Annotated in this window: 58 protein-coding genes (1 of these 58 running past the window's edge); 16 read left to right on the forward strand and 42 right to left on the reverse strand. The window is 52.1% G+C overall.

Annotated elements, in window-relative coordinates; genetic code table 11:
* Window positions 1-170: 170 nt before the first annotated feature.
* The 12 genes from CWI71_RS11140 to pspA all read right to left on the reverse strand — a co-directional run bounded on the left by CWI71_RS11140 (window position 171) and on the right by pspA (window position 12532).
* Entirely contained in the window at window positions 171-2666 is a 2496-nt protein-coding gene (locus CWI71_RS11140; protein WP_126755347.1) for a S9 family peptidase, read from the reverse strand.
* 102 nt (window positions 2667-2768) lie between these two features.
* On the reverse strand, window positions 2769-3410 hold the full coding sequence (gene maiA / locus CWI71_RS11145; RefSeq protein ID WP_126755348.1) for a maleylacetoacetate isomerase: 642 nt from the start codon (window positions 3408-3410) through the stop codon (window positions 2769-2771).
* Between the two features lie 23 nt (window positions 3411-3433).
* Window positions 3434-4453, reverse strand: coding sequence for a fumarylacetoacetate hydrolase family protein (locus CWI71_RS11150; RefSeq protein ID WP_126755349.1), 1020 nt, complete (start codon window positions 4451-4453; stop codon window positions 3434-3436).
* A 13-nt stretch (window positions 4454-4466) separates the two neighbouring features.
* Complete coding sequence (locus tag CWI71_RS11155) at window positions 4467-5603, reverse strand: homogentisate 1,2-dioxygenase (RefSeq protein ID WP_126755350.1); 1137 nt, start codon at window positions 5601-5603, stop codon at window positions 4467-4469.
* Complete coding sequence (gene hppD / locus CWI71_RS11160) at window positions 5596-6672, reverse strand: 4-hydroxyphenylpyruvate dioxygenase (RefSeq protein WP_126755351.1); 1077 nt, start codon at window positions 6670-6672, stop codon at window positions 5596-5598. Before hppD ends, CWI71_RS11155 begins: the two co-directional genes overlap by 8 nt.
* 216 nt (window positions 6673-6888) lie before the next feature.
* Window positions 6889-8460: a transcriptional regulator TyrR gene (gene tyrR / locus CWI71_RS11165; protein ID WP_126755352.1), complete on the reverse strand. Its 1572-nt coding sequence runs from the start codon at window positions 8458-8460 to the stop codon at window positions 6889-6891.
* 126 nt (window positions 8461-8586) lie between these two features.
* On the reverse strand, window positions 8587-8931 hold the full coding sequence (locus CWI71_RS11170) for a 4a-hydroxytetrahydrobiopterin dehydratase (protein WP_126755353.1): 345 nt from the start codon (window positions 8929-8931) through the stop codon (window positions 8587-8589).
* Between the two features lie 30 nt (window positions 8932-8961).
* A complete protein-coding gene (phhA, locus tag CWI71_RS11175) occupies window positions 8962-9756 on the reverse strand; it encodes a phenylalanine 4-monooxygenase (protein ID WP_126755354.1) in 795 nt (264 codons plus the stop codon).
* A complete protein-coding gene (locus tag CWI71_RS11180; RefSeq protein ID WP_126755355.1) occupies window positions 9749-11005 on the reverse strand; it encodes a trans-sulfuration enzyme family protein in 1257 nt (418 codons plus the stop codon). Before CWI71_RS11180 ends, phhA begins: the two co-directional genes overlap by 8 nt.
* 142 nt (window positions 11006-11147) lie before the next feature.
* Window positions 11148-11549: an envelope stress response membrane protein PspC gene (pspC, locus tag CWI71_RS11185; RefSeq protein WP_126755356.1), complete on the reverse strand. Its 402-nt coding sequence runs from the start codon at window positions 11547-11549 to the stop codon at window positions 11148-11150.
* Window positions 11546-11785 carry an envelope stress response membrane protein PspB gene (gene pspB / locus CWI71_RS11190; protein ID WP_126755357.1) on the reverse strand — a complete coding sequence of 80 codons (240 nt, stop codon included), beginning with the start codon at window positions 11783-11785 and terminating at the stop codon, window positions 11546-11548. Before pspB ends, pspC begins: the two co-directional genes overlap by 4 nt.
* A gap of 75 nt (window positions 11786-11860) precedes the next feature.
* Window positions 11861-12532 (reverse strand): phage shock protein PspA, encoded by a 672-nt coding sequence (gene pspA / locus CWI71_RS11195; protein ID WP_126755358.1) that lies wholly within the window; start codon window positions 12530-12532, stop codon window positions 11861-11863.
* Between the two features lie 233 nt (window positions 12533-12765).
* Between pspA and pspF the strand changes: the two genes are divergently transcribed.
* From pspF to putP, 7 genes are read left to right on the forward strand one after another with little or no spacing between them, the layout of a single operon-like run.
* Window positions 12766-13842, forward strand: a complete 1077-nt coding sequence (gene pspF, locus CWI71_RS11200) for a phage shock protein operon transcriptional activator (protein WP_126755359.1) — start codon at window positions 12766-12768, stop codon at window positions 13840-13842.
* Entirely contained in the window at window positions 13843-15477 is a 1635-nt protein-coding gene (locus CWI71_RS11205) for an ABC transporter substrate-binding protein (RefSeq protein ID WP_126755360.1), read from the forward strand.
* Complete coding sequence (locus CWI71_RS11210; protein ID WP_126755361.1) at window positions 15474-16505, forward strand: ABC transporter permease; 1032 nt, start codon at window positions 15474-15476, stop codon at window positions 16503-16505. Before CWI71_RS11205 ends, CWI71_RS11210 begins: the two co-directional genes overlap by 4 nt.
* Window positions 16492-17388 carry an ABC transporter permease subunit gene (locus CWI71_RS11215; protein ID WP_126755362.1) on the forward strand — a complete coding sequence of 299 codons (897 nt, stop codon included), beginning with the start codon at window positions 16492-16494 and terminating at the stop codon, window positions 17386-17388. Before CWI71_RS11210 ends, CWI71_RS11215 begins: the two co-directional genes overlap by 14 nt.
* Window positions 17385-18383: an oligopeptide/dipeptide ABC transporter ATP-binding protein gene (locus tag CWI71_RS11220; RefSeq protein ID WP_126755363.1), complete on the forward strand. Its 999-nt coding sequence runs from the start codon at window positions 17385-17387 to the stop codon at window positions 18381-18383. Before CWI71_RS11215 ends, CWI71_RS11220 begins: the two co-directional genes overlap by 4 nt.
* Entirely contained in the window at window positions 18376-19176 is an 801-nt protein-coding gene (locus CWI71_RS11225) for an ATP-binding cassette domain-containing protein (RefSeq protein ID WP_126755364.1), read from the forward strand. Before CWI71_RS11220 ends, CWI71_RS11225 begins: the two co-directional genes overlap by 8 nt.
* A 4-nt stretch (window positions 19177-19180) precedes the next feature.
* On the forward strand, window positions 19181-20704 hold the full coding sequence (putP, locus tag CWI71_RS11230) for a sodium/proline symporter PutP (protein WP_126755365.1): 1524 nt from the start codon (window positions 19181-19183) through the stop codon (window positions 20702-20704).
* Window positions 20705-20769: 65 nt separating this feature from the next.
* Here the strand turns inward: putP and CWI71_RS11235 are convergent, their stop codons facing one another.
* From CWI71_RS11235 to CWI71_RS11245, 3 genes are read right to left on the reverse strand one after another with little or no spacing between them, the layout of a single operon-like run.
* Window positions 20770-21804, reverse strand: a complete 1035-nt coding sequence (locus CWI71_RS11235) for a patatin-like phospholipase family protein (protein ID WP_126755366.1) — start codon at window positions 21802-21804, stop codon at window positions 20770-20772.
* 20 nt (window positions 21805-21824) lie between these two features.
* A complete protein-coding gene (gene recA / locus CWI71_RS11240) occupies window positions 21825-22886 on the reverse strand; it encodes a recombinase RecA (protein ID WP_126755367.1) in 1062 nt (353 codons plus the stop codon).
* A 58-nt stretch (window positions 22887-22944) separates the two neighbouring features.
* Complete coding sequence (locus CWI71_RS11245) at window positions 22945-23427, reverse strand: CinA family protein (protein WP_126755368.1); 483 nt, start codon at window positions 23425-23427, stop codon at window positions 22945-22947.
* 51 nt (window positions 23428-23478) lie between these two features.
* Between CWI71_RS11245 and mutS the strand changes: the two genes are divergently transcribed.
* On the forward strand, window positions 23479-26100 hold the full coding sequence (gene mutS / locus CWI71_RS11250; RefSeq protein WP_126755369.1) for a DNA mismatch repair protein MutS: 2622 nt from the start codon (window positions 23479-23481) through the stop codon (window positions 26098-26100).
* 1 nt (window position 26101) lies between these two features.
* On the opposite strand, the gene rpoS is transcribed toward mutS, so the two are convergent.
* The 9 genes from rpoS to ftsB are packed head-to-tail and all read right to left on the reverse strand — an operon-like array spanning window position 26102 to window position 32401.
* Window positions 26102-27073: an RNA polymerase sigma factor RpoS gene (rpoS, locus tag CWI71_RS11255; RefSeq protein ID WP_126755370.1), complete on the reverse strand. Its 972-nt coding sequence runs from the start codon at window positions 27071-27073 to the stop codon at window positions 26102-26104.
* The gene (locus tag CWI71_RS11260; RefSeq protein WP_126755371.1) at window positions 27070-27912 is read right to left on the reverse strand and encodes a peptidoglycan DD-metalloendopeptidase family protein; all 843 of its coding nucleotides are present in this window, start codon (window positions 27910-27912) and stop codon (window positions 27070-27072) included. The genes rpoS and CWI71_RS11260 overlap by 4 nt, the downstream gene beginning before the upstream one ends.
* Complete coding sequence (locus tag CWI71_RS11265; protein WP_126755372.1) at window positions 27896-28474, reverse strand: YqaA family protein; 579 nt, start codon at window positions 28472-28474, stop codon at window positions 27896-27898. Before CWI71_RS11265 ends, CWI71_RS11260 begins: the two co-directional genes overlap by 17 nt.
* Entirely contained in the window at window positions 28471-29106 is a 636-nt protein-coding gene (locus CWI71_RS11270) for a protein-L-isoaspartate(D-aspartate) O-methyltransferase (protein ID WP_126755373.1), read from the reverse strand. The genes CWI71_RS11265 and CWI71_RS11270 overlap by 4 nt, the downstream gene beginning before the upstream one ends.
* A gap of 12 nt (window positions 29107-29118) precedes the next feature.
* Complete coding sequence (gene surE, locus CWI71_RS11275; RefSeq protein WP_126755374.1) at window positions 29119-29868, reverse strand: 5'/3'-nucleotidase SurE; 750 nt, start codon at window positions 29866-29868, stop codon at window positions 29119-29121.
* Between the two features lie 5 nt (window positions 29869-29873).
* Entirely contained in the window at window positions 29874-30926 is a 1053-nt protein-coding gene (gene truD / locus CWI71_RS11280; protein WP_198678782.1) for a tRNA pseudouridine(13) synthase TruD, read from the reverse strand.
* Window positions 30919-31401, reverse strand: a complete 483-nt coding sequence (ispF, locus tag CWI71_RS11285) for a 2-C-methyl-D-erythritol 2,4-cyclodiphosphate synthase (RefSeq protein ID WP_198678783.1) — start codon at window positions 31399-31401, stop codon at window positions 30919-30921. The genes truD and ispF overlap by 8 nt, the downstream gene beginning before the upstream one ends.
* A 9-nt stretch (window positions 31402-31410) precedes the next feature.
* Entirely contained in the window at window positions 31411-32115 is a 705-nt protein-coding gene (gene ispD / locus CWI71_RS11290) for a 2-C-methyl-D-erythritol 4-phosphate cytidylyltransferase (RefSeq protein ID WP_126755377.1), read from the reverse strand.
* Window positions 32102-32401 carry a cell division protein FtsB gene (ftsB, locus tag CWI71_RS11295; protein WP_126755378.1) on the reverse strand — a complete coding sequence of 100 codons (300 nt, stop codon included), beginning with the start codon at window positions 32399-32401 and terminating at the stop codon, window positions 32102-32104. The genes ispD and ftsB overlap by 14 nt, the downstream gene beginning before the upstream one ends.
* Window positions 32402-32475: 74 nt before the next feature.
* Between ftsB and CWI71_RS11300 the strand changes: the two genes are divergently transcribed.
* On the forward strand, window positions 32476-33192 hold the full coding sequence (locus CWI71_RS11300; protein ID WP_157981094.1) for a sulfite exporter TauE/SafE family protein: 717 nt from the start codon (window positions 32476-32478) through the stop codon (window positions 33190-33192).
* On the opposite strand, the gene CWI71_RS11305 is transcribed toward CWI71_RS11300, so the two are convergent.
* The 16 genes from CWI71_RS11305 to rpoE all read right to left on the reverse strand — a co-directional run bounded on the left by CWI71_RS11305 (window position 33178) and on the right by rpoE (window position 49795).
* Window positions 33178-33819, reverse strand: coding sequence for a hypothetical protein (locus tag CWI71_RS11305; protein WP_126755380.1), 642 nt, complete (start codon window positions 33817-33819; stop codon window positions 33178-33180). The two genes, CWI71_RS11300 and CWI71_RS11305, sit on opposite strands and share 15 nt — an antisense overlap.
* An 18-nt stretch (window positions 33820-33837) precedes the next feature.
* A complete protein-coding gene (eno, locus tag CWI71_RS11310) occupies window positions 33838-35133 on the reverse strand; it encodes a phosphopyruvate hydratase (RefSeq protein ID WP_126755381.1) in 1296 nt (431 codons plus the stop codon).
* A gap of 30 nt (window positions 35134-35163) precedes the next feature.
* Window positions 35164-36801 carry a CTP synthase gene (locus CWI71_RS11315; protein ID WP_126755382.1) on the reverse strand — a complete coding sequence of 546 codons (1638 nt, stop codon included), beginning with the start codon at window positions 36799-36801 and terminating at the stop codon, window positions 35164-35166.
* An 87-nt stretch (window positions 36802-36888) separates the two neighbouring features.
* Window positions 36889-37710, reverse strand: a complete 822-nt coding sequence (mazG, locus tag CWI71_RS11320; protein ID WP_275069889.1) for a nucleoside triphosphate pyrophosphohydrolase — start codon at window positions 37708-37710, stop codon at window positions 36889-36891.
* Entirely contained in the window at window positions 37697-39880 is a 2184-nt protein-coding gene (gene relA, locus CWI71_RS11325; RefSeq protein WP_126755383.1) for a GTP diphosphokinase, read from the reverse strand. The genes mazG and relA overlap by 14 nt, the downstream gene beginning before the upstream one ends.
* Before the next feature lie 2 nt (window positions 39881-39882).
* A complete protein-coding gene (locus CWI71_RS11330) occupies window positions 39883-41211 on the reverse strand; it encodes a methyltransferase domain-containing protein (RefSeq protein WP_126755384.1) in 1329 nt (442 codons plus the stop codon).
* Between the two features lies 1 nt (window position 41212).
* Window positions 41213-41977: a pyridoxine 5'-phosphate synthase gene (gene pdxJ / locus CWI71_RS11335; protein ID WP_241967729.1), complete on the reverse strand. Its 765-nt coding sequence runs from the start codon at window positions 41975-41977 to the stop codon at window positions 41213-41215.
* Window positions 41977-42669 carry a DNA repair protein RecO gene (gene recO / locus CWI71_RS11340; RefSeq protein WP_126755385.1) on the reverse strand — a complete coding sequence of 231 codons (693 nt, stop codon included), beginning with the start codon at window positions 42667-42669 and terminating at the stop codon, window positions 41977-41979. The genes pdxJ and recO overlap by 1 nt, the downstream gene beginning before the upstream one ends.
* A 5-nt stretch (window positions 42670-42674) precedes the next feature.
* The gene (gene era / locus CWI71_RS11345) at window positions 42675-43577 is read right to left on the reverse strand and encodes a GTPase Era (protein ID WP_126755403.1); all 903 of its coding nucleotides are present in this window, start codon (window positions 43575-43577) and stop codon (window positions 42675-42677) included.
* 1 nt (window position 43578) lies between these two features.
* Window positions 43579-44286 carry a ribonuclease III gene (rnc, locus tag CWI71_RS11350; RefSeq protein WP_126755386.1) on the reverse strand — a complete coding sequence of 236 codons (708 nt, stop codon included), beginning with the start codon at window positions 44284-44286 and terminating at the stop codon, window positions 43579-43581.
* 2 nt (window positions 44287-44288) lie between these two features.
* The gene (gene lepB, locus CWI71_RS11355; protein WP_126755387.1) at window positions 44289-45212 is read right to left on the reverse strand and encodes a signal peptidase I; all 924 of its coding nucleotides are present in this window, start codon (window positions 45210-45212) and stop codon (window positions 44289-44291) included.
* A 14-nt stretch (window positions 45213-45226) separates the two neighbouring features.
* Window positions 45227-47038, reverse strand: coding sequence for a translation elongation factor 4 (lepA, locus tag CWI71_RS11360; RefSeq protein ID WP_126755388.1), 1812 nt, complete (start codon window positions 47036-47038; stop codon window positions 45227-45229).
* 90 nt (window positions 47039-47128) lie between these two features.
* A complete protein-coding gene (locus tag CWI71_RS11365; RefSeq protein WP_126755389.1) occupies window positions 47129-47563 on the reverse strand; it encodes a SoxR reducing system RseC family protein in 435 nt (144 codons plus the stop codon).
* Window positions 47564-47571: 8 nt separating this feature from the next.
* Complete coding sequence (locus CWI71_RS11370; protein ID WP_198678784.1) at window positions 47572-48573, reverse strand: MucB/RseB C-terminal domain-containing protein; 1002 nt, start codon at window positions 48571-48573, stop codon at window positions 47572-47574.
* Entirely contained in the window at window positions 48563-49198 is a 636-nt protein-coding gene (locus CWI71_RS11375; protein ID WP_126755391.1) for a sigma-E factor negative regulatory protein, read from the reverse strand. The genes CWI71_RS11370 and CWI71_RS11375 overlap by 11 nt, the downstream gene beginning before the upstream one ends.
* 18 nt (window positions 49199-49216) lie before the next feature.
* Window positions 49217-49795, reverse strand: coding sequence for an RNA polymerase sigma factor RpoE (gene rpoE / locus CWI71_RS11380; RefSeq protein WP_126755392.1), 579 nt, complete (start codon window positions 49793-49795; stop codon window positions 49217-49219).
* A gap of 181 nt (window positions 49796-49976) precedes the next feature.
* On the opposite strand from rpoE, the gene nadB reads away from it, so the two are divergent.
* On the forward strand, window positions 49977-51575 hold the full coding sequence (nadB, locus tag CWI71_RS11385) for an L-aspartate oxidase (protein ID WP_126755393.1): 1599 nt from the start codon (window positions 49977-49979) through the stop codon (window positions 51573-51575).
* On the opposite strand, the gene CWI71_RS11390 is transcribed toward nadB, so the two are convergent.
* Both CWI71_RS11390 and CWI71_RS11395 read right to left on the reverse strand, forming a co-directional pair.
* Entirely contained in the window at window positions 51534-51845 is a 312-nt protein-coding gene (locus CWI71_RS11390; RefSeq protein WP_126755394.1) for a hypothetical protein, read from the reverse strand. The two genes, nadB and CWI71_RS11390, sit on opposite strands and share 42 nt — an antisense overlap.
* A 1-nt stretch (window position 51846) precedes the next feature.
* Window positions 51847-52119 (reverse strand): FAD assembly factor SdhE, encoded by a 273-nt coding sequence (locus CWI71_RS11395; protein ID WP_126755404.1) that lies wholly within the window; start codon window positions 52117-52119, stop codon window positions 51847-51849.
* 78 nt (window positions 52120-52197) lie between these two features.
* Here CWI71_RS11395 and ygfZ point away from each other — a divergent pair, with 78 nt between their 5' ends.
* The 6 genes from ygfZ to CWI71_RS11425 form a co-directional block, all read left to right on the forward strand.
* The gene (gene ygfZ / locus CWI71_RS11400) at window positions 52198-53142 is read left to right on the forward strand and encodes a tRNA-modifying protein YgfZ (RefSeq protein WP_241967731.1); all 945 of its coding nucleotides are present in this window, start codon (window positions 52198-52200) and stop codon (window positions 53140-53142) included.
* Window positions 53139-53627: an FKBP-type peptidyl-prolyl cis-trans isomerase gene (locus CWI71_RS11405; RefSeq protein WP_126755396.1), complete on the forward strand. Its 489-nt coding sequence runs from the start codon at window positions 53139-53141 to the stop codon at window positions 53625-53627. Before ygfZ ends, CWI71_RS11405 begins: the two co-directional genes overlap by 4 nt.
* 124 nt (window positions 53628-53751) lie before the next feature.
* Window positions 53752-54915, forward strand: a complete 1164-nt coding sequence (locus tag CWI71_RS11410; RefSeq protein WP_126755397.1) for a trans-sulfuration enzyme family protein — start codon at window positions 53752-53754, stop codon at window positions 54913-54915.
* A 138-nt stretch (window positions 54916-55053) separates the two neighbouring features.
* The gene (locus CWI71_RS11415) at window positions 55054-56508 is read left to right on the forward strand and encodes a TrkH family potassium uptake protein (protein WP_126755398.1); all 1455 of its coding nucleotides are present in this window, start codon (window positions 55054-55056) and stop codon (window positions 56506-56508) included.
* A gap of 17 nt (window positions 56509-56525) precedes the next feature.
* Entirely contained in the window at window positions 56526-57611 is a 1086-nt protein-coding gene (locus CWI71_RS11420) for a sensor histidine kinase (RefSeq protein ID WP_126755399.1), read from the forward strand.
* Window positions 57608-57671, forward strand: the start of a protein-coding gene (locus CWI71_RS11425; protein WP_126755400.1) for a response regulator. It continues 644 nt past the right edge of the window; 64 of the gene's 708 nt are visible here — the first part of the coding sequence; the start codon lies at window positions 57608-57610; the stop codon falls past the right edge of the window. Before CWI71_RS11420 ends, CWI71_RS11425 begins: the two co-directional genes overlap by 4 nt.

The raw sequence follows: 57671 nt of genomic DNA on the forward strand, positions 1-57671 counted from the left end.
GATCTCGGGGAGCACTTCATCCTACCAATGAGGAGAACCGAACGAATTTATCCACGAGAAGTGCGATCCAAGCAGGTCAAATACCCCGTAAAAAAAATGCCAGTCAGCTCTTAACTGACTGGCATTAGGCTTGATGCCCGGTTTTTTATTTGCGACTCAATCGTTTCTGACTACTTGAGATTCTCTTCAAACAGCTTATAAATACGACGGTATTCATCAAGCCAGCTTGATGGTTGACGGAAGCCATGGGGTTCGACCGGGAAAATGGCCGTCTCAAAGTCTTCCTTCTCGTGCTCAATCAGACGCTGTACCAAGCGCACACTGTCCTGGAAGAACACGTTGTCATCAACCATCGGCGAGTTGATCAGCAAAGCATCCTCAAGGCCTTCAGTGAAGTAGATCGGCGAACTGCGACGGTAAGCGATGGGATCATCTTCCGGCAGGTTAAGGATGTTTGAGGTATAACCGGTATTATAGTGCGCCCAATCTGATACCGGGCGTAACGCCGAACCTGCTTTGAATAACCCGGGCTCTTTAAAGAGCGCCATAAAGGTTAGAAAGCCGCCGTAAGAGCCACCATAAGTGCCCATGCGGTCCGTATCAACATTGGTATTCGCACCGGCCCACGCGACGACGTCGACCAAATCCTCTACTTCAGGTGTTCCCATTTGCCGGTAAATGGCTGTACGCCAGTCACGTCCGTAGCCTTTAGAGCCGCGGTAATCAAGATCGAACACCACGTAGCCCTGCTGGTTCAGGAAGGTATGGAACATAAACTCGCGCTGATAGTTGGACCAGCCCGCGTGCGCGTTCTGCAGATACCCTGCACCGTGAATAAAGACTACTGCCGGATACTTTTCGGCACGATTGGCATCATAATCTTCCGGGTAGTAAACCCGCGTATAAATCGGATCATCCACATGGCTTGACGGTACGGGCACAATCTCAGGAACGGTCCAGTCATAAGCCATAAACGCGTCGGTAACCGTATGGGTAAGGCGTTCTGCACTGGTGTCGCTGGTCAGTTCCTTCCGATACAGCTCGCTGGGCTGCAGAGCGCTGGAGTAACTGAATAAGACTTGCTGACGATCAGGGCTCAGGTCAAAGGATTCGACCATACCATCCATATCGGTCAGCTGCTCTAGCTCAGCATCCTCAAAACCGACCCGGTAAAGCTCGTAAACGCCGGGATGGCTAACGTTGGCAGTAAAGTACAGATGCTGTGTGACCGGATCAGCAACCGGATTTTCCGTCACAAACTTACCGCTGGTGAGCTGACGCTGCGCACCGTTGAGCTCCTTGGTGTACAAATGCGCGTAACCGTCTTCTTCACTCTGGAACCAGATGGTGTCGCTGCTGCCGGGTACGAAGCCAAACTCGTTATGGGTGTAGTTGATCCAGGCATCATCATGCAGACGATGTTGATTCACCAGTTGCTTGCCAGCGAAGTCCAGTGAGGCAATCCAGCGATCTTTATTGTCCCAGGCTTCGAGCATCACCACGGCATTTTCACCTTGATCAGACCAGCGAATTGCGCCATCTCGCCACCCCCAGTCCTGCATCAGTGTGATCGGCCGCGGGCTCGGCTCCGACGTATAGGTTTTCCCCTGCGCCGCATAATTCTCGGCCTTCACTTCTGCCAGGACGTCTTCGTTCCAGCCTGGCAGTGTGTTGTAGGTCAACTGAGTTTGGCTGCCGCTGTTGAGATCGAGCATCAGTAACTGGTGCTCCACCGGCTTAGCATCAGCTACCCGGCGACGGACAGATTCCGCTTCCACGCGACCACTTTCGGCCACATAATTCGGCATAATATCGCCGTCATCACGCCAGCTTTGCGGGCTAGTGATGGCAACAATCATCTTATCACCCGCTGGCGACAGGCTTGCCGCCACTATCTGCTTATTGTCACCCAGGTAGAAAGGTTGCGGTGCCAGTGAGTCGTTCGCCTGTGCTAACTCATCCTGATAGTCAGCGCGATCCTGTCGGTCACGACGCTCTTTTTGGACAAAGTTGATCAGTTCGATTTGCTCACGCTCAATAAAATCTTTAGGTGCGCTTACCGCCTCCGGCTTATTGCGCGTTGCCAGAGCTACCAACTGCTGGGTCATACCGGTTTGCGGATCCACGGCAAAAAAATCATTGCCTTCACGATACGCAATACGGCCGTCATTCAGAAACTTTAACTGCGTCTGGCGCGCCTCATCGCGCGTCAGTTGCATGGTCTTGTCCTGCTGCAGATCGCGGACAAACAGGTTACCTTCAAAGGTATACGCAAGCAGCGTGCGGTCGGCGTTGTAAACGCCGTCGTTGTATGCGTACTGATGTAACTTCGCCAGCGGTACCTGATGCGCCTCAGTTTCATTCAGTGGCAGGTGATACCAGTCGCTGATGACACTGTTCTCGCGTTTTTGCTGATACAAAATACCATTACCATTGACCAGCCAATAGGCTGAACTGGGCGAGCGCGCGACCCAGTCCTGATCGGTCATGATCTGTTTGATGGTGAGCTCGCCAGCTGCCGCGTCAGTCGCGGCTTCAGGTGCAGTCAGTTCAAGTGTTTGTGGCGCCTGTGCCTGAGCACTCTGGGCCGGGCCTGACGGCGCTGTTGCAGCACAGGATGCGGCAACAAACGCGGCAAGCAAAGAAACGGCAAATTTAGTTTTCATTCTGATGCTTCCTCTAATTAAATCATGGCCATTAAAGCAAAATGCCCAGCAACTTACGAGCTGGGCATTGGTGTCATGCGATGAAATTCTGGATTCTTGCGTTCAGGCTTCAGCATCCGGCTGTTCGTCAGGGTGAGCCGCTGCCACAAAGTTAAGTTCCGACAAGCGCTCATTAATCGCGTACAGTAACGGATAGCTTTCCAGATTAATGCCAAAACGCTTCGCGCTGTAGACCTGCGGAACCAGACATACATCTGCCAGTGAGAAGTCGTCACCTACGCAATAGTTACCGGCGACCTCCTCAAGGTTCTTTTCAAACGCCGTAAAGCTTTCTTTAAACCAGTGCTCAAGCCACATTTGCTTTTGATCGTCACTGACGTTCAGCTGCTGTTTCAGGTATTGCTGTACGCGCAGGTTGATCAGTGGCTGCAGCTCACTGGAAAGGTCCAGCGCCAGCGCCCGGATAGCACCGCGTTGCCGTGGCGTGCCCGGTAATAGTGAGCGTTCAGGATACTTTTCTTCCAGATACTCAATGATCGCCAATGACTGGTGCAGAATCACCTGGCCGTCGACGAGCGTGGGTACCAGACCATTTGGATTGAGCTGTCGGTACGCCTGCTGGTGCTGTTGACCGCCCTCTTTCAGCAGATGCACCGGCATATAATTGTATTCAAGTTGTTTGAAATTCAGGGCAATACGTGCCCGGTAACTGGCGCTGGAGCGCCAGTAGCCGTAGAGTTCCATAACCAGACTCCAAATCAGAAAACTTATTCAGGCTTATACTGTACGACTTTTTGGTCGATACTGCCAAAAATGCTGTTTCCTTGCGCGTCCTGCATTTCAATTTTGATGGTGTCACCGAATTGCATAAAGCCGGTGCTCGGCTTACCGTCACGAATGGTTTCAATCATCCGTACCTCAGCAATACAGCTGTAGCCGACGCCGCCTTCACTAATGGCACTACCATGGTCGGTGCCCTGCTTGTTTGACACCGTGCCTGAACCGATAATGGCACCGGCGCTCAAATGCCGGGTCTTGGCCGCGTGGGCAACCAACTGCGCGAAATCGAAGGTCATATCTTCGCCCGCATCTGGCTTACCAAAAGCTTCAGCGTTGAAATAGCTTAACAGTGGCAGGTGTACCTTGTTGTCGCGCCATGCGTCACCTAACTCATCGGGCGTTACGGCAACCGGTGAAAAGGCTGAAGAGGGTTTCGACTGGAAGAAGCCAAAGCCCTTGCCCAATTCATTTGGGATCAGACCGCGCAATGAGACGTCATTAACCAGCATCAGTAAACGGATATATTGACCGGCGTCAGCAGCACTCACGCCCATTGGCACATCATCAGTGATGACCGCGACTTCGCCTTCAAAATCAATACCCCACGAGGTATCGGCCATTTCAATATCATCTCTGGGCCCAAGAAAATCATCTGAGCCGCCCTGATACATCAGGGGATCCGTCCAGAAGCTTGGTGGCATCTCGGCATTACGAGCGCGACGCACCAGCTCGACGTGGTTCACATACGCACTGCCGTCCGCCCACTGATAAGCGCGTGGTAAGGGCGACTCACACAGCGCTTCATCAAAATCCACTGCGTCATCGAGTTCGCCATTATTCAGCGCAGCGTAGACTTTTTCCAGCTCAGGCGAAATGCCCTCCCAGTCATCCAGAACTTCCTGTAAGGTTTCAGCTAATGCCGGAACCGCAACAGCTTTCGTAAGATCACGACTGACCAGCATCAACTGACCATCGCGTGTACCATTTCGATAGGTTGCAAATTTCATAAATTAATGAGCCTTATTTTTCTTTTGCCTGCCAGCTATAAACATAGTCCGGGTTTTCCACGGACTGACATGCGTCACCCATAGTTAACGCATTGCGAGTATCGAGCATCACTGCCACTTCGTCAGTGAATTTCTTTTTATACTCGAGGCCGGCCTGAAATGCTTTCGGATGCGGACCATGGGTAAAGCCCGCAGGGTGAAAGGTCACCATGCCTTTGTCGATGTTGTCGCGACTAAAAAAGTCACCTTCATGGTAAAACAACACCTCATCGTAATCATCGTTATTGTGGTAAAAAGGCACTTTCAGCGCGCCCGGGTCGGACTCGATGGGGCGTGGTACGAAGGTACAGACGACAAAACCGTCCGCAACAAAGGTGGTGTGCGCTGAAGGCGGTAAATGATAGCGGTGACTCATTAACGGCCGGATATCGCGCCAGTTGATGCGTACCGGTGCCAGATCACCGTGCCAGCCCACCGCATCCAACGGATTGAACGGATAGGTAATGCACGCCACCTGATTATGCCGCTTCACCTCAACCCGCCACTCTTCTTCGCTGTACTGTTGCTTGAACGCTTCATCAATATCAGGCGTATCAAGCACCGCCGGATCGAAAATCGCATGATTACCGACCAGGCCTTTTTCCGGTAACTGATAGGCGCTGTTAGTCGCCTCAATCATCACGATTTGCAACGGCTCAAGCGGCTCCAGTCGCCACGACGTGGAACGCGGAATTGAGAAATAGTCGCCTTTTTCAAGGGTGATATGACCATAATCGCAAAACAGCTCAGTGCGCCCTTCATGGATGAACAGCAGCTCGTCACCGTCGGCATTACGCACCAAAAAGTCCATTTTGTCCTGGCAGCGCCAGATGCGGAATTTACACTGGGCATTATGCAACAACAGCGGCACTTCCCACGGTGAGCGGGTGGCATTGTTGCTTAGCTTGTTAAAGTCAAAGTTGCGCGGGCGTAACTCACCTTCCCAATCGCTCCACCCGGTGGGCGCATGGCGATGATGAAAATGCGTAGCCGGGCCAAAAAAACCACTACGCCCGACTTCACGTTCATAGATCGCCTGCTCCGGAAAGTCAGCGTGGGCCTGCTTTGAGGTCACGCCAACCTGTTTCGGAAAGCTGATCCATTTACGCATCGTTTAACACTCCACGACGGATCTGATCTTCTTCGATCGACTCAAACAACGCTTTGAAGTTACCTTCGCCGAAGCCTTCATTGCCTTTACGCTGAATGATTTCGAAGAATACCGGGCCGATAACGGTTTTGGTAAAGATTTGCAGCAAAATGCCATCTTTCATGGGTGCACCGTCGATCAGGATTTGCAGCTCGCGCAGGTCATCAACGTTTTCTTCATGACCCTCAACCCGCTCGTCGATTTTCTCGTAATAAGTATCAGGGGTCGGCATAAAGTCCATGCCAATGTTACGCAGATCACGAACGGTTTTATAAATATTGTCGCTGGTCAGTGCGATATGCTGAATGCCCTCGCCTTTGTACTCACGCAAGTACTCTTCAATCTGTGACTTATCGTCATGTGATTCATTAATTGGAATACGGATTTTGCCACATGGTGCGGTCATGGCGCGGCTCAACAGCCCGGTCAGCTTACCTTCAATGTCAAAATAACGAATTTCACGGAAGTTACCGATGCGCTCATAAAAGCCCGCCCAGGTATCCATATTGCCACGGAATACGTTGTGGGTCAGGTGGTCAACTTCGTACAGGCCCGCGGCGTGTTCACGCATTTTCTCTTCCCAGTTATCGTAGAAGTCGAAGTCCTGCTCATACACGCCCATACCATCGTAGTTATCGATGAAATACAACACGCTCTCGCCGATGCCGTAAACTGCCGGGAACGTCGCCTGGTCACCACTCACCTCACGCTGGAACGGCTTTGCGCCATTTTTCACCGCATGTTCAAAAGCATGCTCGGCATCTTTCACCCGCCAGGCCATACCACAGACGCTGGGGCCATGGTCTTTAGCAAAGGCTTCCGCCTGACCACCGGTCTCGGCGTTCACGATAAAATTGATGTCGTTTTGTTTGTAAAGCCAGACTTCTTTGGTTTTATGTTTTGCTACTTCAGTAAAACCAAGCTTTACGAACAGATCTTTCAGCGCGGCAATGCCTTCCGCATTCGGCGCGGTATACTCGACAAATTCGAAACCGTCGGTTTGTAATGGGTTATAGTTAATATCAGTCATGCTGTTGTCCTCGTGGCTCACGCTGAGCGCTTATGTAATTGTCGCCTATGTTCTACTATGCACGCGGGCGATAAGCCAGCACACGACGGCAGTTAGCGGGCCGCTGCTGGTGAGGAAGTTTTGTAAACTTATTGATACAGATCAAGTTTAGCCGAGGATTTGCGATCGCAGTGTAGCTAAAACCGTACAAGCGCGGCCCAACTCGTAAACTTTGCTTTACTTGGCAGGCACTTTCAACGACTTACGACGCTGCTTGCCAATGCCGTACTCGCGTAACTTATTGGCCACCGCGGTATGGGATAGCCCCAGCTTTTTCGCCAGTTGACGGGTGCTTGGATAGCTGGGATAAAGGCGACGTAAAATAGTAGATTCAAATTTTTTCACTGCTTCCTCAAGACTGCCTTCTTCGAGATCGACGGCGACATTGTCCTGCATGGCCGTCATTTTCGGCAAATGCAGATCACTGACTTCCAGCCGATCGCCCTCAAGCATCGAAATGGAGCGAAACAGTACATTCTCTAATTGCCGGACATTACCAGGCCACTGATACCCCAGCAATAACTCACGGCACTGCGGGGTCAGCAGCACCAGGCTACGGCCGAGACGCTGACAGGCCTGCAGGGTAAAATGGTCCGCCAGAAGCGGAATATCGGATTTGCGCTCACGCAACGGCGGCAATATCAGGGTCAGGACATTCAGCCGATAGTACAAATCTTCACGGAATTCGCCGGCCTCAACCCGATCTAGCAGATCATCATGCGCAGAACAAATCATCCGCACATCGACAGCGACTTCGGCTTCTTCGCCGATGCGACGGAACTTGCCATCCTGAATAAACCTGAGCAATTTAGCCTGCAAGCCATTTGACATTTCTCCGACCGCATCCAGTAACACAGTACCACCATTCGCCTGCTCGAAAATGCCCTTTTTCGCTTCGGTATGCGGACCCAGGCTGCCTTTGCCATGGCCGAATAACTCACTTTCGGCGACATTGTCCGGCAGCGCCGCGCAATTGATCGCTAAAAACGGCTTATCGGCGCGCGGACTGGCCTGATGACAGGCCCGCGCCAGCAACTCTTTGCCAACACCGGTTTCGCCCTGAATCAATAACGGTACATTCAGTTCAGCCATGCGGCGGGCTTCTTTTAACAGTTTGCGCATTGCCGGATGCTCGCCCAACAGCGGCTGAAAAGCGTCATGTTGGCCGGTGCGTTGCCACTGACTACTGAGTGGCTGTGGCTTACAGGTCAGTACAGCGCCAGCAAAGCTGGTCGCGCCATGCTCGTCTTTCACCCAGACCGGCATCAGTTCGGCAAAGTATTTGGCACCATTTACCGTCACCTGAACGGTATGCGGATCGGTCGGTTCGCGTTCCAGCCAGCGCTGCACGTTAAAGCCACTTAACCAATGATTAATAGCAGTACCAGGTAAATGTTGACGCGTGTCGGACAACAACAACACCGCGGCATCATTGGCAATGTCAATGGTGCCGCGAGCGTCCACGGAAAGCACCGGGTCAGGTAACTTGTTCAGCAGTAAGCTGAATTCGAAATGTTCACGCTCAGAAGGCATGAAAGGTACGGTTTTAACGTCTTTCACGTTGGGAATGCGTCGAATCTCCGGCATCAAATGCTGGAAGTCTTTAAATTCCAGCTCCGGGAAATTGAGAAAAATTTTACCTTTCGGATCAACTTCAATGCCGCGCAGGTCGATTTCGCGGTCACGTAAGATCTGTAAAACATCCTGACACAGGCCCAGACGGTCATCACAGGTAATTTCAAGACGCATTGTTACTTCTTATCAATTGCAGGAAATATGTAAACTAAAGTATACACAAAAAAGCCTCTGCCCGTCACTAGGCAGAGGCTTGTTCTTTTCACGATGCGACGCCAATTTATGGCGCCTGCGGCTTACTTAATCCGCATCAACCACGGCATCAGTACGGGCCGCCATAATAAAGTCATTTTTATGCAAACCTTCAATGGCGTGGGTCCACCAGGTGACGGTGACTTTGCCCCACTCAGTGGTCAGCGTAGGATGATGAAACTCTTCTTCCGCGACCTCACCGACACGATTAGTGAATGCCAGTGCCTGTTTAAAGTTTTTAAACTTAAACTCACGCTCCAGCTGCATCACGCCGTCACGCGTAACCGGTGTCCACTCAGGAATTTCGCGCATCAGTTCAGCAAGCTCTTCATCGCTGACCTTCGGAGCTTCAGCATTACAGGCTTCACACTTCTGGTTTTTTAAATCAGACATTTCTTACTCCATGTTGATTAGTATTCTTTTTTAAGCAGCGTTTTTTGGCGGAAACTTGGGTTCAAACAAGCCCAGTTCCATCGCCTCATGCACCAGCGCCATGATATCAAGATCGGCAATTTCAAATAACTTATCGGTACTTTCGATGGTGTAGTAAATCGGCTGCATGATGTCAATGCGATACGGGGTGCGCAACGCGTCCAGCGGTACCAACGGCTTACGCTCAGGCTTATCGCTATGGATCGCATACTCAGTCTCACCCGGCGAGGACAAAATGCCGCCGCCATAAATGCGTAACCCGTCTTTGGTCTGCAACAGCCCAAACTCAACGGTAAACCAATATAGCCGTGCCAGATAAACACGCTCTTTCGGTGTCGCATTCAACCCTAGTTTACCGTACTGGTGAGTAAAGTGGGCAAACGCGGGGTTCGTTAATAGCGGACAATGCCCGAAAATTTCATGAAAAATATCAGGTTCCTGTAAATAGTCGAACTCTTCGCGTGTACGAATAAACGTGGCGACCGGAAATTGTTTGTTTGCCAGCAACTCGAAAAACTTATCGAAGGGAATCAGCGCAGGTACTTGAGCCACCTGCCAGCCGGTCGTCGCCTCCAGCACCGCATTTATTTCGTGCAGCTGCGGAATGCGATCCAGCGGCATGTCGAGTAGCTCAAGCCCGGCCATGTATTCATCACAGGCTTTACCCGGAATATGTTTCAACTGGCGAGCAACCAAATCGCGCCATACCGCGTTCTCCTCGTCACTCCAGTCGATAATGCCATGTTCGTCTGGCTGGCGTGAAACGTATTGGCTTTGTTTACCCATAAGCTAAAGGTTCCCCTTGTTGTTCTGCGGGCTTGGCCGGGTCCGACGCGCTATAAGCAAAACCAATCGCTTGCTCAAGGTCGCGTAAAATATCGTCTACGGCTTCAAGGCCCACTGAGATCCGTACTAAGGTGTCAGAAATGCCCGCCTTAGCGCGCGCTTCAGGCGTATACGGTGAGTGCGTCATTGAAGCCGGATGCTGGATTAATGTCTCAGCATCACCCAAGCTTACCGCTATTGTTATTAATTGTAGTCTATCTAACATGCGTTGTGCGGTGGCCTGATCACCTTGCAGCTCAAAGGCAATAACCGCACCATACCCATGCATCTGTGTTCCCATCAGCTGTTGCGCCGGATGATCCGGCAAGCCCGGGAAGTAAACCCTACGTACTTTCTTATGCCCTACCAGGTAGTCGGCGACCTGCATCGCATTACGACAATGCCGCTCCATACGCACATCCAGTGTCTTCAGTCCACGTAGTATCAACCAGGCATCATGCGGACTCATCGTTGCGCCCATATCTTTGAGCGTGGTCATTTTGATCAGTTCAATATCTTCAGCACTGCCGCAGATGAGTCCCGCGACGACGTCACCGTGACCATTGAGATACTTGGTGGCGCTATGAATGACCAGGTGTGCGCCCTGCTCGCGCGGGCGCTGCAATAACGGCGTCATAAAGGTATTGTCGACAATCACCCGTGCCTGATAACGCTCAGCAATCGCCGCCACTGCGGCAATATCAATGACCTTTAAATGCGGATTGGCCGGGGTTTCAATGAATACCATTTTGGTGTTACTACGCATGGCGGCAGCGACATTATTGGCGTCCGTCATGTCAACAAAGTCGACGCTGATACCGAATTTGGCGAACAAATGCGAGAATAAAGCAAAGCTGCAACCGTAGATGGCGTCGGCGACTACGACATGGTCGCCCTGCTCTAAAAACGCCAGCATCGCTGCCGATACTGCTCCCATACCCGTTGCGGAGGCGGCGCCAGCGGCATAGCCCTCTAACTGAGCAACCCGCACTTCAAGTTCGTTGACGGTGGGATTGCCTAACCGTGAGTAGATGTAGCCTTCCTGTTCGCCGGCAAAACGTGCCGAGCCCTGCGCCGTCGTCTCAAACGAAAACGTCGCAGTCTGATACAAAGGTGCAACCAAAGCGCCGTGCTCGTCCCGGCGTTTTCCGCCGTGGATGGTCACAGTCGCTGGCTGCCATTGCGATGCGTGATTATTATTGTTGCGCATTGGCAGTCGTTCCTCCTGCGTCGACCAGAATGTCGACAATGCAAGAGTGCATGCTGCCTTTGCGCAACGCAACTCGTCAGGTCGACAGAGTTGCGGTTGGAGTGTAACGCAAATTTTCCACTTGCGTCGGTGAATGTCCTAATCAGAGGTTTCTCAGTTCCCGGTCCACCTGGTAGGCATTCGAGGTCACGTAGCGCTCCATTGCCTGCAAGCGTTGCTCCAGTTCGCGAAAGTCTTCGTCAATTTCATGAAAGGCTTTGCGGGGCGGCTCGCCTGCCTGATAAACCCGGGTTTTCAACCCGACCGGCTTATGCTCCTGTGGCTGCGTTTCGCTCTTTTTTTCGTCTAAAATCATCCATGCCGCGATATAAAGAATAACAACAAATCCATGTCCGAAGATAACCGCGGTGACGACAATAATCCGCACTAACCAGGCCTCAATATTGAAGTAGTCCGCGATTCCTGCACAGACTCCGGCTATTTTAGCGTTTGCCTTGTCGCGCAAAAGTTGTTTGCGCGGCTTCTTGTCGTTGTCATAATTCATTTGCGATCCCTCCACGTAGGAGCGTCAGCATCAAGAATTGACTCCAGCGTCTTGATGCGTTCACGCATTTGTTCCGCCTGTTGAGCCAAATGCTGCAGGTTCTGGATTTCTTCCTGCGACAGACCCTGGCTTATCTTGCGCTTGCTACGGTAATGCATGATGACCCAAATAGGTGCCACGAAAATCATGAATAAAATCAGCGGCACTGCAATCATCATTTCTAATACGTCAGCCATAATAAAGGTTCCCTTTGGTCACTTCACTCGTGGCGTACACCCGCGACCTGCGGGTGATGCCATGCGTCGTTTCAATTACTCAGCTTTTTTATCTTTTTTAACGCGTGCTTTCATTGCTTCCAGCTCGTCGTTAATTTTATCTTCGCCTTCCAGTTCAGCAAACTCGTCGCGTAAGGTTTTCTTACCCATATCGTAAGACTCAACCTGCGATTCTAAGTCGTCAATTTTAGCTTCATAACGCTCGAAACGGTGCATTGCATCATCAATTTTTCCGCTATCGATACGCTTTTTCACTTCCAGACGGCTGCTGGCAGCACGTTGGCGCATAATAATTGTCTTCTGACGTGCCTTGGCATCAGCCAGCTTTTCCTGCAATTGGCCGACTTCTTCATTCAGACGGTTCAAATGCTCATTAATGCGCTCGACATCTGTTTCCAGGCTGCTGACGGCTTCGGCTGCCTTGCGTTTTTCTACCAGCGCCAGACGTGCCAGATCATCCCGATCTTTGTTCAGTGCCAGCTCAGCTTTCTTGTCCCACTCGCTGACTTCAGACTGATAGCGCGTCATCTGACGCTCAGTGTCTTTTTTCTCAGCGATGAGACGTGCTGACGTTGAGCGCACCTCAACTAATGTGTCTTCCATTTCCTGAATAATCAGACGCACCATTTTTTCAGGATCTTCTGCCTTATCAAGCAGCGCGTTGATGTTCGAATTTACGATATCAGTAAAACGTGAAAAGATACCCATGTTCGTGTCCTCATCTTGTGATTCGAAACTGTTACTTTACGGTCGATGAAATTAATGCAGATACCGTGCCAACTTTTCAAAACACCGTTAATCCGCTGATTTTTCGCTATTTATCCCGATAAAGCAATTTTTTGTTTGACCCCAGAGCGTTATCAAATACACTAATTATTAGCCAAATTAACCACCGGCATACTTTCTAAGAAAACGACAACAATAATAAAGGGGTTTCTCCCATGGGCCGCTCCAGAGAAGCAGATAATCTGCTCGGCGAAGCTAACAGCTTTTTAGCCGTTTTAGAACAGGTCTCGCAAATCGCACCGCTGAGCAAGCCCGTGCTGATTATCGGTGAACGTGGCACTGGTAAAGAGCTTATCGCCGCGCGCCTGCATTTCCTTTCCCAGCGCTGGGAGCAGAACTACGTCAAACTTAATTGCGCTGCATTAAGTGAAAGTCTGCTTGAAAGTGAGTTATTCGGCCATGAAGCCGGAGCCTTTACTGGTGCCCAAAAACGCCATGAGGGGCGTTTTGAGCGCGCCGATCAAGGGACTTTATTTCTTGACGAGCTGGCGAATACTTCGGCGCTGGTACAGGAAAAAATACTGCGGGTCATCGAATACGGTGAGTTCGAGCGGGTCGGCGGCAACAAAACCGTTACGACTGATGTGCGCTTGATTGCGGCGACCAACGAAGACCTGCCCAGCCTTGCTGAGCAAGGCGAGTTTCGCGCCGACTTACTCGACCGCCTTGCCTTTGATGTTATTACCCTGCCGCCGTTACGAGAGCGCCGCGAGGACATCTTACTGCTGGCCGAAAACTTTGCCATTCAAATGGCGCGCGAGCTCAAGTTCGAGCTGTTCAGTGGCTTTACTGAGCGCGCGAAGCGTTGCTTATTAGATTACGACTGGCCTGGCAATATCCGTGAGTTAAAGAACGTTGTCGAGCGTTCCGTATATCGACTTGGCAGCGGCGCGGTGCCGCTTGACGAAATAATTATTGACCCCTTTGCCAGCCCCTGGCGCCCACAACCAGCAGCACACCGCAATAACACTAGCCCTGCTGAGCAAGCCACCAGCATGCCAGATTCGAGTGAACACGAGGCTTGTGGTCCCACGACTGCGGCTATCGATTTCAGCAACGGCAACATTGATTTCAAAGAAGCCATGGCCGATTACGAGACGGAAGTTTTACAACAGGCGCTGCGCCATGCACAATTTAACCAGAAGAAAACAGCGGAATTGTTAGGTCTGACCTATCATCAACTACGTGGTTATTTAAAAAAATACTCATTATTAGACGGATCCAACGGGTAAATGCGCTTATTTCGAGTCGGTTTGTTTGCATCTGTAGCAGTGACAGGTACGCTGATAGCGTGCAGCCCTGCCAGTGACGAAGTCGCGCCGCTGCGGCAGGGGATTATCTATTGCTCGGAAGGCAACCCCGAGAGCTTCAATCCACAGTTGGGCACATCTGGCACCACCATCGACGCCACCTCAGCACAGCTCTATGACCGCCTGATTGATTACGATGACGAGCAGCAAGCGTTTGTCCCGGCACTAGCGACCCGCTGGCAAGCGATGGATAAGGGTAAGCGCTATCGCTTTACCTTAAGGGACAACGTACAGTTTCATCAGACACCCTGGTTTACCCCCTCCCGCCCGTTGCAGGCGCATGACGTAGCCTTTAGCTTTCGCCGCTGGCTCAATACCGGACACCCTTACCACGAAGTAAATGGCGGTAGTTACCCGTTCTTTACTGCCAGTGGTCTTAATCGCCTCATCGAACAAGTGACGGTCATTGACGATAAAACGGTAGAGTTTCAGTTGAGTCGTAGTGACAGTTCTTTTTTAGCTAATCTAGCCACTGACTTCGCAGTCATTTTATCTGCCGAGTATGGCGCTGAACTGCTTTCCCGGGGCACACCGGAGCAACTGGATAAGCAGCCCATTGGCACCGGTCCTTTTGTCTTCGAAGAGTTTCGCAAAGACCTGATTATTCGTTATCACCGCCATGAGAATTATTGGCGCGAGGCGCCGGAAATCGAACAGTTGGTGTATTCAATCACCCCCAATGCGAATAAGCGCATGTTAAAGCTGTTAACCGGCGAATGTGATGTGATCCCTTATCCGCTGGTTGAAGAGCTTGCTTTGCTTGATACCGGTGACGATATTCAGATCTCCAGTACGGTCAACCCTAATATCGCGTTCTGGGCGTTTAATACTGACCATCCGCCGTTCGATAACGTCCTGGTGCGCCGGGCAATGGCGCATGCCATCAACCGGCCTGCCATTATTCAGACCATCTACAACGGTAACGCACGCCTAGCGACAGGTGTGTTGCCGGAGACCTCCTGGGCCTATAGCCCGGTTGATTTAACCTACGGCTATGATCCGCAGCGGGCGCGTGAGTTATTGACCGAAGCCGGACTTGCGGAAGGTTTTAGTTTTGATATCTGGGCCATGCCGGTACAACGCGCCTATAACCCGAACGCACAAAAAATGGCTGAGCTGATTCAGTCCGATCTGGCACATATCGGCGTGCAGGCCAATATTGTCAGTTATGAGTGGAACGCCTTTCGCCGCCGTCTGGCCCGTGATGAACACGACAGTGTGTTAATCGGCTGGATTGCAGATAATGCCGACCCGGACAACTTTTTCCGGCCACTGTTAAGTTGCGCGGCGGTCAATGTTGGCACCAATCGGGCGAACTGGTGTGTGCCTGAATTCGATGACTTACTCATTCGTGCCATTACTGAGAACAAAACCGAGACCCGAAAGAAGCTTTATCATGAAGCGGAGAACTGGATCTACCGCGAGGTCCCGCTCGTCCCAATTGCGAACTCCATGCGTTTTCAGGCATCGCGCAGTGACATTCATGGCGTTGAGGTACCGGCTTATGGCGGCGTGAGCTTTCGTCAGGCCTATCGCAGTGACGGAGCGCAGCCATGATCCGCTACAGCTTAAGGCGCTTAACCCTATTATTAGTGACCTTATGGTTGCTAACGGTTTTCCTGTTCGCGTTGAATTACTTTTTCCCCGGCGACGCCCTGACCAATATGACCGGTGTACGCTCCGCCGATGCGCTGCATTACCAGCGCCTGGTAGCCGAGCGCAACTTTGACGGATCGATTTTCGCGCAGTACCTGGCATTTCTGAGTCACTTCATGACCGGTGACTGGGGGCAATCGCTCACCACCCAACGTGATGTATTTAATGAATTATTGCCGTTATTCGGGGCGACGCTTGAGCTTAGCTTGTTGGCCATGATTCTTGCCCTGGTCATTGGTGCCCCATTAGGTTTGTACGCCGCAGGTCAACAACGGGGCACTATGGACCGGGTAATTATGGGCGTCTCGCTCAGTGCCTACTCCATTCCCGTCTTTTGGTTAGCGCAGCTATTTATTTTGTTTTTTGCCGTCAAACTGGGCTGGACCCCCATTTCCGGACAGATTAATCCGTTATTTGATATTGAAGTGCGGAGTGGCGCGATTATTGCGGACATTTTACTCAGCGACTCGTCCTACAAAAGCGCGGCGCTGGCCGATGCCATCAATCATCTGTGGTTGCCAGTTATTGTACTGGCCATTATGCCGGCTACTATGTTGATGCGGATCACCCGCAACAGTATGCTTGACGTATTGCAACAAAACTTCATTCGCGCGGCCCGGGCCCGCGGCCTTAGTGAGGCCCGGATTTTATTACGCCATGCCCTTCCTAACGCCATGCAACCTGTGGTGCGCCAACTTGGCCTGATGTTCAGCGTGCTGATGAGCAATATTATTGTCACCGAAGTGATTTTTAACTGGCCCGGCATCGGTGGCTGGCTGGTCAAAAGTATTTACGAGCGTGATTATCCGGTAATGCAAGGCGGATTGTTTGCTATTGCGGCGATTATTTTGTTAGTTAACGTGGCTGTTGAACTCTTCCATGCCTGGCGCTATCCGCAAGTGCGCAAGGAGTTGTATGCCGAACACTAATATTTATTTTCAACAACGCGAGCCCTCGCCGCTCAGACAGATCTGGCTGCACATGAATGCCAATCCGTTTGCCGTGGCTGCGTTTTATTTTCTGGCGGTAGCCATCGTAATGATGTTGTTATCGCCCTGGATTACACCGTTCAATCCAGACAGCCAGTTTGCGGACGCCATTCTTCAGCCACCAAGCTGGGACGATCAGGGCGAGATCCGCTACCTGTTCGGTACTGACGATTTAGGCCGCGATATACTCTCACGCATTATTGCGGGTTCGGTTTATAGCTTGGGCTATCCGCTCGTCGCAGTACTTTTTGCGGCATTGATCGGCGTCAGCATCGGCGCCTGGGCAGGTATGTCACGTGGTGTTCAGTCCTCAACTCTGAACCATCTGCTAGACGTTATTTTATCTATTCCATCGTTGCTCCTGGCGTTGGTGATCATTGCTATTCTCGGGCCGTCGTTAGTTAATGTAATGTTTGCTATTACGCTGGTGCTAATCCCGCAGTTCATCCATGTGGTCCATAACGCAATCTACGATGAGCGCTATAAAGAGTATGTTACCGCATCGCGCTTGAATGGCGTGACCCGATGGTACATGCTGACCCGGGTTATTTTTCCGAACATTACCAGCGTGCTAGTTATGCAGACGACATTTGCCTTATCCACCGCCATTCTTGATATTGCCGCGCTGGGCTTCCTGGGCCTGGGGGTACAGGCTCCCGCGCCGGAGTGGGGTACCATGCTGGCGCGCAGTCTTGATCAGGTTTATCTGTCGCCCTGGATGATGGTATTACCCGGTTTAGCGCTGTTTCTCACCATTCTCTCAATTAATGTGCTGGGTGACAGTATCCGCGCCGCAATTGCTGAGCGAGTACGCAACTCATGAGTGCCATTCTTGATATTCGTAACCTCTCCATTGAGCTGGCAACCGACAACGGCCCGGTACGGGTACTCGATCGTTTTAACCTGCAACTGGCAGAAGGCGAAATTCATACCCTGGTGGGTGAGTCAGGTTCAGGTAAAAGTCTGCTTGCCAAGGCCATTCTCGGATTCATTAATCCGCGCTGGAAGATCACGGCAGACAGACTGTGGTGGCGACATTATGACTTACTGGCACTGAACGCGTCACAAAGGCGTATTGTCACCGGGCGCGATATGGCGATGATTTTTCAGGATCCGAGCACCTATCTTGACCCGAACGATAAAGTCGGCGCTCAGTTACGCGAGAGTATCCCTGTGGGTGATCTTAGCGGTATTTACCTGAAACGCCGCGCCGACCGCCAGACCCGTGCCGAACGCTTATTGCACCGGGTTGGCATAAAAGATACCGATGATGTGATGGAGCGCTATCCACACGAATTGTCTGAGGGATTAGCGCAGAAAATTAGTATTGCCATGGCTATCGCCCACAATCCTAAGTTATTGATTGCCGATGAGCCAACTACTGCAATGGAGCCCAATACACGGGGTCAGATCTACCGCCTGCTGGCCAAGTTAAGTGGCAGCCAGGGCATGTCGATTCTGATGATTACCCAGGATCTGACCGCGGTCATCCCCGAAAGCCAACGCATCAGCCTTATCTACTGCGGTCAGTTAATGGAAACGGGGCCGACCGAAGAAGTGATGCAAAAGCCCTATCACCCGTATACAGATGCGATGCTTAGCATGAGTCTGTTTAATCAGGAAACCGCTCCGAAGACCCGTTTGCCGACCTTGTCCGGCGCTATTCCAACGCTACAGCATATGCCGATTGGCTGCCGCCTCGGCCCGCGTTGTCCCTACGCGCGCAGTGCCTGTATTCACGAGCCTGGCTTAACCAAACGCGGCCAGGTAGAGTTCGCCTGCTTCTTCCCGTTGCGGGAGGAGGATGACCATGAGTAAGTTACTCGAGGTTCACGAAGTCAGTAAGTATTACGTTCATAAAGATGGCTGGATGCCGGGCAAACCTGTGTGTGCGCTCGAGCCTGTGAGTTTCAGTCTGGAGCGTGGCGAGACCCTGGCGATTATGGGGGAAACCGGCTCTGGCAAATCGACCATCGCCAAGATTATTGCCGGTGCGGAGCGCCCCTCCTCGGGCGATATTTTTCTCAATGGCCAAAGCCTGACACGTATGAGTGACCGGCAACGCTGTCGTCACGTGCGGATGATTTTTCAGGACAGCTTACGCTCGCTTAATCCGCAGATTACCGTTGGTAAGCAACTCTGTGAGCCGTTGATATTCAATACTGACCTGAATTACCCGCAACAAAAGGAACGCGTGCACCAGGTGCTGAGTCAGGTCGGTCTGTTGCCTGACCACTACGATTTTTATCCGCATATGCTTTCCAGCGGACAACAACAACGGGTCGCCATCGCCCGCGCTATTGTGCTCGAACCACAAATTGTCGTCGCCGATGAAGCCTTTGTGGCACTCGACCCATCGATTAGAGCTCAAATCATTAATTTGATCCTCGATCTTCAGGAAGATATGGGCATTTCGTTTATTTTCGTTTCTCATTCGGCGGAGATCGTGAAACACGTTTCAGACAAGATATTGATAATGCATCGTGGTAAAATGATTGAGTTTGGTACAACGAAGGCACTCATAAATCACCCTGAGGAGCAGCTAACCAAAACCCTGCTGCACTCAGAACATAAATATAAAGTGCCGTTACATTCAACAACGAAGGAGTGAAGCTTTGGAAACAGGTACGCTTATATCATTAGCGCTCTATTTCATAGCAATGCTGGGGATTGGTCTGTACGCTTATAAAAAATCGACGGATGATGTTTCAGGATATATGCTCGGTGGCCGCCGCTTAGGCCCTGGCGTGACCGCATTATCTGCCGGCGCGTCTGACATGAGTGGCTGGATGCTGATGGGTTTACCCGGAGCTATCTATGTCTCTGGTGTCTCACAGTTATGGATCGCGGTCGGTCTGGTGATCGGCGCTTATCTTAACTACATCATTGTCGCACCGCGACTACGTATGTATACCGAAGTCGCTAACGATTCGATTACCATTCCTGATTATTTCGCCAACCGGTTTAATGACAAAGCGCGTTTATTACGCGTTTTTTCGTCAGTGGTTATTATTATCTTCTTTACCCTTTATACCTCTGCCAGTCTGGTTGCCGGCGGTAAGCTATTCGCCAGCTCTGCGTTCGGCTTAGAGTACAGCCTTGGGTTATGGGTGACCGCCGGCGTCGTCTGCGCCTATACCTTATTTGGTGGCTTCCTGGCGGTTAGCATGACGGACTTCGTGCAGGGTTGCATTATGTTTGTCGCGTTGGTGTTGGTGCCTGTTGTTGCCATCTTTGACTTAGGCGGTATGGCTTCAGTGACCGAGCAGGTACGTGCAATTAACCCCGACTTCCTGCGTTTTTTCCGCGATGGCGCAATTGCTGATCCCATGCTGAACCAGTTGTCATTCCTCGGAATTATCTCATTGCTGGCCTGGGGTCTGGGCTATTTTGGTCAACCGCATATTATTGTGCGTTTCATGGCCATCCGCTCAGTGAAGGATATTAAGACGGCCCGTCGTATCGGTATTTCGTGGATGACGGTTTCAATTATCGGCGCCATGGTCACCGGTTTTGTCGGTATTGCTTATGTTGTTGAAACGAGAATGACGCTGGCCGACCCTGAAACCATCTTTATTATTTTCTCGCAATTCCTGTTCCACCCGTTAATTGCCGGTTTCCTGCTGGCAGCGATCCTTGCTGCTATCATGAGTACCATTTCGTCGCAATTGCTGGTGACCTCAAGCTCACTGACCGAAGACTTTTACAAAGCCTTCCTGCGTCATGACGCGAGTGAAAAAGAACTGGTATTGGTAGGTCGAATTTCAGTACTGATCGTTTCTCTGGTCGCCATTGCGCTGGCCTGGAACCCGGAAAATACCATTTTAGGCCTGGTGGCTAATGCCTGGGCAGGCTTTGGTGCAGCGTTTGGTCCTGTCATTATTCTGAGCCTGTTCTGGAAGCGCATGAACCGTCATGGTGCCCTTGCAGGTATGGTGACCGGTGCCGCAACGGTATTGTTCTGGATTTACGTGCCAGTGATTGAAGGGCAACCGTTAAGCAGTTATGTCTATGAAATTATTCCAGGGTTTATTGTCTGTACTCTGGCAGTGTTAGTGGTCAGTTCAATGACTGCGAAGCCTGATACTGAACTGCGTGATACTTTTGATGAAATGGAACGCAAGCTTGAACAAGCTTAAGCGTTGAAGCGTCGAAGCATTGGAGCGTTAAAACAAAACCGCAACCTGAAAAGGTTGCGGTTTTTTTATAGGCTCTGGCGTTCGGTGTAGAGTTCTAACTCACTTAAAATGTAGTCTTTCATGCGCATAGTGGTCTCGTAGCCAATATCAATGGCCTCGTTACCACGTTCAAACTCAAGCAGGCCAATATGGCCAAGTTTCGGTTGCACCAGAATATCTGGCGGATCACCGGCAATACGACCTTTAGTGATACGTTCCTGCATAATATCAATCGCCCCGGCCATTACACCCAGCATGCCGGGCGCTTTATGCGACGGACCACTAAATTTGTCGCGCACGCTCTCCCAATACTGCCCGCTGGTGCTCAGAAAGTTTTTAAAAAAGCCCTCTTCGGCCTTACCGTTCGCCTGTTTCAGCAAATCACTGGTTTCATTGGCCTCGCCGGTGTCGACCGCGGTAGTGCTGGTCTTCGGTACCGCCTGAATATCCGCCTGTGGCTCAGGCTGTGGCGGAATATGCTTACCGCGCGCCTGAATGGCGGCCGCGTTCAACTGGGAGTTAAGATGTACTGCAATCACAAAGTCTGCGCCCAGTGCCTTACATAACGAGACCGGTACCGGGTTTACCAGCCCGCCATCGACCAGCCAGCGGCCATTATGCGAGGTAGGCGCCAGCAGCCCTGGCATGGCACAGGACGAGTGCGCGGCATGATAGATATCGCCTTCGCGCAGCCAAACCTCACGGCCAGTATAAAGGTCGGTAGCAACTGCGCCATAGATGATATCAAGGTGTTCAATTTCAACGGCACCGAAGCGCTCGCGGGCGTGGCTGAATACTTTTTCGCCCTGGATAATGCCGCCATGGCTGAAACCAAAATCGAGCAAGTTGAAAACCTGCCAGCGGCCCATGTCCCGCACCCACTCTTCGAGTTCATTGATACGTCCGGAAACAAAACCGGCCCCCACAAGGGAGCCGATTGATGTACCTGCAACGATATTGACTTCAATACCCATTTCCTGCAGAGCTTTAATTACGCCTATATGGGACCATCCCCTCGCTGCACCAGAGCCTAGTGCGAGAGCAACTTTTACAGAACTCATCGCGTTAAATTCCCTATTTTTTAAATCAAGTCATCATCCGTAACTTCAGCGTCACTTGCACCCTTCTTCGCAGGAGCTTCGCCGCCTTTCACTGGCTTTGCTAATAGCTGTTCACGGATACGTTTTTCGATATCTTCGGCCACCGATTTGTTTTCCATTAAGAACTTCATGGCGTTGGCTTTACCCTGGCCGATTTTATCACCGTTATAGCTATACCATGCACCCGCTTTATCTACAATTTTCTGTTTCACGCCAAGGTCGATTAGCTCGCCTTCTTTCGAGATACCTGCGCCGTACATGATTTGGAATTCTGCTTGTTTGAACGGTGGTGCTACTTTGTTTTTCACAACTTTCACACGCGTTTCGTTACCCACCACTTCATCGCCTTCTTTCACGGCACCGGTGCGACGAATATCCAGTCGGACTGACGAGTAGAATTTTAACGCGTTACCACCGGTAGTAGTTTCCGGGTTACCGAACATCACACCGATTTTCATTCGGATCTGGTTAATGAAAATACACAGGCTGTTGGACTTTTTAATATTCGCAGTCAGCTTACGTAATGCTTGTGACATCAGACGCGCTTGCAGACCCACATGGCTGTCACCCATTTCGCCTTCGATTTCAGCTTTCGGCGTTAATGCTGCCACCGAGTCAACGATGACCACGTCCACGGCTGCTGAACGAACCAGCATGTCGCATATTTCCAGTGCCTGCTCACCGGTGTCAGGTTGCGAGACCAGCAACTCATCAACGTTCACACCGAGTTTCTCAGCATAAACCGGATCCAGTGCATGCTCAGCATCAACGAACGCACAGGTTTTGCCCATTTTCTGCGCTTCGGCAATCACCTGCAACGTCAGGGTCGTTTTACCACTCGACTCAGGGCCATAAATTTCGACCACCCGTCCAAATGGCAGACCGCCAATACCAAGGGCGATGTCCAGACTCAGCGAGCCGGTAGAAACCGAAGCGATGTCCATGGCCTGATTATCGCCCAGGCGCATAATCGAGCCCTTACCGAATTGACGTTCAATCTGGCTCAACGCCGCGTCGAGTGCTTTTTGTTTATCGTTGCTCATGGTAATGTCCGTTCTAGTGAATGCGTTAAAAATGAGTATACTGTGTTTTTATACAGTATCAAGTAATTTTTTCAAAACAGCGCAGCGCTTCTTCAATGGTGGCATCGCGCACAGCTTCACGGTCACCGGGAAACTGCTGTTTCCAGGAGCACACGCCGCCTTCCCACGACAGACCAAACCATACCAGGCCAATGGGTTTTGCTGTCGTGCCGCCCGTTGGACCGGCAACCCCGGTCACTGCAACAGCTATATCGACACCTGCCGCTTTACGCGCACCTGCAGCCATTGCTTCTGCGGTTGCCGCCGAAACGGCACCTTCGTTGTGCAAGATCTCTGGCGGTACACCCAGTAACTTTTCCTTCAGCGCATTGCTGTAGGTGATAAAGCCACCGGCAAGCCATTCTGAACTACCCGGCACTGCACTTATAGCATAACCTACTCCGCCACCGGTGCAGGATTCCGCAGTGACCATGCGCCAGCTTTTCTGCCGCAACCAATTTCCCATTTCTACTGCCAGATCGTACTGAGACTGTGTTACCATTTTGCCATTCAATCCTTATAAAAAATAACACTACTACGGATAATAACAGGCATGTCGAAAGCGACAACATCCAACGCTGAGTTTTCTGCACATACTCCAATGATGCAACAATACTTACGCATCAAGGCCGAACATTCAGACACACTTTTATTCTATCGTATGGGCGACTTTTACGAGCTCTTTTACGATGACGCAAAAAAAGCCGCGGAGTTGCTCGACATTTCGCTCACTCAGCGTGGTGCCAGTAACGGCAAGCCGATTCCGATGGCTGGTGTGCCCTATCACGCCGCTGAAAATTACCTTGCGCGCCTGCTGCAGTTGGGTGAGTCGGTGGCTATCTGCGAGCAAGTAGGTGACCCTGCGACCAGTAAAGGCCCGGTTGAACGCCAGGTGGTACGGGTGCTGACACCTGGCACGGTGACCGACGAGGCCCTGCTATCTGAAACCAGTGAAAACCTGCTGGTTGCGGTAACCACAGCAGCTCGTAGTGAACGCGCTGCAGCTTACGGTATTGCCTGTCTTGACCTGGCCAGTGGCCGTTTTACCGTCACCGAATGTAACACCGAAGCCCAGTTGCAGGCCGAGCTGCAACGCTTAGCACCAGCTGAGTTACTCTACCCCGATACTTTGCAATGGCAGAAGCACTGGTTTGCCGGTGGTACGTTGCGCTCTCGACCCGATTGGGAGTTTGCCAGTGACAGTGCCATTGCATTATTGTGTCGCCAGTTCGAGGTGCAACACCTGGACGGCTTTGGCGTCAGCCATTTACCGGCCGCTTTAGGCGCCGCCGGCGCCATACTTAGTTATGTCAAATTAACCCAACGGGCGGCCTTACCGCATATCCAGGAAATTCGGGCCGAACAAAGCTCCGATGCTGTGCAGATGGATGCTGCAACCCAACGTAATCTCGAGTTGGTCGCATCGCTGAGCGGCGGTACCATTTCGTTGTACAGCACTATCAATCGCACCGCTACGGCGATGGGCGCACGCCTGTTGCGCCGTTGGCTACAACGTCCGATTCGCAACACTGAACAGCTGAACGCGCGTTATGATGCGGTTGCAGCGTTACAGGGCGAAGACCTCGACGGCCTACGCAAACTGTTGCGCGCGGTAGGAGATCTGGAACGGGTATTATCACGCATCGGGCTGCGCAGCGCCCGTCCGCGCGATTTAACGCGTTTACGTAGTGCATTACAGGTCATTCCAGAGTTACGTTCCCAGTTAGCTGGACGCGCCGCACTGGAGCAGTGGCTGGCTACTATTACTGAGTTTCCGGAACTGCGCGCAACGCTTGAGAAGGCGCTGGTCGAGTCACCGCCGCTGCTGATCCGTGACGGCGGTGTGCTGGCCGATGGTTTTGACGAAGAGCTTGATGAACAACGCCAGTTAGCTGCAGGAGCTACTGACTTTTTGCGCAAGATCGAAACCCGCGAACGCGAGCGGACGGGCATTGCCACCCTGAAGGTCGGCTACAATAAGGTGCACGGCTATTACCTTGAAGCCAGTCGCTCTGCAGCCGCCCACATTCCGGCGGATTATCAGCGACGCCAAACCCTGAAAAACGCTGAGCGTTATATCATTCCCGAGTTGAAAACCTACGAGGACAAAGTACTGCAAGCCCAAAGCCGTGCGTTGGCCCGGGAAAAGTGGCTCTATGAAGCCCTGCTGAACCAGGCAGCGGAGCACCTGCCGGCGCTGCAACGCAGTGCTCAGGCGCTTGCCGAGCTGGACGTACTGCATAGCTTTGCCGATTATGCGCTGAGCCATGACTATCATCGTCCCCGCTTACAAGCGCAAAGCGGTATTCAACTGCGTGCGGCGCGCCATCCGGTCATTGAAGCACAGCTTGATGAGCCCTTTATTGCCAATGATGTGGAATTAAGCGAACAACGTCGGATGCTGCTGATTACCGGACCCAACATGGGCGGTAAGTCGACGTATATGCGGCAGACTGCCTTATTAGCAATTCTCGCCCATTGTGGCAGCTTTGTCCCGGCCCAACAGGCAGACTTTGGTCCGATTGATCGCATTTTTACCCGTATTGGCGCGTCAGATGATCTCGCCTCAGGTCGCTCGACGTTTATGGTAGAGATGACCGAGGCGGCCACTATCTTACATAACGCAACCGCCAACAGTCTGGTGCTGATGGACGAAATTGGCCGTGGCACCTCTACCTACGATGGCCTGGCACTGGCCTGGGCCTGTGCGGAAGCCTTATTGCAGCATAATCAAGCGTTGACACTGTTCGCGACGCATTATTTTGAGCTCACGCAAAGTATTGGCGAGCTAAGCGGCTGTGTGAATGTTCATGTTGAAGCCGCGGAACATGACGAGAAGATAGTGTTTGAACATCGGGTCAGCGACGGCGCGGCAAGCCGCAGTTTTGGTGTGCAAGTCGCGCAGCTGGCAGGGCTTCCGCGTAATGTACTGAGTCGCGCTAAACAGGTGCTGCAGCAGCTGGAGCAAGCCCCTCATGCGCAACATAGTCAGCGTGAACTCAAGCTGGACCAGACTGCTTCTGACACGTCACAGCAAATGACCAAGACGGTAACAAAGGAACACCCGCTGTTAAGTGAGCTTGCGGCATTAGAAGTGAACCAAATGACGCCGCTGGAAGCATTGCAGTGGCTGGCCCGCTGGCAACAGCAGTTGCAGCAGGCGCAAGCCGAGTAAGCTAATCTTTCTGGAATAACGCATCCAGGCTCAGGCCTTGTTGTCGCAGCATATCACGCAAGCGGCGCAAGGCTTCCACCTGAATCTGCCGTACCCGCTCGCGGGTCAGACCTATCTCACGTCCGACATCTTCAAGGGTTGCCGGCTCATAGCCCATCAGACCAAAGCGGCGCGCCAGCACTTCTCGCTGCTTGGTATTGAGGCTGGCCAGCCAGTCGACGATATGTTCTTTCAGATCGTCGTCCTGCATGACACCTTCCGGACCCTGATCATTTTCGTCAGTGAGCAGATCGACCAGCGCTTTATCATTGTCACCACCAAGCGGCGTATCTACCGAAGCAATACGCTCATTCAGCCGTAGCATACGACTGACATCCTCGACCGACACATCCATTTGTTCCGCGATGTCTTCAGCAGTGGGCTCGTGATCAAGTTTGTGGGCGAGTTCGCGCGCAGCGCGCAGGTAGCTATTGAGCTCTTTGACTACATGAATGGGTAAGCGGATGGTACGGGTCTGATTCATGATGGCCCGTTCTATGGTTTGACGGATCCACCAGGTGGCGTAAGTCGAGAAGCGAAAGCCGCGTTCCGGGTCGAACTTCTCCACTGCACGAATCAGCCCCAGGTTCCCCTCTTCCACCAGGTCCAATAAGGGCAAACCACGATTCGTGTAACGGCGCGCTATTTTCACCACCAGGCGCAGGTTACTTTCGATCATCCTGCGGCGTCCGGCTTCGTCACCTTTGCGTGCCAGGCGGGCGAAATGGACCTCTTCTTCTGCGGTTAGCAACGGTGAAAAGCCAATTTCACTCAGGTACAGCTGCGTCGCGTCCATTTTCTTCTGATAATTCGCGCGACTGGCGATGATTTCCTCAAACTCGCTATCGTCATCGGCGCTATCAGCTGCAGCTTTTTCCGCTTCCGACATAACCGCTTGCTCGTCGATTTCTTCTACCTCATCTTGCCGACTCATTGTGACCCCCGTGGTAAATAATGCCTTGGGTTCACTGACTTACCGCGAAACCGCACTTCAAAGTGAAGTTTGACCCGCGCTGCGTCAGTATTCCCCATTTCGGCAATGGTATCCCCCGCGTTGACCCACTGCTGTTCATTGACCAGCAGCTTATTGTTATGGGCATACGCAGTTATATAATCATCGTTATGCTTCAGGATAATTAAATTTCCATAACCCTTTAACGCATTACCAGCGTAAACGACTTTCCCCGCAGCAGCAGCGCGAACACTGTCACCTTTTGTGCCGGCAAAGTCGATTCCTTTCGGTCCCGTCACTGACGCAGTAAACTCCCGAATTACACTGTTCTCTGTGGGCCAGCGCCAGGCTATCTGATTACTTTTCGGAAAGACTTCAGACGGCACTTTTGGCACTTGTACTGGCTGTGAACTGGTAACCTTTTGTTTACTTTCTACACCAACATACTCTTTCTTTTGTTGGGGATCAACGGTTTCTGTTCTGGTTGATGGATTTCTCACCACTGGCTTGTCGGATGGCGCTCCCTGCACAGGTTGGCGTAACTGCAGACGTTGCCCGGGGAAGATAGTGTAAGGCTCACGTAACTGATTGAGCTGGGCCAGCGAACGTACGTCAATATTGGCCCGAAAGGCGATAGAATAAAGTGTGTCCCCTTTTTGAACCTGATAGCTAGGACCGCGCAGACTGTTGGCTTCATAGTCATAAATGCTGCGTCCCTGATAGACTTTTTCAACAGGCGCAGGTTGCTGACGCTGAGCACAACCACCCAACGCCAGAATTCCCAATGCGGCTATCAAAACTACATTAGCGCGTCCATACATAAGCTATTCCGGCAAGAATTACCATTGCCCATCCGATCCGATCAACATAGGTCCGTAATTTTACCGCCATGACCGGACCGCCCGTTTTCAGTAGCCAGGCGACCAGGAAAAAGCGCAAGCCTCGGCTGATTAATGACCCTAACACAAAAGGTATAAAGAAAACCTGTAACATGCCCCCGGTGACAGTAAATAATTTGTAAGGCAAGGGCGAGAAACCGGCAATAAAAATGATCCAGAAACCATAACTCTGGAACCAGTCGGTGATGGTTGCCAGTTTATCCTGATAACCTGCCCACTCAATTAACGGCAGCACAAACGGCTCGAAAGCAAAATAACCCAACCAGTAACCGGTAATACCGCCGAGCACCGAAGCGATGGTGGTCAGTAGTGCGAAAAACCAGGCGCGCTGTGGCTGTGTCATCGCCATCGGCGCCAGCATCACATCGGGGGGCACAGGAAAGATGACCGATTCGGTAAAACTTAATACCGCCAGAATTTGCGGCGCCCGGCGATGCTGTGACCACAATAAAACACGATCGTAAATAGTGCTGAATAATTTCATGCCAGACTACCTGCGACCAGCGGGACAAACTTAACGTCGCCCAACTGCTTATGCTCGTAATCATCACCAAAGCGCCGAATCACCACCAGCCGCTGTTTTACCGTGCCCACCGGAATAATCATCACGCCACCATCTGCCAGTTGTTCCATCAGCGCGTGCGGAATGTCACTGGCCGCTGCGGTAACAATAATGCCGTCAAATGGAGCTTTGCTTTGCCAGCCCTGCCAGCCATCGCCATGACGCATGCTGATGTTATGCAGATCAAGCTTCTTCAGGCGTCGCTTGGCCTGGTATTGCAATTCAGCGATGCGCTCCACCGAATAAACACGATCGACCAGTTGCGCCAGAATCGCGGTCTGATAACCGCTGCCGGTACCTATCTCCAGTACATTCCGACAGTGGTGTTGCATCAACAGCTGGGTCATTGATGCCACCATCAGTGGCTGAGAAATAGTCTGTCCTTTACCAATAGGTAGCGCGGTATTTTCATAGGCTTTATGGGCTAAGGATTCGGGCATAAACAGATGACGCGGAGTAGCGGCAATCACCTCTAGCACCCGCTCATTGCTAATTCCCTGCTGCCGTAGCAATCCCACTAAGCGTTTCGCCATTCCCTGAAAGTTTTGAATCATGGTCTGTTATTCTTATTGAGTAGTTAACCAGTCTGCCAGAGTATCCTGATGTACCCGCGCGGTCATGTCCAGACTAATTGGTGTAATTGAAACGTAGCCTTCACGCACCGCATGAAAGTCGGTATCTTCACCGTCGTCCTGATGCCCGCCAATAGGTCCGTACCAGTAAATTTTTCGTCCAAACGGGTCGGTCGACTCGACCATTGTCTCAGCGCGATGGCGCCGGCCCAGACGGGTAATTTTAATACCCTTTAAGTCTTCATAAGGAACCGCTGGAACGTTGATATTCAGAATGGTATCCAGCCGTAATGGCTGTTCCGCCATTCTGTTGACAATATCAGCCACCACGCGGGCCGCGGTCTCGTAGAAATCATTGCTGCGCTCGCCCATTGACACGGCAATGGCTGGCAGGCCCATATAACGACCTTCCATTGCAGCGGCAACAGTGCCGGAATAGAGGACATCGTCACCCATGTTAGGGCCGTCATTGATGCCTGAAACAACCAGATCAACGTCATCAGCTAATGGCGAGTTAGTGCCCAGATGAACGCAGTCGGTCGGGGTTCCATTGAGCGAATAAAAACCGTTGGCTAACCTTTGCACCCGCAACGGGTTATGCAAGGTCAGAGAGTTACTGGCACCACTGCAATTGCGGTCAGGTGCAATGACCCGTACCTGAGCAATATCATTCAGTGCCTCATATAACGCAGCGATCCCCGGCGCATGTACGCCGTCATCATTGCTGACCAGAAGCTTCATCATAAACTTTAACCTTCTTCTTTCGCTGTTAGAATCAATTCCCGGAGCACACTGGTGGCAAAGCAACCGGTGGGCAACCTGAATTGCAAATCCACCATGTCGTCTGCCACCACCTGCAGATGCGCATCTTCAAGTTGCATCAAAACCGCGCGACGGGCTAAGTCGACACGTTGGCGTTGCAGTCCCGCGACCAGTTCTTCTTCGTCTTGCAGCTGCTCATATTCAAAGTTACTCAGGTGTTCCTGCCAGGGTCCGCGCCACGAGCCTGCCATCGGTGCGGACAGCAGAATATCGCCACTGCGCCAGCGCGCTAATAGCGCGTCATCCACTGTCCCGACCTGAAAAAACGAGCGCGAACCGGCGAGTAACATAAAGTCACCCGCTTCAGGCTGCATACGTTGCTCAGCAATACGGCTGCTGACAATTTTATTGAACAGATAACTACGTACGCTGGACAACAACATACCTTGCTGCTGCCGGCTCCATTTGCGTACCTGTTTCTTGCTTAACTCGCCGCGCAACCAGACGCCGGCTTTCGCGAGGTTCTGTCCCTCGCGGCCGAAGCGTTGCTCGCCAAAATAATTGGGTACTCCCTGGCTTATCAGTTTTTGCCAGCGTGACTCTAAGGCCGCTACGTCACTTACGTCACGTAACCGCAGTCTGAATAAATTACCGTTATGGTAACCCGATTTTAGTTTTTTACTGCGAAGCAATGCCCGTTCAACTCTGAACTCAGGGTGCGTCAGCGTATGCCAGTCAAGCATGTCGACACCTGGCAAGTGTACCGAAAACCACTGCCAGGTTTCAGCATTCCGGTCTTTCAGCCCGGCATAGCTGACCTGGCGCTCATTAACACCCGCGAAATCAGCCAATTGACGGGCGACAAAGGTAGTGTTGGCGCCATTTTTATAGACCCACAACCACTGGTGCTCGCCGCTTTCTTCGGCGTCGACATCAAGTTGCTCAATGACCTTAAAGTCAGCATTTTCCTGCTTGTAACGGGCGCTAACCTGCGGCGCGCCATGATAATAACTTAACGCGGTTAAAACATCCTCAGTCACGTGGTGACTCCTGCAGCAGTACCACTGCATGGCAGGCGATGCCTTCCTTGCGGCCAACAAATCCAAGTTGCTCGGTGGTGGTGGCTTTCACGTTCACGCGGTTTTGCGGCGTATCCAGTACCTTGGCAATACGCTCTTTCATGGCACTGATATGAGGCGCCAGTCGTGGCGTTTGCGCAACCACGGTGACATCCAGATTGCCCACCACGTAGCCATCCTGCCAGGCTAAACTGGCAACCTGGCTCAGTAACTCCGCGCTATCGGCGCCGGCAAAAGCAGCGTCGGTATCGGGAAAGTGATGACCTATATCACCGCGCGCCAGCGCTCCTAACATGGCGTCGGCCACAGCATGAAGAATCACGTCGCCGTCGGAGTGCGCGATCAGCCCTTGCTCGCCCGGCAGCGTCACACCGCCTAAGACAAGCTCTTTGTCGCCACCAAATTTATGCACATCAAAACCATGTCCAATTCGCATCAGACCTCCTTAAGAATCTCTGGTTGTTGCCTGTAACCACAATTGCGCGAGCTGCTCGTCGCCAGGCAGGGTAATTTTAATATTACTGCGCTTGCCCTGAATGAGTCGTGGTTGCTGTCCTATGGCTTCAAGCACGGAAGCCTCGTCGGTGAGCTGAGGATTGTCGGCGCCCAGCTGTTCCAGACCGGTCAGTAATTGCCTGCTGCGGAATACCTGCGGTGTCAATGCTTGCCACAGGCCATCGCGCGCGACGGTAGCGCCACTTCTTTGCGCGCTATCAGCACGTTTCAGGGTGTCAGCCACTGGCAGCGCCAGCAAGGCACCCACCGGGTCCGCAAGCGCGCCATCCAGTACTGCGCTAAGCTCGGTGGCCGATAAACACGGCCTGGCGGCGTCATGCACCGCCACCCAGTCGTAACCATCGGCTACCGCAGCGGCAACACCCGCCTGTACTGAGGCAGCGCGGGAAGCACCCCCAGTCACCCGGGTAATTTGCACACTGTTAGCAAACTCCTGGCTGGCAAAGTAAGGGTCATCGGCACTTACGGCAATGTAAATATGAGTAATACGCGGGTCTTGCGACAAGGCTTTCACACTGTGCTGCAACACGGTTTCGCCATTTAGCGACAAATATTGCTTTGGACATGCAGACTGCATCCGGCTACCTACTCCAGCGGCAGGCACGACTGCGGCAACCTGATTAATTCTGGTCATATCGTGTTGATTGTTTATTCGGTATTAAACGGAAAAAGGTTTCGTCTTGTTTGATCAGACCTAACTCGTTGCGGGCACGTTCTTCAAGCGCGACCTCCCCTTCCCGGAGATCCTCAATGTCGGCAATTAAGACCTGATTACGTTGTCTTAATTTCTGATTCGTCTGTTCCTGCCGGGCCACATCCTCCTGCAAATGCCAGTACTCCGGCAGGCTGTTTTTGCCAAACCAGAGTCGGTATTGCAGTGCGACCAACAGCACCAACAAGAAGACTTTTAACAGACGCATCGCATCCCTCGCATGGTATGATTGCCCTAAGTATACCTTTCTTTCGCGACGAACCAAGTTCTAACAAGGCTATCATGGACTATTACCTTATCGCATTGATTATGTTTGCGGGAGCTTTTTTACAAGGCATTACCGGGTTTGGCTCAGGGTTGGTGGCCGTGCCTTTACTTAGTTTGTTGATTCCGCTCACCTTACTGACACCCATGTTGTCAGTTATTAATGTCATTCTGGCACTCTATCTGGCCTGGCTGTTACGCCATTACCTCAGCCTGCAGCGCTGGTTCCCTCTGTTTATTGGTGGCGTTGGCGGCACTTTAGCGGGCAATTACGCACTGGTACATTTACCACTGGCGAGTCTGCAAATGGGAATGGCGGTGTTTGTTATCACTGCTGGCCTACTGTTCTGGTTTGGCGTTCAGGTGCAAGCCCGCGCGGGTAGCATACAGCAAGGCGGGGTTGGCTTGTTGTCAGGCTTTGCTAACGGCGCCCTGACCCTCGGCGGCCCACCGGTAGTGCTGTTTCTTACGGCAAACCGGCTTGACCGAAGCCAGTTTCGCGCAACCCTTGCGGCCTTTTTTCTGGTGCTCGGCTGTACCAATGTTACATCGTTCTCGCTACAAGGGCGTTATGCTGAAATCGATTTACTGACCTTGCTGGCACTGATTATCGGCGCTTTAACCGGGGCCTACGGTGGGCACCGCGTGAGTAGTAAGTTACCTGAGCAGTGGTTTCGCCGTCTGACTCTGTTGCTGGTCATTGGCGCTGGGGTAATGGTGTTACTTAGCAGCTAAACGACGCCAGTCGATAGCGGTTGCCAGCAGGAGTTCGCGCAGACTCAGGGTACGCGGATCAATACGGCCCTTATGCGACCACTGATGTCCGCAAACGGCTGCTTTGAGGAAGGACAGTTCGGGTTTGGCGAGTAAAATAGTATCGCCATCGGCCTCGCAGCTCTCACCACTTAATAAAAACCAGCCGAACTCGTTGCAATGCACCCGCCCACCTTCAAGATCAAGACGATCGATGGAATCAAGCCGCACTTGTTGCAAACGTGGCGCAAGGTTCAATACCGGAACACTCATACCAAGCTCTGCTTTACCGCTCAACAGCCACTTTTCCAGCTTGCTGGCACGGGTTGCGGTACTTTTCAGCGCGCGCTTCTGCGTGCTTTGCCAGCTGGCATTTTGCACGTCAAGCTCGCACGGACAACCACATTCAAGCATCGCCCGTGCGGCGGTCCGGATATAATAACTCAGACTACGTAAACGCCGTTGCAAGCCCTGTGCGGATTGCACCTGCAACTGCGCTAAAACAGCAAGCTCACGCTCATAAAGCGCAGTACATAATTCGGGGAAGGCGGCCGGATCATAACCCGGCCGCTGTTCAACTACCTCGAATATATCGCGCTGTTCGCTCACCGCGTCTGCGTCCTGAGGTTATTGCGCCGCACGCACTTCAGCGCGACCACGGTAAGGTGCATCGCCGTTGAGTTCCTGCTCAATACGTAGCAGCTGATTGTACTTCGCGACACGGTCCGAGCGACACAGCGAACCAGTCTTAATCTGGCCGGCAGCAGTTCCCACCGCCAAATCGGCAATGGTGGCGTCTTCAGTTTCACCGGAGCGATGTGAAATAACCGCCGTAAAGCCAGCTTCCGCGGCCATACGAATTGCTGCCAGGGTCTCACTAAGGCTACCGATTTGATTGAATTTAATCAAAATCGAGTTGCCGATGCCCTGATCAATACCGCGTTGCAAAATTTTGGTATTCGTTACGAACAAATCGTCACCTACCAGCTGAACTTTGTCGCCAAGGCGTTCGGTCAGCACTTTCCAGCCTTCCCAGTCACTCTCGTCCAGGCCATCTTCGATTGAAATAATCGGATAGCGCTCGCATAAGCCTGCCAGGTATTCAGCGAATTCCGCGGCAGTAAATGATTTATTTTCACCAGCAAGGTGATAGTTGCCATCGCGGTAGAATTCAGAAGCCGCACAATCAAGTGCCAGCGTAATATCACTACCCATGCGATAGCCGGCTTTCTCAACGGCCTCAACAATAACTGCCAGCGCTTCTTCATTTGAGCTTAAGTTCGGCGCGAAACCGCCCTCGTCACCCACCGCAGTGCTTAAGCCGCGCTCTTGTAGTACTTTCTTCAATGCGTGGAATACTTCTGCGCCCATGCGCAGACCTTCGCGGAAGTTCGGCGCGCCAACCGGCTGAATCATAAATTCCTGAATATCGACGTTATTGTCAGCGTGTTCACCGCCGTTAAGAATATTCATCATTGGTAGGGGCATGCTGTACTGACCGGCGCTACCGTTAAGCATTGCAATATGCGCGTACAATGGCAAACCAGCGCTCGCTGCAGCGGCCTTGGCTGTTGCCAGCGATACGGCAAGAATGGCGTTGGCGCCAAGGCTGGCTTTATTTTCAGTGGCATCTAAATCAAGCATGATTTGATCCACTTGCTGCTGATCGGCGGCATCGACGCCTTGTAGTTTTGGCGCTATACGCTCGTTCACATTCGCGACCGCCTGCAATACGCCTTTACCCAGGTAACGTGGTTTATCACCGTCACGCAGTTCAAGCGCTTCACGTGAACCGGTTGAGGCACCACTGGGCGCCGCGGCGCGGCCCCAATGCCCGTCGTCCAGATGAACATCAACTTCGATAGTCGGGTTACCGCGCGAATCCATAATTTCGCGAGCGACAATAGATTGAATCGTTGCCATGCTAAAACTTAACTCCTGTTACGGCGACCGTTAGCCGCGACGTTGTTTTTGATACTTACCCGCGGCTTCAATAAAGCCACGGAACAGCGGATGCCCATCGCGAGGGGTTGAAGTAAACTCGGGATGGAACTGTGCTGCGATGAACCACGGGTGCTGCGGAATCTCAATAATCTCCACCAGCCGGTTGTCGTGCGACCAGCCTGAGATCTTCAATCCGGCAGCTTCCAGCTTCTCAATATAAGTGCCGTTGACTTCATAACGGTGGCGGTGGCGTTCCTGAATAACGTCGTCGCCATACAGCTCGCGTGCTTTCGTGCCTGTCACCAGGTTACAAGGTTGCGCGCCCAGACGCATGGTACCACCTAGGTCAGAATGCTGGTCACGCAGTTCTTTTTGCCCCTGCGCATCCATCCATTCGGTAATCAGCCCCACCACCGGGTGTTTGGCGTCCTGGTCAAACTCGGTGCTGTTCGCGCCTTCAAGTCCCGCCACATTGCGGGCGTATTCAATCAGCGCAATTTGCATGCCCAGACAAATACCTAAGTAAGGAATTTTCTGCTCACGCGCATACTGCGCTGCCATAATTTTACCGTTGATACCGCGCTCACCAAAACCGCCGGGCACAATAATCGCATCAACATCAGCAAGTTTCGCAACACCTTTAGTTTCAACGTCCTGAGCGTCAATATAACGGATATTGACTGTCAGGCGATTCTTCAGCCCCGCATGCGCCAGCGCTTCATTGACCGACTTATAAGCGTCGGGCAATTCAATATATTTGCCGACAAAGCCTACAGTCACTTCGCCGCTTGGGTTCGATTCCTGATAAAGAACCTGTTCCCACTCAGACAGATCGGCTTCCGGGCGATCCAGACGAAAACGATTGACGACCAGCTCATCCAGTCCCTGCGATTTCAAAATGGCGGGAATTTTATAAATACTGTCGACGTCTTTCAGACCAATAACTGCACGCTCTTCAACGTTAGTGAACAATGCAATTTTAGCCCGCTCATTGGCAGGTAAAGCCCGATCAGAACGACATACCAGAATGTCCGGCTGAATACCGATAGAGCGTAATTCTTTCACTGAGTGTTGGGTCGGCTTGGTCTTCACCTCACCGGCAGCGCCTAAGAAAGGTACCAGCGTCAGGTGCATGAACAAGGTATGATCACGGCCGACTTCGGTAGCTAACTGGCGAATCGCTTCCAGGAAAGGTTGCGATTCAATATCGCCGACGGTACCGCCAATTTCGATGATGGCAATATCATAGCCCTCACCACCGGCAATAATGCGACGTTTGATTTCGTTGGTAATATGCGGGATCACCTGAATGGTGGCACCGAGAAACTCGCCACGGCGTTCGCGACGAATAATATCTTCGTAGACACGCCCTGCGGTAAAGTTGTTGCGTTTTGACATACGAGTGCGGATAAAGCGCTCGTAATGGCCTAAATCCAGATCGGTTTCGGCGCCGTCTTCGGTCACGAAAACTTCGCCGTGCTGAATTGGGCTCATGGTGCCTGGATCTACGTTAATGTAAGGGTCCAGTTTGAGGATGGTGACTTGCAAGCCACGTGCTTCAAGAATTGCCGCCAATGAAGCTGCAGCAATACCTTTGCCCAGCGAAGATACTACACCGCCGGTGACGAAAATATAATTAGTTGTCATGCGAAACCTAAGTCGTCAGGTTAAATGGGAATTGCTTCAAGACGGGAAAGCAGTATACCTCAATGACTTAATTCCGACAATTTAAAATTAAGCTAAAGCGTCCCGCTTCACCGCCTGCCACTGCGCTTCAAGTTCCTCAAGGCTTAGCTCGGCCGCCGTTTTTCCCTGCTTTGCCAGACGCGCTTCAATTGCCTGAAAACGCTGTTTAAACTTAACATTGGTGCGCCGCAATGCATGTTCCGGATTCACCTGCGCATGGCGAGCCAGGTTGACCACGGCAAATAATACGTCGCCAATCTCATCTTCCAGCGCGGATAGGTCCTGCGGCTGGGCCGCCAGTTCTTCCTCTACTTCAGCAATTTCTTCTTTAATCTTAGCGAGGACAGGTATGATTTCATGCCAGTCAAAGCCCACCGTCGCCGCGCGTTTTTGCAGTTTTTGCGCCATTAAAATGGCCGGCAGATTATCGGGAATACCGTTAAAAACACTGTCCTGCTGACCCCTTTCGGCGCGCTCCTGCTGCTTAATCGCTTCCCATTGCGCCTTAATTTCCGCATCAGATTCGGCACTGGTCTCACCAAACACGTGCGGATGCCGACGGATAAGCTTGTCCGCGGTCTGTTGCGCCACTTCATCAAAACTAAAACGGCCCTGTTCCGCTGTCAGTTGCGTATAAAACACCACCTGGAACAGTAAATCGCCGAGCTCATCTTTAATCGCTGCCATATCGCCTTCAGTGAGTGCGGCCGCAACTTCATAGGCTTCTTCGATAGTATAGGGAATCAGGCTGGTTAAGGTTTGTTTCAGATCCCACGGGCAACCGCCGTCGGGATCGCGCAAGCGCCGCATCACTTCTAACAATGCTGCGACGCCGGGAAATTGCTGTTCGGATGATTTAGTTACTGGCACTACGTTCTACCCTATGAATACCTTTTACTTGTAGCAGGCGGTCGATAATACGTTGCAGCCCCGCCTGCCCCTCAATAAATATGCCCAGTGAAATACGCGCTTGCTGCGTGTGCGTATCAAGTTGGGAGTCCAGTTGCGCGACACTGGTCTTCTCATTCGCTAAAATCGCGGTAATGTCATGTAACAGGCCATGGCGATCGTCCGCGTCAATGCGTAAATCAGCGCGGTAGCGGCCCTGTTCCTGACGGCTCCAATGCACCTGCAAGCCGCGCTCCGGGTGCTGTTCGAGCAAATGCTTTAACTGTTCACAGTCGCGCTGATGCACCGATACGCCCCGGCCCTGGGTAACGAAACCCATAATGGGTTCACCGGGTAACGGCTGACAGCACTTGGCAAACTGCACCATCAGATTACCAATGCCCTGCACGCTGACATCACTTTGTTTCCCCGACTTGCGCTTACTTTTGCGCTGTAACCGTTCGAGCCGCTCAGCGGTGGCATCAGGTGCTGGCTTTAACTGATTCACCACCTGATTTAAGCGCACATCACCGGCGCCAATCGCCACCAGCAGGTCATCCAGCTGATTAAAATTAAACCGCTCCAGTACCGTGGTGGCCTGACTCAACGGAATATCGACTTTGTGCAGCTCACTTTCTAACAACTCGCGCCCGGCTTTCAGATGTTTGTCACGGTCGAGCTTTTTAAAATAGGTGGCGACTTTACTGCGCGCCCGCGAGGTTCGTAAATAGCCGAGTGCCGGGTTCAGCCAGTCACGCCGTGGTTTGGTGTTTTTCTGCGTGAGGATTTCAACCCGCTCACCATTTTTCAGCGTATAGGTAAAAGGTACAATATGGCCGTCAACCTTTGCGCCAACACAGCGATGGCCGACCTGTGAGTGAATGTAATAGGCAAAATCAAGCGGCGTCGCGCCCGCTGGCAGGTCAATCACCTCGCCGCGCGGGGTAAAAACATAGACACGGTCTTCAAACACCTGCGAACGCACTTCCGCGACCAGATCATCGTTCTCAGCCATGTCTTCATGCCAGGCCAGCAACTTGCGTAGCCAGGCAATTTTCTCTTCAAAACCACCACTTTTGCCAGCACTGCCCTCTTTATAAAGCCAGTGCGCCGCAACCCCGAGCTCGGCATCGTCATGCATATTCTGGGTGCGGATTTGAATTTCGACGTGCTTTTGCTCAGGGCCAATCACCACCGTATGTATGGACTGATAGCCATTGGCTTTCGGCGTCGCAATATAATCATCAAACTCTGAACGAATATGACGCCACTGGCTATGCACCACCCCTAGCGCTGCGTAGCAGTCTTTGAGTGACTGGGTAATAATGCGTACGGCACGAATATCGTAAAGTTGTTCGAAGCTCAGATGCTTTTTCTGCATCTTACGCCAGATGGAATAAATATGTTTTGGCCGGCCGTACACTTCAGCTTCGACACCCTCCTCGCGCAAGCCCGCGCCGAGGTTTTTGACAAAGTCGGTGATGTACTCCTCACGATCAATCCGGCGCTCATGCAACTGGCGGGCAATCGCTTTGTAGGTCTGCGGGTGCAGGTAGCGAAAGGCCAGATCTTCCAGTTCCCACTTCAACTGGCCAATACCCAGACGATTCGCTAAAGGAGCATAAATGTCCTGACACTCCTTTGCCACCAGCACGCGGGTCTCTTCATCGTCGCCTTTCACCTCGCGCAGGCGACAGATACGCTCAGCCAGCTTAATCAATACGGCGCGTACATCCGCCACCATGGACAACAACATGCGGCGGACATTATCAATTTGCTCAAGGTTGGGTTTGCCATGTTGGAAATGCTGCAGATCGCTGATCATCTGCATTTGTTGCACCGCATCAAGCAGTTCGGCCAGGCGTTCATTATGTTGTGCGACGACCGTCTCGCGACTGATTTGACCGGCCTGATACGCGGGACTGTAGAGCGCCGCCAGAAGTGATTCAGCATCAAGATTAAGCGCCGCCAGTATTTCGACCATCTCCTGGCCTTTGCGCAACCATTGACTGGCTGCTTCACCGCTTAGCTGCTGTTCGAGTTGCCGGCAGTGCTCACGCAGTTGCGTTTTGATTTCCGCTGCTGCCACAGGTTGTAACCAGTCACCCTGCTGTTCTGGTCTGTCAACATGAGTACTGCGCACATGAACCACCGCTACCTCTCCCGTTCAAAGCATGTCAGGCATTCAATGTGATGGGTTTGCGGGAACATGTCAATAATTTGCGCCTGGCGCAAGCGATACCCTGCTGCAATCAGTGTTTTTGCATCGCGCGCCAGGGTGTCGGGCGCGCAGGAGACATAGACGATGCGCTGCGGAGCGCGTTTCGCCACCTCGCTGATGGCACCCGAAGCGCCAGCCCGGGCCGGATCCAGCAGCACCTTATTAAAATCTTGCTGCGCCCAGTCAAAACGCTGCCAGTTCTGTTCCAAATCGGCTTGCTGCGCATTAACACGCAGGCCAAAGCGTCGGGCGTTCTGTTGTAAGCGTGCTACCATCGATGGCACACCTTCAACCGCGGTCACCTGCGCGCCGGTTTTGGCCAGCGGAATGGTGAAATTGCCACTGCCCGCATACAACTCAAGAATCTTATCGGCCGGGTTAACTTCCAGCAAGCTGAGTGCCTGCTCCACCATCGCTACGCTTAACTGGCCCTGCGCCTGCAAAAAATCACCGGGCATAAAGCCCAGCGTAACTCCCAGACTCTCATATTCTGGCAAGACTTCGTCAGGGTTCAACGGGTACGGCACAGCTTCCTCGCTCTTATCGCCCCCTTGCAGCCAGATACTCACTTCGTGTTGCGTGGCAAATTCACGTAACAGCTTTTTATCGGCGGCTGTGGGCGTACGCATTACCCGCAGCACCACTAAGCGCTGTGCCGCACGAATCAGTTCGATATGCCCCAGTTGATGAACAAGGCTTAATTTTGGCAAAAGCGCCCGTAGTGGCGCCAATAAAGCGGTCAACGCCGTTTCAGCAATCAGGCAGTCCTGTATTTCAACAATGTTTTTGCTGCCTGCCGCACGCAATCCTAACCGTAGCTGCCGGCGTTTCGGGTCCCAATGGGTTGCCAGTCGCACACGCCGGCGATAGCGCCAGGCATCGGCAGTTAACGGCGGCAGCCACTGTTGCGCCCGGGTATCGGCAAACTTACTTAACAGCTCGGTTACCACCTGCTGTTTATGACGCCGTTGCGCTGTTAGTTCCAGATGCTGCAGATCACAACCGCCACAGTTCGCATAGTAAGGACAAGGTGGCGCCACCCGGGTAGCGGAGACCTCATGCAGCTTAAGCAACTGCCCCTGATGCTTGCCCTGGGTTTGCAGGTCAATGATCTCGCCGGGCAAGGCACCCGGTACAAAGCGTACGCCGCGCTCAGTGCGAACCACGCCCCGCCCCTGATGATCAAGGGCGCTCACCTGCTGCCGCGCGAGCGCCTGAGCGGGTTGCGAACGGCGCTGTTGCGGACGATAAAAACGCGCCATCTTACTTGCGCGGACCTGAAGTCCGCGCCTGCAGCATAAGTGCTTTCATGTCACGAACGGCCTGATCAAGACCCACCAGTACCGCGCGGGCAACAATGGCATGACCAATATTAAGCTCCACCAGCTCGGGCAAAGCGGCCACCGCGCCAGTGTTAAAATAGTGCAAACCGTGGCCGGCGTTTACCTGTAAACCACGTGCCTGGGCATATTTCGCGGCATCGTGCAGCATCAGCAGCGAGCGTTGCTGTTCTTTGACCGCAGTTTGCTCTGCGTAATGACCGGTATGCAGCTCAACGATACTGGCGCCCGTCGCTGTGGCCGCGTCTATCTGCTCCTGATCAGCATCGATAAACAACGAGGTTTTAATACCCTGCTCAGCTAAGCGTTCCACTGCCGCACGAATCTTGTCTTGCTGACCGGCGACATCGAGCCCGCCTTCGGTGGTCAGTTCTTCACGCTTTTCCGGCACCAGACAGCAGTATGTGGGTTTGATGCGACAGGCAATTGCCAGCATTTCGTCCGTCACCGCCATCTCGAGATTCATGCGGGTTTGCAGGGTGTCAGCCAGCATTTCGACGTCGCGATCGGTAATATGGCGGCGGTCTTCACGCAAATGCACGGTAATACCGTCAGCTCCTGCCTGCTCGGCAATCGCTGCCGCGGTTACCGGATCAGGGTAACTAACGCCGCGGGCATTACGTACGGTCGCCACATGATCAATGTTAACCCCTAGCAAAATTGAGTTACCCATCGGAGCATGATGCATTATTCTTTCCTTTTCAGTTGCGAGAAAAGTTGTCGACTACGCAAGGGCTTATCGCCGATAAAGGGTGCCAGTGCCTGTCGCATGATTTGTTTCATAGAGTTTAGCAGTTGCGCGTCTGTCAGCTCAAACGCCCCCAGGCGCTGTAATGTTACGCCCGAAAAAGTCTGGGGTTGCAGCTGAGCAACCGGTAAAAAACCTTGTTCCGCTATAAAGCGATAGTGACGGTCGGCGTCGATTGGCTCACCATTGCTATCAGCAAACCAGTCGAATCCATGGCCCAGATGGCACAACAAGCGCCACTCAAATTCACGCAACACGGGTTCTATCGGTTGTTTTGCAGCAAGCGCGCGCAGCGCGTTGTGGTAATCATCGAACAATTCTTCGACGGGTTGATAAGGTGACGTCAGGCGTTGCAGCAGTTCATTCAGATAAAACCCGCTGTAAAGTGCCTCTCCCTTAAGCGTCAGGCTGGTTCCGTAAAGCTCTGCCTGACGCAGGGTTTGTAATTCGTGGCGCCCCTGACTGGTAATCAGTAGCGGCGTAAAGGGTTGTAAAATAGCGCGCCACTGGCTTTTCGGGCGCCGCGCGCCTTTTGCCACGACACGGAACCGACCCTGCTCGCGGCTTAGCAGCTCAACAATAAGACTGGAGTCCTGAAAAGGCCACCGATGCAGAACAAACGCCGGCTCCACGCACCTTAATCCTCGTTGTAGCCAAGGCTGCGCAGTGCCCGTTCATCATCGGCCCAGCCACTTTTCACCTTGACCCAAAGTTCCAGATGCACTTTTCCGTCAACCAGCTTCTCAATATCACGGCGCGCTTCAGAGCCTACGGTTTTTAACTTGCTGCCGCCAGCGCCAATAACCATGCGCTTTTGCCCTTCGCGTTCAACCAGAATCAAAGCATTAATATGAGTGGTACCTGAAGGTGCAGTCTGAAAACGCTCAATTTCAACTGTCGTGCTATACGGCAATTCATCACCAGTAAAGCGCATCAGTTTCTCGCGAATAATCTCAGCCGCCATAAAACGCAGCGAGCGATCGGTGACATAGTCTTCAGGATAATGGTGCATACCCGGCTTTGCGTAGTTGTGCACAATTTGCCGCAGGGCTTCCACCTGATCACCGGTTTTTGCCGACAAAGGAATGATTTCAGCAAAGTTATGCCGGGAGGCCAAATTCTGCAGTAAGGGCAATAACGCACCTTTATCTTTCACCTGGTCAATTTTGTTGACCACTAAAATAACTGGCCGCTGACTTTTTTGCAGTTTCGCCAGCACTAAATCATCCTCCTGCGTCCAGCGCTCTGCTTCCACCACAAACAGCACCACTTCAACCCCGCTCATGGAGCTGGTAGCAGCGCGGTTCATCATCCGGTTGATAGCTTTTTTCTCGTCCTGATGCAGACCCGGCGTATCGACATATACGATCTGGCGCTCACCTTCGGTCTCAATACCCAGAATGCGGTGGCGTGTGGTTTGCGGCTTGCTTGAGGTAATACTGATCTTTTGCCCAAGGATACGGTTGAGCAGCGTCGACTTACCAACATTAGGCCGGCCGACAATTGCGACAAAGGCTGACGCGGAACTCGTTTCTGACATATTATCCGACATGATTTGTCTCTTGTTGCTCTTGCAACAGTGTAAGGGTTTGTGCCGCAGCCTGCTGTTCAGCTTTGCGACGGCTGGTGCCTGAACCCAGCACAGGTTCAGCCAGCAATTCAACGGTGCAACTGACGGTAAATCGTTGATTATGCGCCTGACCCTGAATGGTCACAACGTCATATACGGGCAGTTGTTTTTGCTTGGCCTGCAAAAATTCCTGCAAGCGGGTTTTTGGATCTTTGTGGCCGGCGCCGGGCTGAATATTTTTCAGTTGTTCTGCGAACCAGCTTAAAACCACTTTGCGGCAGGTCTGTAAATCGCTTTCCAGATACATTGCGCCAAGCAGCGCTTCCATGGCATCGGCCAGTATCGATTCACGCCGGTGGCCACCGCTTTTCATCTCGCCGGGACCAAGTACCAGATACTTCCCCAGCTCAAAACGTTGCGCAATTTTTGCCAGATTACGACCGCAGACTAAGGTGGCCCGCATGCGGCTGAGGTCGCCTTCATCGATTTTCGGGAATTTCTCAAACAGCGCTTCACTGACAATAATGCCAAGTACCGAGTCGCCAAGAAACTCCAGGCGCTCGTTATGCTGCGCACTGGCACTACGATGCGTTAGCGCCTGTTCACAGCGCTCTGCATCCTGAAAGGTATAGCCAAAGGCTTTCTCTAAATCACGTAAGGGTGGCTTTGGTAAGCTCACGATTACTCCACTCCTCCAAGGCGTTCCCAGCGAATGCCGGTCGGAATCCACTGCGGCAGCATACTCGATGCCTTGCGATCCATCTCAAAACTCATCCAGATAAAGACAGCACGGCCGACCAGATTCTCTTCCGGAACAAAGCCCCAGTAACGGCTGTCTTCAGAATTATCGCGGTTGTCGCCCATCACAAAATAATTGCCTTCCGGGACAATCCATTCATCGCGCGCTGTGCCAGGCTGCTGAAAGTAGTAGCGGTCGCGGTTACCCACGGTCGGATCGACCAGTGTGTCATGCGCGACCTCGCCCAGTTGTTCGCGATACTGTTGCAACGGTGTGGCACCACTAAAATAGATGGCATCCGCGCGCTCGAGGTTACGCTCGATCACCTGCAGTTCCGGGCATTGCGTTGCTGCCTCGTCGCATGCAGGCTGAATGTACAACGTCTTATTGCGATAGATAATACGATCACCCGGCAGGCCAACCACCCGCTTGATAAAATCGAGGCTCGGCTCAGGCGGATATTTGAATACTGCAATTTCGCCGCGCTCAGGACGATCTATTTCCACCAGTTCAGTACGCCAGATAGGGTCACGTAAACTATAGCTGAATTTCTCCACCAGAATAAAATCACCCTCAAGCAAGGTGGGCATCATTGAAGCTGACGGGATACGAAACGGCTCGTACAAAAACGAGCGTAAAATCAAAATGACAAAAAGTATCGGAAATACCGACTGGGCAAACTCGGCGATGCTCCCCTGCGGCGCCACGCGTTCTCTTGCTTCGTCAGACAAGGTTTGCTGTAACCGCTTCTCCTCATCTGCAATGCGCTGTTGGCGCTTTGGTTTACTAACTTTAGCATCATAAAGCCAGATAAGACCGGCGACGATGGTAATCACCGTCAGCAACACTGAGTAAAAATTTGCCATGTTGTACCTTGTTCTTATTTCCCTACTTTAAGCACCGCTAAAAACGCCTCTTGCGGAACCTCAACGTTACCCAGCTGCTTCATACGCTTCTTACCTTCTTTTTGCTTTTGCAGCAGCTTTTTCTTACGGCTCACGTCACCACCGTAACATTTCGCGGTAACGTTTTTACGTAACTGTTTCACCGTCGAGCGGGCAATAACATGGTTTCCGATGGTCGCCTGAATGGCGATATCAAACATTTGCCGCGGAATCAGTTCGCGCATTTTGTCCACCAGTTCACGGCCGCGTCCCTGAGCATGATCACGGTGCGTGATCATAGCCAGCGCATCGACCCGGTCGCCGTTAATCAGCACGTCAACGCGCACCATATCGGCTTCCTGGAAACGCTTAAACTGATAATCCAGTGAAGCGTAACCGCGCGAGGTGGATTTCAGACGGTCAAAAAAGTCCATCACGACTTCAGCCATCGGCAACTCGTAGGTTACTGCGACTTGTTTGCCGTGATAAGCCATCTTGGTCTGCACACCGCGCTTGTCAACGCACAGGGTAATGACATTCCCCAAATAATCTTGCGGTACCAGAATATTGGCTTCAACAATTGGCTCGTAAATTTCCTCAATGTCATTGATCGGCGGCAAATTCGACGGATTATCTACGCTAACCTCGGTACCGTCAGTTTTCACGACCTTATAAACAACTGTCGGCGCCGTGGTAATCAGATCAATGTCGTACTCACGCTCCAGTCGTTCCTGAATGATTTCCATGTGCAACATGCCGAGAAAACCACAACGGAAACCAAAGCCCAGTGCGGCTGAGTTTTCAGGCTCGTAAAATAATGAAGCATCGTTCAGTGACAGTTTACCCAGCGCGTCACGGAAACTTTCATAGTCATCAGAAGAGATAGGGAACATACCGGCATAGACCTGAGGCTTCACTTTTTTGAAACCAGGTAATGGCTTCTCGGCCGGCGCTTTAGCCAGGGTCAACGTATCGCCAACCGGGGCGCCCAGAATGTCTTTAATACCGGCAATCACGAACCCTACTTCACCACAGCGCAAAATGCCGGTTTCGGTGGGCTTGGGCGAAAAGAAACCTACCTTGTCAATCTGATGGCTCTGGCCGGTTGACATGACCTTCATTTTATCGCCGGCGCGTAAGGTGCCGTTTTGCACGCGCACCAGTGACACGACGCCCTGATAATTATCAAACCAGGAATCGATGATCAGTGCCTGCAGCGGTGCATCGGGGTCGCCCTGAGGCGCTGGAATTTGTTTAACGATACGCTCCAGTACCTCGTCGATGCCAATGCCCGTTTTCGCTGAGCACTGCACCGCATCAATTGCTTCAATACCGACGATATCTTCGATTTCCTCCGCCACGCGCATTGGGTCAGCTTGCGGCAAATCGATTTTGTTAAGCACCGGCACCACTTCCAGATCCATTTCAATGGCGGTGTAACAGTTTGCCAGCGTCTGGGCTTCCACACCTTGCGCAGCGTCAACTACCAGCAGCGCACCCTCACAACCGGCCAGACTACGCGACACTTCATAAGAGAAGTCGACGTGGCCCGGGGTGTCGATAAAGTTAAGCTGGTAAACTTCGCCGTCATTGGCGGTGTAATGTAAGGTCACACTTTGTGCTTTAATCGTGATCCCGCGCTCGCGTTCCAGATCCATAGAATCCAGTACCTGCGCTGCCATCTCACGATCGGTCAGGCCGCCACAGTGTTGAATCAGCCGATCAGACAACGTCGACTTACCGTGGTCGATGTGTGCAATGATCGAGAAATTTCGAATATTCGCTTGCTTAAACGCCTTGTCTGGCATTCATGCCCCCGCAACTACTTAAAAGAAATACGTGAATAACCGCAGATCATACTGATAATACGGCTCAGAACAAAGGATTTTCGGGAGATTTCACTGCAATTGTCGTACTTGCAGTAGCTGCGTCACACGCAAATCACGCATTTGATACCAACGCTTGAGTAAAACGAAGCTCCCGGCAAAGGCTCCAAGCGACAACAGAATCGCAACCCCCTCACTTAATGCCAGCAGACCCTGCGTTAGTGCTGCCATGGCGAACAGCGCCACCAACGGCAGCCCGTAGATAAGGAGCGAGGCTTTGGTAAGTGCCTGTTCAGGCATCAGTAGTTCAACTGTCTCACCGACCTGAAAATCCCCCGCCGGGCGTGCAACCCGGAATCTGGCACGGCGATCAGAGAAAGCTTTGGAAATAATACCGGCGCCACAGGTAGACTGTTGCGCACAGCCGCCACAGCCGGTTTTCAACTCGGTTGTGACCTCAAGGTAATCATCTGTCACTGCCTGCACTAAAGCGACTTCACGAATCATGCCGACCTCTATTCGCTTACCAGCGCCATGTTTTCAGCAATCCGTTGCAGGGTTGCCAGCGGCAGCTTTCCCACCACAGTGACAGCATAATTCTGCAAATTGGTGTTATAAATCGACTCTGGCCCCTGGATGCCAAGCTCGGGTAACGATTGCGCCTCGCTCTCGGTAACATACACAGAAACTTCCGTCAGACCGTCACTGTACAAGAAGTGATCCGTGGGCAGACGGGTGGCGGCCAGGTAGCGATGATTCGAGCGCAACAACTCAAAACCCGCCGGCAGGTACGTCGGTTTGGCACCGAATTGCGGCGCCACACGATTACGGATTTCATGTAAGCGCGGCGGTCGCTGTATGCCTCGCAGGTCGCTCAGGCTGATTGGGATAGCTTCACGCTCAACAAAAGTGGTTAACTGCAGTTGCTCCAATACTTCGCCCTGCGGCGTCGTCATTTGCATTTTCAACAGCATACCCGACTCATTATCGATCCAAAGGCCGTAGTGGTAACGATCATTGTCACGACTCAGCACCCGTAAAAACTTCGTTTCACGACCGGTAATCCGCACGCCCCGCTCCGCGGCACTGACCTGATAATGCGGTTTCAGCGCGGCGAAATTCTGGTAAAAAGCAGCGGGCAGCAGACCATAGGTCACGTCACTGCGTAAGGTGTAGGAGTCATCCATTGGTTGGAAATAATAAGAAGTGTCATCGCCCAGACGCACAATACGTCGATCAGGGCCATTCAGCATGACAATCAATTCAACTTCAGGACCATCCTCGTAGTTACCATGTAACCAGGTCATCGGCTCCAGCCGGTTACCGGTGCTTCGCACCAAAGTTGCTTCAAAATTAAGCTCACGAAGCGCCTGCGCCATTTCATTAAAACGCTGTTCGGCAGCCGATACTGGCGCCGTTGGTTGAAGTTCAGAAGCTGGACTGGTCTGGGCGAGAACGGGGGCGGCAGTGAACAGCAGCAGCCCGAGCAGGCTGCTGCTAAGCAGATTAGTTGTCATTCGGCAAGCGTGGTTCTTGTTCCTCGGCAGTTGCCGGTTGTTGTTGGTTTTGACTTTGTTCATTTAACTGCTGCGCCTGCAATGAAAGCTGAAGTTGATTATTGTGATCAAGCAGATAGAACTGCAACAAACGACGTTGCTGCGCCAGTTCGGCCTGCGTCGGTTCGTTACTCTGCAATACCGTATTGTAACTTACCGGGCTGCGACCGCCAATCGGCGTGGTGGCGAACGCTGGCTCCATGCTTTCTTCAGGCATTACCGGCTGGCTTTGTTGCACCGTCAGTACCGCTACCAACGCGACACCGGCGGCAATGGCTACACTTCCTGCCGGGCGTAACCAGCGTTGCAGCATTTGCGGTACCGCGCGGGCACCAAAGCGGCCCTGCACGACTTTATCCTGTTGTGGCTCCTGTGCCAGCTGCGCTGCGACCGCAGCACTGATATCGACCGGCATGCGCGTGGCAGCTTCATCTTTCATGATGCGGCCCATTAATGCGTAACGCCCCCAAGCCTGTTGTGCTTCGGTGTCGCTCAACAAGTTATCCAGTTGCTGTTCACGTTCACGCGCGTCGGCAACGGCATTATCGAGTAATGCTGACACTTGTTCATGGCTACGGTCTGTCATAAAAAGTCCTCAAATAAATTAGCGCTCTAGTAAGGGTCTTAACTGCGCATCGATTGCTTCTCGAGCCCGGAAAATTCGTGACCGTACGGTTCCGATAGGACAGTCCATCTCGATTGCAATTTCTTCATACCCTAAGCCTTCAATTTCTCGCAATGTAATTGCCCGGCGAAGGTCGTCCGGTAAACTTTCAATGGTGCGCATGACGACGTCGCGTATTTCGTCCGTCAGCAATAAACTCTCGGGCGAGGCAGCATCTCGTAATGCCCCTGCGCCTTCCAGATAGTCTGCTTCTTCAGCATCGACATCTGAGGCTGGCGGCTTGCGCCCCTGCGCTACCAGGTAGTTCTTTGCGGTATTCACCGCAATGCGGTACAGCCAGGTATAAAACGCACTGTCACCGCGGAAATTTCCGATGGCTCTATAGGCCTTCACAAAGGCTTCCTGAGCAACATCCGGCACATCGGCAGCCTGCTTTACATAACGCGAAATCAGGCTCATTACCTTGTGCTGATATTTTTGCACCAACAGATTAAAAGCCTGTTGGTCGCCCTGCTGCACACGTTGCACCAGCGCTTTATCAGTGTCTTGTTCGCTCATCTGAGCCTGTTCTCCTCAACCCACATCTTGTCTTGCGAACCAGGCCCAACATCCGATTTATTCATGCTGGTGGTTCTGACAGGGCGCTTTTCAAAAAGTTCGCAAAAATTTTCTAAAAGAGTAGAATCTTTGCTATTCCATCGGCAAAACAGCGCCTTGCGCTTCAACTAATCCCTACTTTATGGAACAAGTCATCGATTATCAATGCGACGTGCTGATTATTGGCAGCGGCGCGGCAGGTTTAACCCTGGCTTTACACCTTGCCGATCAGGCGCAGGTACTGGTGTTATCGAAAGGTCCGCTCACCGAAGGCTCTACTTACTATGCGCAAGGCGGTATTGCCGCCGTCTTTGATGAGAATGATAGCATTGAAAGCCATATTCAGGATACGTTAATTGCCGGTGCCGGTCTTTGTAATCCGGACGCTGTCGCTTTTACCACTTCAAATGCGAAAAAGAGCCTGCAATGGCTCATTGATCTTGGTGTGGGCTTTGACCGGGTGGACGCTGAAGACGGCGAAAGTAAGTTCCACCTGAATCAGGAAGGCGGTCACAGCCACCGACGTATTCTTCATGCCGCTGATGCGACGGGGAAAGTCGTGCAGACAACGCTGGTGGCCAAGGTACGCAACCACCCCAATATCCGGGTACTGGAGCGCTACAATGCCGTCGATTTAATCACCGACCGTCAGACCGGCCACGCGAAACGCGTCTATGGCGCCTATATCTGGAACCGCGCTGCTGAACGCGTTGAAACCGTCGCCGCGCGCTTTGTCGCACTGGCCACTGGTGGCGCCAGTAAGGTTTATCAGTACACCTCAAACCCTGACGTTGCCAGTGGCGACGGTATTGCCATGGCCTGGCGTGCCGGCTGTCGCGTGGCCAACATGGAATTTAATCAGTTTCATCCGACGTGTTTGTATCATCCGAGCGCACAGACCTTTTTGCTGACCGAAGCCTTACGTGGCGAAGGCGCGATACTGAAGCGTCCCGATGGCACGCGTTTTATGCCTGATTTTCACGCCGCTGCCGAGTTAGCCCCACGCGATGTGGTAGCCCGTGCCATCGACTATGAGATGAAGCGTTTAGGTGCTGACTGCATGTATCTGGATATCTCGCATAAACCAGCGGACTTTATTCAGGAACACTTCCCGACCATTTATGATAAATGCCTGAGTCTGGGGATTGATATTACCCGCCAGCCCATGCCCGTTGTTCCCGCCGCTCATTATACCTGCGGCGGCGTCATGACCGACCTGCAGGCACAGACTGACATACCGCACTTGTATGCGATCGGCGAGGTCGCCTACACCGGTCTGCATGGTGCGAACCGCATGGCCAGTAACTCACTATTGGAATGCCTGGTGTTCGCGCAGGCAGCCGCTGCCGATATTTGCGCACAACTGCACGAGGCTGACCTGAAGTGCGATCTGCCACGTTGGGACGAGAGTAAAGTCAGCCATTCCGACGAAGAAGTTATTATCCAGCACAACTGGCATGAGCTGCGTCTGTTTATGTGGGACTACGTAGGTATTGTGCGCACCACCAAGCGACTGGAGCGCGCGCTGCATCGTATTGAGCTGTTACAACACGAAGTGCATGAGTATTACAGCCACTTCCGGGTCAGCAATAACTTATTAGAGTTGCGCAACCTGCTACAAGTGGCGCACCTGATCGTGCTTTCCGCCATGCAGCGCAAAGAAAGCCGCGGGCTGCATTACACCCTGGATTACCCCGAACTAGCGGCGACTGCCGAGCCGACGGTGCTGACGCCAGAATAAAGCCAACCGACGGCAGCGGGAAAAGGTCAAAGCGTCGGTCCAGGCGGCGCAACACCACCACCATTGCGGTGGCTGTAACTGGCCGGCGCGAGTGACACGCTGAAACTGGATCAGCACCAACGCAGGGGTTACGAAAATACGCTGCGGTTGTTCCAGCAGCCAGTTCCGCTCGCCATCAAGCCGGCAGAAGCGCTCGCCGTGCGGATCGATACCCCATACAGTTGCTGACATGCGCAGCCAGCGCCAGGGTAGCTGGCTGCATAACCACATCTCAAACCTTCACGCGACTTAATATATAGTCGACCATGCCTTTCAGTTCCGGGTCTTCACAACGTTGATGTCCCATAAACCAGGCAAACAAATCAGGGTCATCGCAGGTCAGTAAACGCCGGAAGGCGGCTTGCTGTTGCTCGTCCAGGTCATCGTAAGCCTGTTCAACAAAGGGCATGAACAGCACATCCAGCTCTAACATGCCACGCCGGCAAGCCCAGCGTAAGCGATTTTTATTGCGCAACGACTCGGCGTTTTGTTGTAATTTTTGCATAGGTTCTGACATCGCCCCTTGTATCTTAAAAAACTGTCCCCACCTATCTGACATAGACGCGAAACAACGAGGTTGATTGTGTTAACGACAGAGTTTACCAAAGCTCCACCAGAATACGTAACAGTTTCCCTGACTGATCACGGTATTGCCCAGGTGTCGGGTCCCGACACCGACAGTTTTTTACAGGGTCAGTTTACCTGTGACCTTAAGCAATTAGGCCAGGATAACTGGATCTACGGCGCGCACTGTGACAATAAAGGCAAAACCTTAAGCACATTCTGGTTGGTACGCTACGGCGATGGCGTACTTATTATTGCGGCAAAACCGGCAATGGAAGCAACCTTAACGCAATTACAAAAGTTTGGTATCTTCAATAAGGTCGAGATACGTGACGCCAGTGCCGACTTTCAACTGTTCGGAGCCTTTGGTACTGCCGCACCCGCTCACCTTGCTGAACTCCTTGACGCTCCGCTCGCCAGCAGTGACAGTGGCCATATCAGCCGCACCGACACTGCCGTTGTGTTGAGTCTCGGTACCAGTCCTGATCAGTACCTTTGTTTGCAGCAGGGAGAGGCCTTACCGGTCAACTCTGATCTTGCTTACTGGCAGGCACTGGAAATCGAGCGTGGCCGACCGGCCCTGTTTTCAGGTACAATACAGGAGTTCGTACCCCAGATGCTGAATGTTCAGGCACTGAACGGCATCAGTTTTACCAAGGGGTGTTATATCGGCCAAGAGACGGTGGCCCGAATGAAGTATTTGGGCAAACAAAAGCGTGCACTTTTCCGCTTAAGTGGTCACGGCAAGCCAGTCTCAGCAGGAGCAACTGTTGAGCAGCAGCTTGGCGACAACTGGCGGCGTGCAGGTACGGTAATTAATGCAGTGAACCGTACTGAGCAACATCTTGATGTTCTGGCAGTGTTACCGAGTGATCTCGAGTCTGACACTAAATTACGCATTAAAGATGATGACGCGAGTCTCTTGGAAATTTACCCACTGCCATATAAATTGGATGAATCATGACTCAAACCATTAGCCAAGACAAAGTTGTCGGCATTCACTACACCGTGAAAACTGCGGAAGGCCAACTGCTTGACCAATCAAAAGAAGGTCAGCCATTGCAGTTCATCTTTGGTCGCGGCATGTTAATCAAAGGTCTCGAAGACGCGCTTGCCGGTAAAACCGAAGGCGACAAATTCACCGCGGAAATCGCGCCGGAAGACGCCTATGGCGAACGCCACGACGGCTTGATTCAAAGCGTTCCACGCACTCTGTTCGGCGACAACCCGGTTGAGCCTGGCATGCAGTTCCGCGCCAGCACCGACAATGGTGAACAGTCAGTAATTATCGTTGAAGTGAATGATGACCAGGTCACCGTTGACGGTAACCACCCACTGGCTGGCGTATCACTTAACTTCGACGTAGAAGTCGTTGAAGTTCGTGACGCTGACCAAAGTGAGCTTGACCACGGTCACGTCCACTCAGACGGCGATCACAACCACGACTAAGTGGTTGTGAATGAGGTCAGACTCGTAGCAAAGAAGCGCACCTCCGGGTGCGTTTTTTTGTGCTTTTCAAGCATCAGATATTTCTATAATCTAGAGCTCTCTTTTACTCAAATTGAGCGGTTCTATGTCAGCTAGCACGCCAAAGAAAAACTACCCTTTTACTTCTGCCACCGCTTTAGCCCAGGCATTAGGTGCGATTGATGAGGTGACCCAGGCGGTGGTACCGCCCATTCATGTAGCCACCACCTATTTACGCGGCAAAGACAACAGTTACCCTACCGGTAATGTTTACTCTCGCGCTGATAACCCAAGCTATAAGCCGGTTGAAGCATTATTACGCCAACTTGAACAGGGGCAGGAAGCACTGTTATTCAGCTCTGGCATGGCCGCTGCCACCGCAGTTTTTCAGGGCCTGCGCCCGGGAGATCATGTACTGGCACCAAAAGTCATGTACTGGGCGTTGCGCAACTGGTTACTGAACTTCGCTACTGACTGGGGCCTGCGCATCGAGTTTATTGATATGACCAGCGTTGACGTTGTGGCCGGGCATTTGCGCACGAACGAAACCAAATTAGTCTGGCTGGAGACTCCCGGTAACCCACTTTGGTGTGTCAGTGACATCAAAGCCATTGCCGCAGCAGCGCATAACGCCGGCGCTCAGGTTGCGGTCGACTCAACTTGCGCCACCCCATTATTAACCCAGCCGCTTACGCTGGGCGCTGATATTGTCATGCACTCGGCCACCAAGTACCTGAACGGCCACTCCGATATTATCGCCGGCGCCCTGATAGGTGCCAACAATGATGCTTACTGGCAACGCATCCGCAATGTCCGTAGCCAGGGGGGTGCCGTACCAAGCCCGCATGATGCAGCGCAATTACTACGCGGTATGCGCACCATGCATCTGCGGGTACGTGAGTCCTGCCATAACGCACAGTTTATTGCCGAGCAACTGGCGCAGCACGAAGCCGTTGCTGAAGTGCTTTATCCCGGCTTGCCTGATTTCGCCGGCCATGACATTGCCAAACGCCAGATGCAAGGCGGATTTGGCGGTATGCTGTCGGTACGCCTTAAAGGGGGCGCCAGTGCTGCGATCCATGTCGCTGCAAACACCAGGTTATGGAAGCGCGCGACCTCGCTCGGCGGCGTTGAAAGCCTGATAGAGCATCGCGCCAGCGTTGAAGGGGAAGGCACCCCCTGCCCCGACGACCTGCTCCGCATGTCGTGTGGCATCGAAGATCGGCAAGAGTTGCTTGCTGATTTCCTACAGGCACTCCCCGCCGATTAACACCATTTTCAAACTTAACCCCGGAATCACCGGGGTCTTTATACTTTCTTTATATTTTTCACTAATTTCCCACTAGTTTTTTTACGCCCGCCCCCCTTAGCCTATGGTGTTAGTCGACTTCATTATCCCAAGGCATAAATGGTTCGTATTAACACGGTATCGCGCTTACTTGCGTTTCCATTACTTTGGTTCAGCGCCATCCAGGCAACCTTTGCAATTCTCTCAGTTTCAATATTTAAGGACGAAGTAGCAACCGTCTTCTTCGGCAGTAGTCTTGCTTTACTGGTTGTCAGCGGAATAGTCTGGCTACGCACTGCTGCTATCAATCATCAGACCATCTCAAATCAGGATGGCTTGGTTTTTGCAGTTCTGACTTGGATCGTTGCCGGATTTTCAGGCGCTATTCCGATTTATTTTATTACCGGGGTCAGTTTTACTGACGCCACATTCGAATCGATCAGCGCCCTCACTACTACTGGTGCAACCATTCTTGTTGGTCTTGATGATATGCCGAAAAGCTTTTTGCTTTATCGTCAGTTCCTACAGTGGACCGGAGGATTAGGCGTGGTTATTTTTGTCGTCGCCATTTTACCTATGCTCAATATCGGCGGTATGCGCTTGCTGATGGCAGAAACGCCCGGGCCGGTAAAAAACGACAAAGTAGCACCGCGGGTGCGCTCAGCAGCCCGTTATTTATGGCTTGTTTATGTGGCATTAACACTGCTTTGCGCATCGGGCTACTGGATTGCTGGTATGTCCCTGTACGATGCAGTCGCCCATAGCTTTACCACTGTTTCCACAGGTGGTTTTTCGACCCACGATGCCAGTATGGGGTATTTCGAAAGTGAACTGATTCTATGGGTCAGCAATGTTTTTATGATCCTCGGGGCAATCAGTTTCGCTCTGCACTATCGCGCTAATCACAACCGCAACTGGTTGGATTACCTGCTGGATGAAGAGACCCGTGTCTTTCTGGTAATTCTTGCATGTGTCAGCCTGGGCGTTACTATCTACCTTTTCAATCATGCGATCTATGACGACTTTTTCACTACATTAACATTTGCTGCTTTCCATATTGTTTCTTTTATGACCAGCACCGGTTATGGGGCGACTGATCTTTCTGCCTGGCCCGGTGCCACGGCACTTATACTGGTTTTCGTAAGTTACCTGGGTGGCTGCGCGGGCTCAACAGCGGGCGGCAATAAAGTGATTCGTGACATCATTAGCTTTAAACTCATCCGCCAGCAACTATTTCTTCTGGTTCACCCTCATGCTGTCAAAACCATTCGCTACCAACATGAAACTGTCAAACCTACCATTGTTAGCGCAGTGCTTGCGTTTATGACGCTGGCCGCCGCCACTACCCTGGTCTTTACCATCTTAATGATGACTACCGGCCTCGATTTCTGGAGTGCGTTTACCGCTGTTTCCGCTTGTATTAATGTTTTGGGTCCTGGCTTTGGTGAAGTTAGCAGCAACTTTATTGTGGTTTCAGACACTGGTATTTGGTTGCTAAATATTGCCATGCTGCTTGGAAGACTCGAATACTTTACCTTGATTGCGCTATTATTACCTACATTCTGGCGGGGTTAGGTAACTTTCGGATCACTATGTATAGACAAATCCTCCAGCGCAAAAAATATTCGTTGATACAGCTGTTACGTGTCGTTGGGATAATGCTCACGACCGCAGCCATTGCCTTTCTACTTGAGCAGTGGTTATTACCAAGCTCTGGTACTGCGCTGATTCTTTTACTCGGGGTCATTGTAACAACCGTTATGACATCCTTCCGTGGAGCGGTGATCGCGGCGATCGTCGGTGCCTTACTGTTTAACATACTTTTCACTACCCCCCGTGGCACACTCCATATGATTGAGGTTGAAGAAATTGCCACACTGGTTGTTTTCTTTCTTACCGCAATGGCAAGCAGTTATTGGGTGGTAAGAAATCGCACAGCGCAAACTGAGTTACGCGCCGCTGAGCTAAAATCTCAATTACTATTTTCTTTATCGCACGATTTACGAACTCCTCTGGCAAGTATTTTAGGCAACCTCACTACCCTGCTGGACTACCGTCAGCGAATATCCACGCATGAACAAAATGAGCTCCTTACCAATGCTGTTGGCGAAACCAACCGCTTGCAGCACTACTTAGAGAACCTTCTGCAGGCCACTAAGTTTGAATACAAAAGTGTTCAACTGACATACGAGACGATTCACTTATCTGAACTTTTACAAAGCGTGGTCGATCGGCTTGAGACCTCAGCGCCAGAATTATCGCTTGAGCTAAGCGAAGAAGCGCTTCATTTCCATGGACAACGCGCTTTACTCGAGCAAGCACTCTTTAATCTGCTTGAGAATGCATTGCGATACCGCAAACCCGGCACCGCCGTAAGAGTAGAAGTCTCAGTTGCGACCTCTCCTGAAACTGTAGTAAAGATTGCGATAAGCAACCAGGTCGACCCGGGGTTTGATCCGCAACAATTAACCTTTTGGGGTGAACCCTTCATCAGCCGACGTAATAAGGATCATGGTGCGGGGGGAATGGGGCTCGGTATAAGTGTTGCCTATGGTATTATTCGAGCTCATAAAGGACAGATAAACGCAATCCTTGAAACCGCGGAAAAACGCGTTATTGTGTCAATCGAGTTACCGATAAACTCTACGCTTCATCAGGGCGACAATCATTGGTCATGAAACATAGCAAAGCAAAATGTCTGATTATTGAAGACGAACCACGAATTCGTGCATTCATCC

Origin of the sequence: Pseudidiomarina insulisalsae (assembly GCF_003987065.1) — a bacterium.
In the GTDB taxonomy this organism is placed as follows: domain Bacteria; phylum Pseudomonadota; class Gammaproteobacteria; order Enterobacterales; family Alteromonadaceae; genus Pseudidiomarina; species Pseudidiomarina insulisalsae.

Coding starts and splice junctions, on each gene's coding strand:
- CWI71_RS11140 (WP_126755347.1), bottom strand. CDS start 2,666: ATGAAAACTAAATTTGCCGTTTCTTTGCTTGCCGCGTTTGTTGCCGCA.
- maiA (WP_126755348.1), bottom strand. CDS start 3,410: ATGGAACTCTACGGCTACTGGCGCTCCAGCGCCAGTTACCGGGCACGT.
- CWI71_RS11150 (WP_126755349.1), bottom strand. CDS start 4,453: ATGAAATTTGCAACCTATCGAAATGGTACACGCGATGGTCAGTTGATG.
- CWI71_RS11155 (WP_126755350.1), bottom strand. CDS start 5,603: ATGCGTAAATGGATCAGCTTTCCGAAACAGGTTGGCGTGACCTCAAAG.
- hppD (WP_126755351.1), bottom strand. CDS start 6,672: ATGACTGATATTAACTATAACCCATTACAAACCGACGGTTTCGAATTT.
- tyrR (WP_126755352.1), bottom strand. CDS start 8,460: ATGCGTCTTGAAATTACCTGTGATGACCGTCTGGGCCTGTGTCAGGAT.
- CWI71_RS11170 (WP_126755353.1), bottom strand. CDS start 8,931: ATGTCTGATTTAAAAAACCAGAAGTGTGAAGCCTGTAATGCTGAAGCT.
- phhA (WP_126755354.1), bottom strand. CDS start 9,756: ATGGGTAAACAAAGCCAATACGTTTCACGCCAGCCAGACGAACATGGC.
- CWI71_RS11180 (WP_126755355.1), bottom strand. CDS start 11,005: ATGCGCAACAATAATAATCACGCATCGCAATGGCAGCCAGCGACTGTG.
- pspC (WP_126755356.1), bottom strand. CDS start 11,549: ATGAATTATGACAACGACAAGAAGCCGCGCAAACAACTTTTGCGCGAC.
- pspB (WP_126755357.1), bottom strand. CDS start 11,785: ATGGCTGACGTATTAGAAATGATGATTGCAGTGCCGCTGATTTTATTC.
- pspA (WP_126755358.1), bottom strand. CDS start 12,532: ATGGGTATCTTTTCACGTTTTACTGATATCGTAAATTCGAACATCAAC.
- pspF (WP_126755359.1), top strand. CDS start 12,766: ATGGGCCGCTCCAGAGAAGCAGATAATCTGCTCGGCGAAGCTAACAGC.
- CWI71_RS11205 (WP_126755360.1), top strand. CDS start 13,843: ATGCGCTTATTTCGAGTCGGTTTGTTTGCATCTGTAGCAGTGACAGGT.
- CWI71_RS11210 (WP_126755361.1), top strand. CDS start 15,474: ATGATCCGCTACAGCTTAAGGCGCTTAACCCTATTATTAGTGACCTTA.
- CWI71_RS11215 (WP_126755362.1), top strand. CDS start 16,492: ATGCCGAACACTAATATTTATTTTCAACAACGCGAGCCCTCGCCGCTC.
- CWI71_RS11220 (WP_126755363.1), top strand. CDS start 17,385: ATGAGTGCCATTCTTGATATTCGTAACCTCTCCATTGAGCTGGCAACC.
- CWI71_RS11225 (WP_126755364.1), top strand. CDS start 18,376: ATGAGTAAGTTACTCGAGGTTCACGAAGTCAGTAAGTATTACGTTCAT.
- CWI71_RS11235 (WP_126755366.1), bottom strand. CDS start 21,804: ATGAGTTCTGTAAAAGTTGCTCTCGCACTAGGCTCTGGTGCAGCGAGG.
- recA (WP_126755367.1), bottom strand. CDS start 22,886: ATGAGCAACGATAAACAAAAAGCACTCGACGCGGCGTTGAGCCAGATT.
- CWI71_RS11245 (WP_126755368.1), bottom strand. CDS start 23,427: ATGGTAACACAGTCTCAGTACGATCTGGCAGTAGAAATGGGAAATTGG.
- mutS (WP_126755369.1), top strand. CDS start 23,479: ATGTCGAAAGCGACAACATCCAACGCTGAGTTTTCTGCACATACTCCA.
- rpoS (WP_126755370.1), bottom strand. CDS start 27,073: ATGAGTCGGCAAGATGAGGTAGAAGAAATCGACGAGCAAGCGGTTATG.
- CWI71_RS11260 (WP_126755371.1), bottom strand. CDS start 27,912: ATGTATGGACGCGCTAATGTAGTTTTGATAGCCGCATTGGGAATTCTG.
- CWI71_RS11265 (WP_126755372.1), bottom strand. CDS start 28,474: ATGAAATTATTCAGCACTATTTACGATCGTGTTTTATTGTGGTCACAG.
- CWI71_RS11270 (WP_126755373.1), bottom strand. CDS start 29,106: ATGATTCAAAACTTTCAGGGAATGGCGAAACGCTTAGTGGGATTGCTA.
- surE (WP_126755374.1), bottom strand. CDS start 29,868: ATGATGAAGCTTCTGGTCAGCAATGATGACGGCGTACATGCGCCGGGG.
- ispF (WP_198678783.1), bottom strand. CDS start 31,401: ATGCGAATTGGACATGGTTTTGATGTGCATAAATTTGGTGGCGACAAA.
- ispD (WP_126755377.1), bottom strand. CDS start 32,115: ATGACCAGAATTAATCAGGTTGCCGCAGTCGTGCCTGCCGCTGGAGTA.
- ftsB (WP_126755378.1), bottom strand. CDS start 32,401: ATGCGTCTGTTAAAAGTCTTCTTGTTGGTGCTGTTGGTCGCACTGCAA.
- CWI71_RS11300 (WP_157981094.1), top strand. CDS start 32,476: ATGGACTATTACCTTATCGCATTGATTATGTTTGCGGGAGCTTTTTTA.
- eno (WP_126755381.1), bottom strand. CDS start 35,133: ATGGCAACGATTCAATCTATTGTCGCTCGCGAAATTATGGATTCGCGC.
- CWI71_RS11315 (WP_126755382.1), bottom strand. CDS start 36,801: ATGACAACTAATTATATTTTCGTCACCGGCGGTGTAGTATCTTCGCTG.
- CWI71_RS11330 (WP_126755384.1), bottom strand. CDS start 41,211: ATGGCGCGTTTTTATCGTCCGCAACAGCGCCGTTCGCAACCCGCTCAG.
- pdxJ (WP_241967729.1), bottom strand. CDS start 41,977: ATGCATCATGCTCCGATGGGTAACTCAATTTTGCTAGGGGTTAACATT.
- era (WP_126755403.1), bottom strand. CDS start 43,577: ATGTCAGAAACGAGTTCCGCGTCAGCCTTTGTCGCAATTGTCGGCCGG.
- lepB (WP_126755387.1), bottom strand. CDS start 45,212: ATGGCAAATTTTTACTCAGTGTTGCTGACGGTGATTACCATCGTCGCC.
- lepA (WP_126755388.1), bottom strand. CDS start 47,038: ATGCCAGACAAGGCGTTTAAGCAAGCGAATATTCGAAATTTCTCGATC.
- CWI71_RS11365 (WP_126755389.1), bottom strand. CDS start 47,563: ATGATTCGTGAAGTCGCTTTAGTGCAGGCAGTGACAGATGATTACCTT.
- CWI71_RS11370 (WP_198678784.1), bottom strand. CDS start 48,573: ATGACAACTAATCTGCTTAGCAGCAGCCTGCTCGGGCTGCTGCTGTTC.
- CWI71_RS11375 (WP_126755391.1), bottom strand. CDS start 49,198: ATGACAGACCGTAGCCATGAACAAGTGTCAGCATTACTCGATAATGCC.
- rpoE (WP_126755392.1), bottom strand. CDS start 49,795: ATGAGCGAACAAGACACTGATAAAGCGCTGGTGCAACGTGTGCAGCAG.
- nadB (WP_126755393.1), top strand. CDS start 49,977: ATGGAACAAGTCATCGATTATCAATGCGACGTGCTGATTATTGGCAGC.
- CWI71_RS11390 (WP_126755394.1), bottom strand. CDS start 51,845: ATGTGGTTATGCAGCCAGCTACCCTGGCGCTGGCTGCGCATGTCAGCA.
- CWI71_RS11395 (WP_126755404.1), bottom strand. CDS start 52,119: ATGCAAAAATTACAACAAAACGCCGAGTCGTTGCGCAATAAAAATCGC.
- CWI71_RS11405 (WP_126755396.1), top strand. CDS start 53,139: ATGACTCAAACCATTAGCCAAGACAAAGTTGTCGGCATTCACTACACC.
- CWI71_RS11410 (WP_126755397.1), top strand. CDS start 53,752: ATGTCAGCTAGCACGCCAAAGAAAAACTACCCTTTTACTTCTGCCACC.
- CWI71_RS11415 (WP_126755398.1), top strand. CDS start 55,054: ATGGTTCGTATTAACACGGTATCGCGCTTACTTGCGTTTCCATTACTT.
- CWI71_RS11420 (WP_126755399.1), top strand. CDS start 56,526: ATGTATAGACAAATCCTCCAGCGCAAAAAATATTCGTTGATACAGCTG.